Source organism: Tenacibaculum haliotis (assembly GCF_025215075.1).
Taxonomy (GTDB): Bacteria; Bacteroidota; Bacteroidia; order Flavobacteriales; family Flavobacteriaceae; genus Polaribacter; species Polaribacter haliotis_B.
Genome location: NZ_JAOBTH010000018.1, coordinates 1 through 57,671 on the forward strand (window position 1 = coordinate 1; position 57,671 = coordinate 57,671).

Sequence of the window (57,671 nt, forward strand, 5' to 3'; positions counted from 1 at the left end):
TGACTAAATTGAATTTCTTGTTGTTGAACCAGCATCTATAAAAGCATTATTTTACTTTTTTAAGATACGAAAAAAGGAGTAAAAAGTTTTTACTTTCTACTCCTTTTAATTTAGTCTTGAGGACTTTTTCAGTGCCCTCGAAATATCTCGGGGTTTTTCTTTATTTTAAAATAATGCGAACTATTCGTTATGCATAAACTTCTGCTTACCTAACAACGCTTCTTCCGTTTCTACATTATCATCATCAGGAACACAACAATCTACCGGGCAAACTGCCGCACACTGAGGCTCTTCATGAAAACCTTTACATTCGGTACACTTGTCTGCAACAATATAGTATATTTCATCAGAAATAGGCTCTTGAGTTTCATCTGCATTTGCTTTTTTACCATTAGGTAAAACCACATTTCCAGTTAAATCTGTTCCGTCTGCATATTTCCAATCATCAGCTCCTTCATAAATTGCTGTATTCGGACATTCTGGTTCACATGCACCACAATTTATACATTCATCTGTTATAATAATTGCCATAATTAATCTGTTTCAGTTTTGTAACTTTGCAATCGCAAAAATAGTTCCAAATTAACTTAGAAACAAAATAAATGGATACAATCCAAAATAGAATTTCAGCTTTTGTAGAATTAGGGAAATTTTTAAGCCAGTTTACCCAAAAAGAAACTGCTCAAAAAAACGATATCCAATTTAATGATTTGTTTTTTGACGGATTTAAACATCAATTAAAAATAGCTGGAGAAAAAAACACTTGGTTTACCAAAGAAAACTTATTGTTTGCTACCGAAAGTTGGTCTAAAGCCTTAACAAACGAAAATATTCAACAGTGGATTACTAACGAAAGTTTAGGTAAAAACGATACCAAGCAAGTTGCCGTTATTATGGCTGGGAATATTCCATTAGTCGGATTTCATGATTTCTTATCTGTTTTAATTTCTGGGCATTCAGTTTTAGTTAAACAATCTTCTAACGATAAAAACTTATTGCCTTTTTTAGCTAAGTATTTAGAATATGTTCAACCAGAATTAAAAGGAAAAATTACATTTACTGAGCAAAAACTAACTGGCTTTGATGCTGTAATAGCTACAGGAAGTAATAATACGGCGCGTTATTTCGAATATTATTTTAAAAATAAACCTAGTATTATTAGAAAAAGTAGAAATTCGGTTGCTGTTTTAACAGGAAACGAAACCGCACAAGATTTTGAAAATTTAAGTAACGATGTATTTTGTTACTTCGGATTAGGTTGTCGTTCGGTATCTAAACTATATGTTCCTAAAGATTATAATTTCGATCCTTTTTTTACAGGAATGTTTAACAAACAAGAAATTATCAACAATGCAAAATATGCCAATAATTACGATTACAACAAAGCAGTGTATTTAATGAGCGAGTTTGATATTTTAGAAAACGGCTTTTTAATGATTAAGGAAGATGAAAGCTACGCCTCACCTATCGCTTCTGTTTTTTATGAATACTACGACAATGCAGATGATTTAAAAGCAAAACTAAAGCAAGACAAAGAAAAAACACAGTGCGTGGTTGCCAATAATTTTATGGAAGGAGAAATTGCTTTTGGTGAAACCCAAAATCCGCAGTTATGGGATTATGCTGATGGCGTAAATACCTTAGAATTTTTATCAAAAATCTAATAGAAAAAAAACTGTTAATTTTTTCTTAATTAAAACTTTCTGATAGCAATATTATAACAAAATTAAAATTTAATTCTTAATCTTGTAGTATAATATGTTTAGGAGAAAACAATATATAAGTATATTTTTCCTGGTGTTTTTTATTTCTATAAAAGCATCAGGTCTTCACGCATTATCACATTCAGAAAGCGATTTTAATTTTAATGATTGTGATTTATGTGAATTTGTTACTTCTAATGATATTCCTTTAGAAACAAACAACAAAATTGATTTTGAGCCTATTATACTTAAAAATTATAATAGCCAACCACAGTCTTATTATCACTACTTATTTACCGACAAACAAGTAAATAATGCTCTTTTTTGTAGACCTCCTCCTACTTTTTAATTTAACATACTTCACTTTATAATTAATGTTCATTTTGAATTTTTCAAAATCGGATAAACTATATCCTATATTTTTATATGCAATTATCATATTAATTGGTCTATATAAATTATAGCTTATTCTCATTAAAGAATTTATTTAAGAGACTTAAGTGAAGTTTTCATTTTTATAATTATACATTTTCAATAAAAATTACAATTTATATTACTATGATAACTACTAAAAACATCACTAAAAAATACGGAGATTTTATCGCTGTAAACAACCTTTCTTTAGAGGTAAAACCAGGTGAAATATTATGTTTATTAGGCGCAAACGGCGCAGGAAAATCAACAACCATTAATATGCTCTTAAATTTTACAGAACCAAGTAATGGAGTCTGCGAAATTAATGGGTTAAATGTGTTAAAAAACCCTATTAAAACAAAAGAATTTTTAACATATATACCAGAAAACTTAATGTTATACCCAACATTAACGGCTATTGAAAACTTAGATTACTTCACAAAATTATCAGGAAAAAAGTTTGATACTTTAGAACTAAAACTATACTTAATCGAAGCTGGTTTACAAGAAGAAGCTCATCATAACCGTGTAGAAACATTCTCTAAAGGAATGCGTCAAAAAGTAGGAATTGCACTTGCCATTGCTAAAGAATCTAAAATATTATTATTAGATGAACCAACATCGGGTTTAGATCCAAAGTCAAGCAATGAGTTTATGCAATTACTTACTAAAATGAAAAACGACGGAGTTGCAATTTTAATGGCAACACACGATTTGTTTAGAGCTAAAGAAGTAAGTACTCATATAGGAATTATGCGTGCTGGCGTGTTAGAAAATTATTGTAATACATCAGATTTATCTTTAAAAGAGCTAGAAAACATCTATTTAGATATTATGAATTTTAAAAATATAAGTTAAAATGAAAAACATAATTTTTAAAGAACTCAAAGAATTAAGGCGTGATGGGCGGTTTAAAATAGCCTTACTCATTTCGATTTTATTGTTGATAATCGCTACCATAACCGGAATTAATCAATATCAAAAAAACAATAAACAATATGTGCAATCTGTTGAAAAAGAACGTGGAATTTGGGAAACACAAGATGCAAAAAATCCGCATTCAGCAGCGCATTATGGTACGTACGCTTTTAAGCCTAAATTCGCTTTATCATTATTTGATTATGGCGTTACCAAATACACGGGAAACTCTATCTTTTTAGAAGCTCATAATAGAAATGAAGCTTCTTTTAGTGAAGCTGCAGACCAAACTAGTTTAGCACGTTTCGGAACCTTATCAGTTAATTTTGTTTTGATATATTTATTTCCGTTGATTATTATTTTAATTGGCTATAACTCGTACACTAAAGAAGTAGAAAGTAATACGCTTACGCTATTAAAAAGCCAAGGTGTACATCCTATAAAATTAGCTTTAGGTAAATGGTTTTCCACATATATTCTTGTTTTTATACTTACAGCAATTGTGTTTTTAAGTGTCGGAGTTGTTTTATCCAATTTAAACAATTTAGCCTTTTTTAGTTGGAGTAGCTTACTTGTACTTTTTGCTTCTTATGCTTTTTATTATCTAATAATTACAACCATAGCTATCTTAATTTCTATGTGGAGTAAATCTTCAGGAATTTCTTTGGTAAACAGTTTAGTAATTTGGATTTTATTTAGTTTTATTACACCTAAAATAGCCACTAATATTGCCAATTCAAATTATCCATATCCTTCAAAATCAGAATTTACAGCCAACGTAAATGAAGACAAAAAAAATGGTTTAGATGGCCATAATCCTTGGAACAAAGCTGCTAAAAATTTAGAACAAGAAACCCTTAAAAAATATGGCGTTGATAGTATTCATAAACTACCATTTAATTACGCTGGTTATAGAATGCAAAAAGGGGAAGAACATGAAGCAAAAGTTTATGAAAAACATTACAATCTTTTAAATAAAATTGCTCAAAATCAAGATAATACTTATAAAAAATTATCATTTTTATCGCCTTTTATTTCTGTTCGATTTTTATCTATGGATGTAGCAAATACTGGCAGTAATTTACATTGGAAATTTACCAAACAAGCCGAAAATTACCGCATAAAAAAACAAGAATTTTTAAATTATGATATTAAGGATAATACCAAATATGGCGAACGTGGTTATAAAATGAATGCAGAAAGATTTAAACAACTTCCTAAATTTAATTTTACTCCGCCTACTCTTTTTCAAATATTGAAAGAAAACACACAAAACATTATATTTCTAATGCTTTGGTTTTTACTTCCGTTTTTAGGTTTAATCATTTCATCAAAAAGAATATAAGTTATGTTTCAAAACAATTTATCATACGAAATCAAATTATTATTTCGCAGTAACTGGTTACTACTTCTAGTAATATGTACAGTTTCTCTATTTGTCTTTGCTACTATCAATGGAAAAAACAACGTTAATAAAAGATTGAACGATATTGCTAAAATGCAAGAAAGTTTACATAAAAAAGACAGTGCAGTAATAGCAACGCTTCAAAAGATTGAAAAAGGTGAAAAGACCGATATTCCAAATTGGCGATTACCTTCTAACCCAATCAATATAGGGTATAGGAATCCGCGTTTAGCAATTATGCAACCCGAAAAATTATCGTTTTTAGCAACTGGACAAAGTGATATGTACACTCATTTTAAAAGTCCGACAGTTTATGGAAATAACTTCGCGTTAGATTATTCAGAGATGGTAAATCCTGTTCAGCTCTTATTCGGAAGTTTCGATTTATCATTTGTTATTATATGCATATTACCTTTATTAATTATTGCTTTTACCTTTAATGTTTTATCAAAAGAAAAAGAATTTGGTACCATTAAATTGTTAGGAGCACAACCTATGTCAATAGCTAAATGGTTACTGCAAAAAATGACAATTCGTTTTATAATTTTCACATTAATTACACATCTTAGTTTATTAGTTATAATTGCTATTTTTTCTTCGGATGCATTTAACAACGCAAAAAACTTGGTAAGTATATTTTTATTGATTTCTGGCTATTCTTTATTTTGGTTTGTAATTGCTACTGTTGTTAATATTAAAATTAATGATTCTTCTAAAAATGCCTTTACTTTAATTGCTGCTTGGTTATTAATTGTTTTAGTTTTACCCGCAACAATTAATCAAATAGGTAACTCATTATACCCTACTCCTTCTCGTTTAAAAATGGTAAATGAAATACGATTAATCAAAAAGGAAAACGAAGAAAAACAAAATGAAATAATGGATGCTTATTTACGCGACCATCCAGAATTAGCCCAAGAAAACGGTAAACAAAACTTCGGCTTTTGGCACAAGTATTTTGCTTCAGAAAAAATAATGGAAGAAAAAACAAAACCTTTATTAGAACAATACGATTTGCAGTTAAAAAAACAGCAAGAACTAATTACAATATTTAAATTATTGTCTCCAGCAATTATTATGCAACAATCATTAAATAATATAGCTGGAACATCTGAAAAGCATTATAATGATTACAAAAAACAAGTATTTGAATTTTCTGATGAGTGGAGAAACTATATAATTCCGATGCTATTTAAAAATCAGGAATTTAAAATTATAAACTATAATGAAATGCCAAAATTCACTTACCAAAATAGAATTGAAAATAATATTTTGGTAAGTATTGTTCAAGTAATGCTAATAAGTTTATTATTGTTCTTTCTATTTTTAGGAATAAGAATAAAAGATACATCATTTAAAAACTTATTTTAAAATGATATAATGTCAATTCAAGTGATTTTTAAAAATGAAAAATTTCTTGAATTGACATTACCTTTATTAAGCAAGACAGTTTTCGCATTTACCTTGCAATAAAACTTGTGAGCTAATAATTTGTTTATTGCTAATATTCGGAATCATTATATTTATCTCTAAACAATCAACTTTTCCACAATCAACACATTGAAAATGTGGATGAACATCTGCATGCTTTGTTTTTGAACAACCATTACATTTAGCATACCATTTAATACCTGTTACTCCCAAAAAAGAATGTAAAACGCCATCTTCTTCTAACTTATCTAAAACACGATATATGGTTGTTTTATTAATTTTTTCACTCAAACACTTTATTAAATCTACTGTAGAAATTGCGTCTGATTTTTCTTTAAATTCATTTAATAATAAATCTATCGACTTTGTTTTTCTAATAATTCCCATAAATTTTAGTTAAGTTCTAATTGCAAATCTCCAGAAATTAAATGAATGTGGCAACAATCTATTAACTCTAATAACTAACTACATAAAACACCCATAACTTTTAAAAGCCTAAAGCAACAGGAATTTTATTTTGGTTAATAATAGTAACACTACTTATTCTATATTAAAGAGCACAAACCACATTTTCATATTCCGATTTTACACTTTCTTTATCATCTTAAGAAAAAAAGATAAATATCAAAATTAAAAATAGTCTTTTAAAAACTGTATATGAATTGATAATTTTTCTATAGAAAATAAAAATACAAAATTAATACAACTTTGTTGTAATAATGGTAATTTTATCTATTTTCGCAACTAAGTTGCATTAATAACTATTACTAATGAAATTAATATTACAAAGACCAGATACATTTGGAGCAATTGCAAGTATACTATGTATTATACATTGTGTAGCAACACCTTTTTTGTTTGTGGTTCATAGCTGTGCTTTAAGTGGTTGTGAAAGTGCATCAATTTGGTGGAAAAACTTAGATTACTTTTTTTTAACAATTTCGTTCATGGCAATATACCATTCAACTAAAACGACTTCTAAAAACTTTATGAAAATTGCTCTTTGGGTAAATTGGAGTGTTTTACTATTTGCATTAATAAACGAAAAAACACAATGGATTTCTTTACCCGAAATATTTACTGATGTTATTGCTTTTACATTGGCTGCATTGCATATATATAATTTAAATTTTTGTAAATGTAAAACAAACAAGTGCTGTGTTAAAAATGGATAAAAAACAAATTGAAATTATAGGAGACAATCATATAGCAAGTAGTATAAAAACACCTATAATACCTTCAGCTTTTGATAAAGCTGATGAAGAAAAAATCACGAATATTCAGCATCATTTCAAAAAAATAATGGAAGAACTTGGTTTAGATTTATCTGATGACAGTCTGTCGGGTACTCCATATCGTTTTGCTAAAATGTATGTTAAAGAATTGTTTTATGGTCTAAATCCTAAAAACAAACCAAAATTAACAGTTTTTGATAATAAATATGGTTATAAAAAAATGTTGATTGAGCAAAATATAACTATAGATTCAACTTGCGAACATCATTTCTTGCCAATTACTGGGCATGCACATATTGCATATATTCCTAAAAGTAAAGTTATTGGTCTTTCAAAAATAAACAGATTGGTTGATTATTTTGCACACCGCCCGCAAGTTCAAGAAAGATTGTCCTTACAAATATTAAAAGAATTGCAAAATACTTTAGATACTCAAGATGTAATTATAATGTTAGTAGCCAAACATCTATGCGTGTCTTCAAGAGGAATAAAAGATAAAGAAAGCTTTACAACTACTATAGAATATGGAGGTTGTTTTGAAAAGGATGCAAAACGAAATGAATTTTTAAAATTAATTAACAACTAAATTTATATAGAATACATCAAAAAAACAAATTTTAAAACTCTATAAAAATAAAAAATCAGAGTAGTAAAAATTCTTTCTTGTGATAACCAAATTCTTATTGATACTTTAAAAGACTTCTATTTTTAAAATATTTTTTGCTTTGCATTTATCTTTTTATGTTTTAATATTATCAATACAATATAGGTCGTTGCAATAGTTAATCACAACTTGATAATATATAGGATAACGCATTAAAATTATAGTTAAAAATTGCATCTTTGTAATGCAAAAATCTACTATAATTAACAATAAATGAAAAAGCATAATTTTAGCGCAGGACCTTGTATTTTACCTGAAGAAGTGCTTCAAAAAGCATCCGAAGCAGTTATCAATTTTAATGATGATAATTTATCGTTGTTAGAAATTTCGCATCGTAGTAAACCTTTTGTTGCTGTTATTGAAAACGCACGAAGTTTAGCTTTAGAATTATTAGGCTTAGAAAATAAAGGTTATAAAGCGCTCTTTTTGCAAGGCGGAGCAAGCAATCAATTTTTAATGACTGCTTATAATTTACTAAACAAAAAAGCCGCGTATTTAAATACCGGTACTTGGAGTAGCAAAGCGATTAAAGAAGCAAAATTATTTGGCGAATTGGTTGAGGTAGCTTCATCCGAAGATAAAAACTTCAATTATATTCCTAAAGGATATGAAATACCTACGGATGTAGATTATTTTCATTGCACGAGTAACAATACAATTTACGGATCGCAAATGAAAAGTTTTCCAGAAACTGATGTTCCGTTAATTTGTGATATGAGTTCTGATATTTTTTCTCGTCAATTAGATTTTTCTAAGTTTGATTTAATCTATGCTGGTGCCCAAAAAAATATGGGTCCTGCCGGAACAACGTTAGTAATTGTAAAAGAAGATATTTTAGGGAAAGTAACACGTCAAATTCCATCAATGTTAAACTATCAAACATTTATTGATAAAGATAGCATGTTTAATACGCCTCCTGTTTTTGCGGTGTATACATCAATGTTAACTTTAGAATGGTTGAAAGATTTAGGCGGAATTGAGTTTATAGAAAAAGTAAACAACCAAAAATCAGCACTTTTATATAATGAAATAGATAGAAACCCTTTATTTAAAGGAGCTGTTGTTAAAGAAGATAGAAGTCATATGAACGCTACCTTTTCTTTAACAAACAATAATTTAAAAGAAACATTTAACGCCATGTGGAAAGAAGCCAATATTAATGGTTTAGACGGTCACAGAAGCGTTGGAGGTTACAGAGCAAGCATGTACAACGCATTGCCATTATATAGTGTGCAAGCATTGGTAGATGTAATGCAAGAATTAGAACGAAAAGCATAATACAAACGTCATTCCGAACAAAGTGAAGGAATCTATTTATAAAGATTGCCACATCATTTTATTCCTCGCAATGACATTATAAAAGTAAGAATGAAAATATTAGCAAACGACGGAATCTCAGAAAGTGGAAAAGCTACTTTAGAAAATGCAGGATTTGAAGTAATAGTTACCAAAGTTGCCCAAGAGCAATTAGATAATTTTATAAATGATGAAGAAATTAATGTCATCATTATTAAAAACACTACAGAAATACATACTGAACTTATAGATAATTGTCCGACCTTAAAGTTAATTGCAAACGCAAGTACAAATAACGACAACATAGATGTTATTTATGCCGAAGAAGCTGGTTTACAAGTTGTAAATATTTCTGATGCTAGTGCCAATGCTGTTGCCGAATTAGTTTTTGCGCATTTATTAGGAATGACTCGTTATTTACACCAAGCCAACAGAGAAATGCCTTTAGAGGGCGATGTAAGTTTTAATGCTTTAAAATCTCAATTTTCTAACGGAACCGAATTACGTGGTAAAACCCTTGGTATTATTGGTATGAGTGCTGCAGGACAACAAGTAGCTAAATTAGCTTTAGGACTTGGAATGAAAGTAGTTGGTTTTGATGTTAACTTTAATAATACGATAACAATTCCGGTGGAGTTTTTTAACGGTGAAATTATTGATATTAAAGTTGATATGTTAAGTTCTGATGAGTTATTAAAAGAAGCACATTTTATCAGTTTACATTTATCAGCACAAGAAAACCACCTAATTGGAGTCAAAGAATTTGAGAAAATGAAAGACGGAGTTGGTTTTATTAACGTTGCTCAAGGCGGATTGGTAGATGAAGTTGCCTTAATTAACGCTATAGAAAGTGGTAAAGTAAAATATGCTGGTTTAGATACTTTCGAAAATCAACCAAACCCAGAGATTCAGTTATTAATGAATCCAGAACTTTCTTTAAGTCCAAATATTGCTTCTTACACCGTAGAAGCACAGCATAAAATAGGTACAGAATTGGCTGATAAAATTATTAATTCTTTACACTAAAAACTCAAATTATTAATGGCAATTGTAAAACCATTTAAAGCAGTACGAGCAACTCGAGATAAAGTTGCCATGGTATCTTCTAAATCATATGAAGTTTATCCACCAGAAATGTTAAATGCTAAACTAGCTTTTAATCCATTTACATTTTTACATGTAATAAATCCTGGTTATAAATATCATAAACAAGATATTACTGGTGACCAACGCTTTAAATTGGTGCATAATCGTTATTTAGAATTTAAAGAAGATGGTATTTTTACAAAAGATAAGAATCCAGGTTTTTATATTTATCAAAAAACAACACCAACCAATTCTTTTTGCGGTATTATAGCTGCAACTTCTGTAGAAGATTACCACAACAATACCATTAAAAAACACGAAGGCACTTTAAGAGAAAGAGAATTATTATTCGAAAACTACTTAAAAAACACTGGATTTAATGCAGAACCTGTTCTTTTAACGTATCCCGATAATGATACGATTAATAGTATTATTGAAAAATATCGTAAAAACAGAGCTGAATACGAATTTTCTACAACAGATAAAGATTCACATTTATTATGGATTATAGATGATGAAAAAGATGTAGCACAAATTTCTAATGCTTTTTCACAAGTAAATACTTTATATATTGCCGATGGTCATCATCGTTCTACTTCTGCTTGCTTACTTGCAAAAAACTTAGCAAAAGAAAATCCGGAACATACTGGTAACGAAAAATATAATTTCTTCATGAGCTACTTGTTGCCAGAAAGCCAACTAAGTATTTATGAATTTAATCGATTTATAAAAGATTTAAACGGCCTAGCTGTTGATGAGTTTTTAATTGAGTTAGATACTTTTTTCAGAATAGAAAACAGAGGTCAGGAATTATACAGACCAAAAGAAAAGCATCAATTTAGTATGTACTTAAATGGAGAGTTTTATGCTTTGCACTTGCGAAAATCTGTCTATAAATTTACGGATGCTTTAAGTAAATTAGATGCTCAAATTTTATATCAAACCATTTTAAATCCGATATTAGGAATTAAAGATATCAGAAATGCATCAAAAATAATGTATTCCCAAGATAAATCAGATAGTTTAGAGTTGAAAACAAAAGTTGACAATGGCGATTTTAAAGTTTCTTTTGGTATGCTACCAACCTCTATAAGTGAACTAAAACAAATTGTAGATGCGGATATGTTAATGCCTCCGAAAACAACTTATATAGAACCTAAACTAAGAAGTGCTTTAACTATTTATGAATTTTGATATGATGACAGAAATTAAAGAAAATCTTCAGAAAGTAAAAGCGACTATTCCCGAAAATGTAACCTTAGTTGCTGTTTCTAAAACCAAACCTATTGCAGACCTTAAGGAAGCATACGATGCTGGTCAGCGAATTTTTGGTGAAAACAAAATTCAGGAAATGGTTACAAAGTTTGATGCTTTACCAAAAGACATTAAATGGCATATGATAGGGCATTTGCAACGAAACAAAGTAAAATACATGGCGCATTTTGTTGATTTAATTCACGGTGTAGATAGTTTTAAAACCTTGAAAGAAATTAACAAACAAGCTAAAAAACACGATCGTGTAATTAACTGCCTACTTCAAGCTCGTATTGCAAAAGAAGATACCAAGTTTGGCTTATCTTTTTTAGATATTGATGAAATTATTTCATCAGAAGAATTTTCAGAATTACAAAACATAAAAATTGTTGGTTTTATGGGAATGGCTACCTTTACTAACAATCAAAAACAGTTACAAGAAGAGTTTACTTCGTTAGCTGCTTTCTTTAAAAAAAATCAGGAAAAAGACCCTAAACTCACTACATTATCAATGGGAATGAGTGGTGATTATCCGTTAGCAATAGCAAACGGCAGTAATATGGTGCGAATTGGTAGCGCTATTTTTGGAGTTCGAAATTATATTGTTTAAATTTACATTAATCAGCTAAAAAGAAAAAGAATTGTACGCAATTTTAGATATTGAAACAACAGGAGGTAAATTTAATGAAGAAGGAATTACAGAAATTGCAATTCATAAATTTGATGGTCATCAAGTAGTTGACCAATTTATTAGCTTAGTAAATCCTGAAAAGGAAATTCAAGAATTTGTTGTTAAACTAACAGGTATTAACAATAAAATGCTTCGAAATGCACCTAAATTTCATGAAGTTGCAAAACGTATTATTGAAATTACAAAGGATTGTATTATCATTGCGCATAACGCTAGTTTCGATTACCGAATTTTACGAACCGAATACAATCGCTTAGGATACGATTACAAAAGAAATACACTTTGTACGGTAGCACTTAGTAAAAAATTAATTCCCGAATCTCCTTCTCACAGTTTAGGAAAATTATGCCGCTTTATAGGAATTCCTATGTCTGACAGGCATAGAGCAAATGGAGATGCTTTGGCAACGATACAATTATTTAAATTATTGCTAGAAAAAGATGTAGATAAAAACATTATTCAACAATCAATAAAATATATTGATAATAGGCAAGAAAAACAGCGTTTTTTAAAAATATTAGATAAAACACCAGAAAAACAAGGACTGTTTTATGTACATAGTGAACAAGGTAACATCATATTTATTGGTAGAGGTAAAAATTTAAAACAAGAAGTTAATAAGCTTTTATTAAAAGATACACCTAAAGCTAAAAAAATAATAAAAAGGATTCATGACATTACCTATGAAGAAACCGGAAATCCTCTTTTTACACGTCTAAAATATCATTTAGAGCTCACAAAGTTAAAGCCTAAATTTAATGTTATTCGCAAACGAAAAGTTACTAATAAAGATTTTAATCATGATAATTTATTAATTATCGATAAAGGAAGAACACCTGAAGAGCATGCTGTTATTTTAATTGAAAACAACATCGTTTTAGGCTATACATATACAAATTTTGCTTTTCAAGAAAATCAATTAACTATTTTAAAATCGATGTTAACTCCTATTGAAAACACTGACCTAGCTAAAATAATTATTAAGAATTACTTGCTAAAAAATAAAGTAGGAAAAATAGTTCGATTACAAGTTGAAAATAATTTATAACATTTTTTAATCACCAAAAATCTTTCTTTTTGAAGAACGAACAAAAAAACTGGAAAGAAAAATTACATGAAGTAATTTACGAAGCAGATACACCAACCGGAAAAGTATTTGACATTGTATTATTGATTTCTATTTTAGCAAGTATACTATTAGTAATGCTAGAAAGTGTTGAAAGTATTGACGCTAATTATCATACTTTTTTAAATATTGCTGAATGGGTTATTACAATTTTATTTACTATTGAATATTTTGCGAGAATCATATCCATAAAAAAACCTTTTAAATACATTTTTAGTTTTTATGGTATTATAGATTTCTTATCAACAATTCCTAAATATCTATTATTATTTTTCGGAAGCTTTCATTCTTTAATCGCTTTTAGAGCCTTGCGTTTAATGCGTATTTTTAGAATCTTAAAATTAGCTCGTTTTATTGGTGAATCTAATAATTTTACAAGAGCCTTAAAAGCTAGTAGAATTAAAATTGCTGTTTTTATATCTTTCGTTGTTATACTTTGCGTAATATTAGGAACCATCATGTATCTTATAGAAGGAAATGCTAATAGTGGTTTTACAAGTATACCAAGAAGTGTATACTGGGCTATCGTAACGCTTACAACAGTTGGTTATGGTGATATTGCGCCTGTTACTGCTTTTGGACAATTAATAGCTTCTTTTATTATGATTTTGGGTTATGGTATTATCGCCATTCCAACAGGAATTGTTTCGTCGGAAATGACAAAAACAAATAGCAATACCTTACATACCAACACACAAGCTTGTCCGAGTTGTACTGCCGAATTTCACAGAGATGAAGCAGAATTTTGTTATGAATGCGGACATCAATTAAATCCATAAAATTGAGTAATTCAACGACCAAAAACACATTAATTACCATTGTAGGCGCTACCGCAATAGGTAAAACAGCGCTAAGCATTAAGCTCGCAAAATATTTTAATTCTGATATTATATCTTGTGATTCTCGTCAATTTTTTAAAGAAATGACCATCGGAACTGCGGTGCCTGATTCTGATGAATTGGCAGCAGCTACACATCATTTTATTCAAAATAAAAGTATTTTCGAAGAGTATTCTGTTGGTCAGTTTGAGAAAGATACTTTAAATAAATTAGATGATTTATTTGCTAAAAATCCAATTCAAATAATGGTTGGTGGAAGCGGTTTATATGTTGATGCTGTTTTAAAAGGATTGGATTATTTTCCAGAAGTTGATCCATCAATAAGAATAAATCTTACCAAAGAATTAGAAGAAAACGGAATTGAACCACTTCAAAATAAATTGAAAGCACTAGATGTTGAAACTTATAATTCGATAGCTATTGATAATCCGCATCGTGTTATGCGTGCTTTAGAAATTTGTATCGGTACAGGCAAAACATATACTTCTTTTAAAAACAAACCAAAAGCTCCTCGTAATTTTAAATCCATAAAAATTGGATTGACTGCCGATAGAGAAATTATGTATGATCGAATTAATCGTCGTGTTAGTATTATGATGGATAATGGTTTATTAGACGAAGCTAAAAACCTATATCCTAATAAAAATCTTAATGCATTAAAAACTGTTGGGTATCGTGAACTTTTCGAATATTTAGATGGCAATTTTACCAAAGAATTTGCTATTGAAGAAATTAAAAAGAACACACGTCGCTTTGCAAAACGACAAGGAACTTGGTTTAGAAAAGATAAAGAAATCGTTTGGTTTGATTATCAATCTGAACTAGAAACAATTGTAACAGCTATTAAAAATCAATTTTAACAAATTTTAAAGCACTTAGCTCGTTCACTTTTTTATATTTGTCAAAAAAAAATCAAAAAAACATGAAGTCAAAAATTATATTTTTAGCAATAATTCTTTTATCAACGGTATCTTTTTCTCAAACTAAATTAGGCACCGTAAATAGCGAATTAATTATAGGCAAAATGCCTCAAATGAAAGCTGTATTAGAAAGAATTGATAATTATAGTAAAAAATTAGATTCTTCTTTTAGTATACAGGTTACAGATTACAAAAGCAAGGTTGATTCTTTTAAGGCTGAAGAAAAAATAATGACTGCTGATGATAAAAAATCTAGAATTACTGAACTTCAAAAAATGGAACAAGAAATGGGTAAATTTCGTAAAAACGGAACTACAATGATGCAGTTACGTCGTGATGAATTTATGCGTCCATTATATAAAAAACTAAGAGAAGTTATTAGCGAAGTTGCTAAAGCAAACGGCTATACTCAAATTTTAACTACTGATGGAAATGAATTTGGTTATGTTGATGAAAATTTTGATATCACTCAATTAGTTATGGATAAATTAGGTATCAAAGAATAATTAGCTAGCTTTAACGAGTATGAACAAAAAAGAAATCACAGGACTCGCATTAATATTTATTGGAATCATAATACAATTGATGCTAAAAAATGAAATTATTGATTTAATTTCTGGAATCTTAATTGGTGCTGGGATAGGCTTTCTTATTGCTAATAAAATTAAGAATAATCCTATTTCTTTTTAATGGATAAAAAATCGAAAGACTTACAATTACAATACGAAGGCTTTTTACAAACACCTTTTCTATGGCATGGAAAAGGTGTTTTTGGTTTTCAGCAATTTGAGAAAAACACTAGTAAAACTACTATTTTTAACGCAGTAATTATTCAAAATTTACGTTTAGGGAAATTAGTAGAACGCTTTGTTTCTTATGAATTACAACAAGATCCATCAATTAAAATTATTGTAGAAAATATTCAAATTCAACAAGAAAAATTAACTTTAGGCGAGTTAGATTGTATTTTATATAAAAATGAAAAACCAATACATGTAGAAATTGTTTACAAATTTTATTTATACGACAATACTGTTGGAAATACAGAAATTGAACATTGGATAGGGCCAAACAGAAAAGATTCTTTAGTACAAAAACTAACCAAGCTTAAAGAAAAACAGTTACCGCTTCTCTACTCTAAACAATGTGCTACTTATTTAAATGAACTAAATTTAATTACTGAAGAAATTGATCAACAACTCTATTTTAAAGCCCAACTATTTATTCCGTTAAAAGAATATGGCAACAAGTTTCCTCTAATTAATAATGCCTGTATTATTGGGTTTTATACAACGTTAAAAGAACTCGAACAATATAAAGAATGTAAATTTCACATTCCGAATAAACACGATTGGCTAGTAACACCACATACCAACATTAACTGGCTAAATTTTAATCTCTATACTGAAAAAGCTAACTCTTTTCTAGAAGAAAAAAGAGCACCTTTGTGCTGGATAAAACATCCGAATGGTAAAATCATGAAATTTTTTGTTGTTTGGTGGGGTTTTTGATATCAACTAGAAAAATAAAATTATGAGAATAATAAAAAGCGTATCATTTGCCCTTTCACTACTTTTTATTTTCGCATTTTCTTCATGTGTTGAAGATGAAATTAAAAGTGTATCGTGTTTAGAATTCGATAAAATATCACAAGGTTACAATATCTTAGAAACAGCTGTTTTTACAACTAAAATTATCGAATTCGAAATTTATAATACCTGTCCTTATAAAATAAAAGTTACCGATATAAAAATCCGAGGAAAAAATGCTAGTGAATTTACAATTCAGGGAATTGCAGAAGGCACCTATCTAACAGATGATAAACTAAAATTCAATATTCTTTTCTCCCCTAAAAGTTTAGGAAAAAAAGAAGCTGGCTTAACAATTTTTCATGAGTTTGGCTCTATTGTAATACATTTACTGGAATTTAATTTACGATCCCTTTCTTGCAACCGTTTTTACCGATCTTTTTCTTGAAGTTATAAAATAAACACCCGTTAGTAAAATTACAGATGCTATTACCGATTGTTTGGTAAGTTGTTCATCTAACAAACTCCAGCCTAAAAACAAGGCTATTATAGGGTTTACATAAGCTGATGTTGCTACTTTTTCTGGCGACACCGATTTTAAAAGATAATTAAATGCTGTAAAAGCAACAATACCTCCAAAAATAATCAAGAACAACATTGCTCCTTGTGTTTTAGAAGCCCAATTTAACGGCGAAACCCAAGTCTCTTTAAAAATTAAACTTGATGTTGCTAATATAAATCCTGCTATTAACATTTGATATCCCGTAGCAACCAAGTAATTTTTAGGTAAATCTGCTTTCGATACAAAAACACTTCCGTAACTCCAACTTAACACACAGGTTAAGATCATAAAAATACCTAAAACACCACCTTCAGAAGTTGTAATTTCTTTCTGACTTACCAATAAATACATTCCCGCTAAACCAAATAACACTCCGATTATTGATTTTCGTTGCATTTTCTTACCATCTATTAAACGCAATAAAAAAAGTACAAACAATGGTTGTGTTGATGCTAATAATGCCGCAAAACCTGTATCAACATATTTTAAAGCCCATACAAAAACTCCGTTTCCATATACTAAAAATAAAAAACCTGCTATTGCTGAATTTAAAAGTTGAGTTTTGGTAATTTTTATTGATATTCTTAACAATGTAGCAATGATCATAATCAACACACCAGCCACTAAAAATCGAATAGAAGCCAAAAATAAAGGAGACAATTCGGTTACCGCAATTTTATTAAATAAATAAGTAGATCCCCATATAATATATATCGAAAAAAATGCTGCAATAATTAATAATTTGGAGTTTTTCATATCATCAAAGTTTGAAAAGTAAAAATACTATAATCATAATTTATAAAAGTGGATTAAAATATCTTTTTTAGAAGCTATTTCCCGCTTTTCGCACTCGCTCTCTGCGAGGAGCTCAAACAAATGCTACAATCGGGGCTAACCTATTTATTAAGTTATAGCTAATTTCTATATTTCTAGTCATTTTATTAAAACCTGCAAAGTTTTTAAAAACAAAAAAATCACCAATAATGGTGATTTTCTCATAAAATATATCAAATCGTCATACTGAACTTGTTTCAGTATCACATCCTAAAAAGCAACACTAAATTGCCTCGAAAACCTGAAATAAATTTAGGTTGACGTAAAATCTACATAAAAAAAACATAGTCGTCATACTGAACTTGTTTCAGTATCACATCCTAAAAAGCAACACTAAATTGCCTCGAAAACCTGAAATAAATTCAGGTTCTTATAAAAACATTAAGCAGTCAAAATACGCTTATATAAGTGTTTCTAAATAATGCTTTTCAATTGCATATGCCTCTTTTAAACCTGCTATTTTATTATCAATTTTAGAAACATCATTCTTTTTAGATGATTTACTTGCCACTAACATTACATTTTTACGTGTGTGTTCGTTGCTTATAAATTCAAATACTTTCGTATTGTAATTGCTTTTTTCTAAAATAAGCGCACGAATCGTATCGGTAACCATTTCGAATTGGCGCTCTTTAAAGATTCCGTATTTTAAAAGCGGACTCTCCTGCTCTTTTCCTTTTACTTGCTGGCGAATTTGTTTATGACAACATGGTGCACAAATAATTAATTCAGCTTTAGCTGATAAACCTTTGTAAATGGCATCGTCTGTTGCGGTATCACAAGCATGTAAAGCAATTAAAATATCAATTTTATTATTATCATATTCCTGAATTGGCTGTGCTACAAACGATAATTTTTTAAATTCAGATTTTTCGGCAACATCGTTACAATAATCCACCAATTCTTTACGCAATTCAATACCGGTAACTGTAGCGCTGTATTTTTTTTGATTTACTAAATAATCATACAAAGCAAATGTTAAATAACCTTTACCCGATCCCATATCAACAATATTAATATGTTTTGGTAATTTGGTAGATTTTAATAAACCTTCAATAATCTCTAAATATTTATTAATTTGACGGTATTTATCCGCCATTTTATGAATAACCTTACCTTCTTTATCTGTAATTCCTAAATGGTGTAAATAACTTCCTGCTTCCGCTAACCGTTCTTTAGGTTTATCGTGTGTTACAGGTAATTTATTTTTAAAACTTGCAGTATTTTCACGATAAGAAACCTTTTTCTTTTTTGAAATAAAAACCAACAAATCCTTGGCTAACGTAAATAAAGTTGCTGCTCTAAAATTATCCATCAATAAGATTTCTAATTCCGATAGTGCTTCAGTAATCGTATAATTTTTAACCTTATCATTTGTTGTATAATGATAGGTAAACTGTAACATTTCTGCTCCTTTAATAGTTACTAAACGAACATACACGTTTGGTAATCCATCACTTTTTTTGATAGGTTTACTTAAAGTTAGTTTTACAAATTTAGATTCTAAAACACTTTCGTTTAACGTATCTCTTAATTGTTGAAATTCATTCATTTTGCAAAAATACTATAAAACAATTAGTTTCTTTCTTTTAAAACAGCCTCAATTTCACTTAACGTAAATCCTTTTGCTTTTAGGAGTATTACTATATGATAAAACAAATCGGCAGCTTCGTTTTTAAATAAATCGGCATCATTATCTTTTGCTTCTATAACCAATTCCACCGCTTCTTCCCCTACTTTTTGAGCTACTTTATTAATTCCTCGTTTAAATAGTTTATTTGTATATGAAGTTGGATGATCAGTATCTATACGATCGCTAACAATTCGCTCTAATTCATATAAAAATCCTTTTGGAGTTTCTTCCGCAAAACAAGAAGTAGTTCCTTTATGACAAGTTGGACCTGCTGGCATTACTTTTATTAAAATAGTATCGTTATCACAATCGATTTTAATATCGTTCACCTCTAAAAAGTTACCAGACTCTTCACCTTTTGTCCATAACCTATTTTTACTTCTACTAAAAAAAGTTACTTTATTTTCTTTCTTTGTTTTTAAGAAAGCTTCTTCGTTCATATACCCTAACATTAATACTTGTAATGTGGTATTATTCTGAATTATTACAGGAACTAACCCGTCTCCTTTTGTAAAATCTATATTCATCGTACTGGTATATTTTGTTCTTTTAAATATTCTTTAAGCTTTGGCACTGGTATTTCAGCGAAATGAAAAATACTGGCTGCCAAACCTGCACTCGCTTCTGTTTTTGTAAACACCTCTTTAAAATGGACTTCCTTACCGGCTCCGCCTGATGCTATTACAGGTATATTTATGGCTTTACTAACATCATTTGTTATATCTAGCGCAAAACCTGCTTTTGTTCCGTCGTTATTCATTGATGTTAATAAAATTTCACCTGCCCCTAATTTTTCAACTTCCTTAGCCCAAGCAACGGTTTCTAACTCAGTTTCATGAGTTCCTCCTTTTGTAAATACTTTCCAATTATTAGCTACATTTTTGGTATCAATAGCAACTACTACAAACTGACTTCCAAAACGATTTTTTAAATCGGTTATTAACTGCGGATTTTTAACTGCCGATGAATTGATACTTACTTTATCTGCACCTGCTTTTATCAAAGCCAAAGCGTCATCAACCGTACTTATTCCTCCGCCAACAGTAAAGGGAATATTTATTTCTTGTGCAATCTTCTCTACTAACTCAACCAACGTTTTTCTGTTTTCGAGCGTTGCAGTAATATCTAAAAACACCAACTCATCAGCACCATCTTTTACATATTGCTTTGCTAATTCAATCGGATCACCTGCATCTTTAATATCAATAAAATTAACACCTTTTACGGTGCGCCCATTTTTGATATCTAAACAAGGTATTATTCTTTTTTTTAACATATTTAATAGTTATCATCATTTTAAAAATCAAAAGAAACCTTTAAAAGATCACTTCTTTATTCTTTCTAGTAATGATGTATTATTTTATTATAAAATTTTCTAATTGCTTTAACGAAATTCTATTTTCATAAATCGCTTTACCTAAAATTGTACCTTCACAACCTATTTCTTTAAGTCGTATTAAATCATCAATATTAGCAACACCTCCACTTGCTATTAAGTTAACGCCACTTTTACTTAATATTTCTTGATACAACTCAACAGATGCTCCTTGTAGCATTCCGTCTTTAGCAACATCTGTACAAATAGTATTTTTAATTCCTAATTTCTCATATTTTATGATAAAATCAATCACCTCTACTTCTGATGTTTCTAACCATCCGTGTGTAGCAATTTTACGATTGATACAATCGGCACCTAAAATAATTTTATCGCTACCATATTCTGTTAACCATCCTGTAAAAACCTCCGGATTTTTAACAGCAATACTTCCTCCTGTTATCTGACTTGCGCCGTTATCGAAAGCAATACGTAAATCTTCATCTGATTTTAATCCACCACCGAAATCGATTTTTAAATTTGTTTTAGCCGCTATTTCTTGTAACACTTTGTAATTTACAATGTGTTGCGATTTAGCACCATCTAAATCTACTAAATGTAAATATTCGATTCCGCTATCTTCAAATTCCTTCGCTACTTCAACAGGATTTTCGTTATATATTTTTTTGGTTGCATAATCACCTTTTGTTAAGCGTACACATTTTCCGTCAATAATATCTATGGCAGGTATAATTCTCATTTTCTTAATTTTATAATTCTAAAAAGTTTTTTAATAATTTTTCACCGATACTTGCTGATTTTTCTGGATGAAATTGCATGGCATAAAAATTATCTTTTTGCATAATCGAACTAAATGGTTTTATATAATCACAAGTTGCAATAGTATTTTCACAAACTTCTGCATAATAACCGTGTACATAATATACATCTTCATTAATAGCTAAATTCTCTACTATTTTTGATGATTTTATTTCTGAAAAGTTATTCCATCCCATGTGTGGTACTTTCATTAAAGGAGGAAACTGTTTTGTTACCGTATCAAAAATACCTAAACATGTTGTGTTACCTTCTTCTGATGATGTACACATTAATTGTAAACCTAAGCAAATACCCAATACTGGCTGAGTAAGAGATACTAAAAGTTCGTCTAATTTACGTTCTTTTAAATAAGCCATTGCCGAACTTGCTTCACCAACACCCGGAAATATTACTTTATCAGCTTGTAGTATTTCTGTTGGATTATCAGTTATTATACTTTCATAACCTAAACGGTTAAGTGTATTTTGAACCGATCGTATATTACCGGCATTGTATTTTATAATTGCAATCATATATTAATTTTTAATTATGAGGCTTCAATTATGATTTGTAATTATTGTAATGATAACAATTTCTCGATACAAAATTAATTTCCGCTTCGCTACAACCAATTTTACTCGAAATGACAAAAAAATCACAATAGAACTACATAAAACTTATAATTATCTATAGCGTTCCTTTGGTTGATGGTAAAATCATTTTACTAGTATCTCTCTTTACAGCTACTTTTATCGCTTTTGCAAATGCTTTAAAAATTGCCTCTATTTTGTGATGCTCGTTTGTTCCTTCTGCTTTAATATTTAAGTTACATTTTGCTCCATCTGTAAATGATTTAAAAAAGTGGAAAAACATTTCTGTTGGCATTTTACCTACCATTTCTCTTTTAAAATCTGCTTCCCAAACTAACCAATTTCTACCTCCAAAATCAATAGCTACTTGCGCTAAACAATCATCCATTGGCAAACAAAACCCGTAACGCTCTATTCCTAATTTATTCCCTAATGCTTTATTAAAAACTTCTCCTAACGCAATAGCAGTATCTTCAATAGTATGGTGCTCATCAACTTCTAAATCTCCTTTAACCTGAATATCTAAATCCATTTGCCCATGACGTGCAATTTGATCTAACATATGATCGAAAAAATCAATTCCTGTACTAATATTACTTTTTCCTGTTCCGTCTAGGTTTAATTGAATATCAATTTTGGTTTCGTTCGTATTTCTAACAATACCATCGGTTCTTTCTTCTAATTTTAAAAACTCATAAATAGCATTCCAATCACTACTTTCTAAAGCAATAAATTCGTCTAAATCACTTCTTTTTACCGTAATTTCATCGGTTCCTAAAAAAGTTTCATCATTGATGTAAATTCCTTTTGATCCTAAGTTTTTTGCCAATTCAATATCCGTTAAACGATCTCCGATTACAAATGAGTTTGCTAAATCATATTCTTCAGAAAAAAACTTGGTTAATAAACCTGTATTTGGCTTTCTTGTTGGCTGATTATCTTTTGCAAAAGTGATATCAATAATTTCTTCAGCAAAAACAATTCCTTCGTCTTTTAAGGTTTTCATTACAAAATTGTGCACAGGCCAAAAACTATTTTCAGGATACACTTCGGTCCCTAAACCATCTTGATTGGTTACTAAAACCAACTCGAAATCTAACTCATTTGCAATTTTACTTAATCCTTGAAATACCTTTGGATAAAATTCTAATTTTTCGAATGAATCTGTTTGTTCATCTGCAGGTTCTTTAATTAAAGTTCCGTCTCTATCTATAAATAATACTTTTTTCATGTTCTTATTTTTAATTTCGTTCGTCAACCTGAATTCATTTCAGGTTCTCATTTCCATAGTCATTTACTTGATGAAATTCCGAAATGAATTCGGAATGACGTTCTGAATATTATAGCTATTTTATACGATTGATTTTAATGCTGTAATTAGTTGTGTGTTTTCTTCTTTACTACCAACGGTAATTCGTAAACAATTGTTTACTAAACTATTTCTGTTACGTGTAATTATTTTTTTAACTACCAATGTATTATAAACTGTATTTGCATCGGTTACTTCTATTAAAATAAAATTAGCTTCCGTTGGATATATTTTTTTAATCAGTTTTATATTCTCAAACTCATTCATTAACCGATCTTTTTCGTTAATGATTGTATTTTTATTCGTTTCGAACAAAGAAATATTATCTAATGAAGCAATAATTGCTTCTTGATTTAAAGTACTTACATTATAAGGTGGCTTTACTTTATTATACAAATCTATAACGTTAGAATTTGCATAGGCAACTCCTACCCTTGCTCCTGCCAATCCCCATGCTTTACTAAAAGTTTGACTTACAATTAAGTTCGGATAATTAGCCAATTGTGTTGCATACGATGCTCTTGTACTAAAATCGATATAAGCTTCATCAATAATTACCATTCCGTTAAAATTATCAAGAATATACTGAATCGTTTCATCTTCAAAACAATTTCCTGTTGGATTGTTTGGCGAACAAATAAATATAATTTTTACATCCTCCATATCTAAATATGGCTGTAACTGATTTAAACTTATTTGAAAATCATTTACCAAAGGTTGCTTAATTAACTCAACATCATTAATACTTGCCGACACATCGTACATACCGTAAGTAGGTGAAAAAGTTAACGCTTTATCTTTACCTGGTTCACAGAAAATTCTGAATGCTAAATCGATTACTTCATCACTTCCGTTTCCTATAAAAATCTGATTATTCTCAACGTTTTTTATAGTTGATAATCGTTCTTTAATTTTTGTTTGCTTCGGATCTGGATACCTATTTAAAGTTCCAAACGGATTTTCATTAGCATCTAAATAAACTTCCGCAGTTCCTTTAAACTCATCTCTTGCTGATGAATATGCTTTTAACTTTTGAATATTCTTGCGAACTATTTTTTCTAAACTAAACATTTTCAATCTCTTTTAATCTTAATGTAACAGCATTTTTATGAGCCTGTAATCCTTCAGCTTCTGCCATTATTTCAATCGTTTGACCAATATTTTGTATTCCTTCTTTAGATATTTTTTGAAACGTAATACTTTTCGTAAAGCTATCTAAATTAACACCTGAATATGCTTTTGCAAATCCGTTTGTTGGCAAGGTATGATTCGTTCCTGAAGCATAATCACCAGCACTTTCTGGAGTGTATTTTCCTATAAATACCGAACCTGCATTGGCTATTTTATCTATAAAAAAGTCATCATTTTTAGTTACTATAATTAAATGTTCAGGAGCATAATCATTTACAAAATTAATTGCTTCATACTCATCTTTAATTAAAACAACCTTTGTGTTTTTTAATGCTTTTTCAGTAATTTCTTTTCTAGATAAGTTAAGAAGTTGAGCGTCTATTTCTTTTGATACTTCGGCAATTAAATCTAATGAATCTGACACTAAAACAACCTGACTATCAGCTCCGTGTTCTGCTTGGCTTAATAAATCGGATGCTACAAATGCTGGATTAGCAGAGTCATCTGCCATTACTAATAATTCACTAGGACCAGCTGGCATATCAATTGCAATTCCGTATTGCGTTGCCAATTGTTTTGCTACCGTTACATATTGGTTTCCTGGACCAAAAACTTTAGATACTTTTGATATCGTTTCTGTACCAAATGTAAAACTAGCAATAGCTTGTATACCACCAACTTTATATATTTTAGTTACACCACAAAGTGCTGCCGTGTATAAAATTGCAGGGTTAATTTCTCCTTTTTTATCCGGAGGAGAACATAAAATAATTTCTTTACAACCCGCAATATTAGCTGGTGTTGCTAACATTAAAACGGTAGAAAATAACGGAGCAGTTCCGCCAGGAATGTACAAACCTACTTTTTCAATAGGTCTTTTTTCTTGCCAACATTGCACTCCTTTTGTTGTTTCTATCGCAACTTTTTCGGTTTTTTGAGCAGCATGAAAAACTTCAATATTTGCCTTTGCTTGTTGAATAGCATTTTTTAATTCTTTAGAAACTAAGTTTTCGGCATTTTTAATCTCTTCTAAACTAACTTCTAATGTATCTAAATTTACACTGTCAAAAAGGGCTGTATACTTTTTTACTGCAATATCGCCTGACTCTTTAACTTCTTTGAAAATATCATCTACAGTTTGTGCTATATCTTCAACAGATTTTGTGGGTCTTTTTAATAATGACTCCCAATTATCTTTATTTAATTCTACTGCTCTCATCTCCCTTAATTTTTAAACAACCATTTTCTCTATAGGACACACTAAAATTCCTTCTGCTCCATTAAGTTTTAGTTCATCTATAATATCCCAAAACTCATCTTTATCTAATACTGAGTGCACAGAACTCCATCCTTCTTCAGCTAATGGTAAAACTGTTGGACTTCTCATTCCTGGTAAGATATCGATAATTTTTTCTAATTTATCATTAGGCGCATTTAACAAGACATATTTAGAACGCTTTCCTTTTAAAACCGATTGAATTCTGAATTGTAATTTATTTAAAATAGCTTTTCTTTCTTCAGAAATTAATGGTGAATTAGCTAAAACGGCTTCTGAAGTTAATAATACTTCAATTTCTTTTAAACCATTTTTAAATAAAGTAGATCCGCTTGAAACGATATCACAAATTCCGTCTGCCAAGCCTATATTTGGTGCAATTTCAACAGAACCATTAATGATGTGCAATTGTGCGTCTATTTTATTTTTAGCTAAATATTTCTTTACCGTTTCTGGATATGAAGTTGCAATTCTTTTTCCGTTTAAATCCTTTAAAGAGTTTGCACCAGATTCTTTAGGAACCGCGATAGAAACCTTGCATTTAGAAAATCCTAAACGTTCTACAAATTCTAAATCATTTCCTTTTTCTATCAATACATTTTCGCCAATAATAGCAATATCAACGACTCCGTCTCTTAAGTACTGAGGAATATCTCCGTTACGTAAATAAAAAACTTCTAATGGAAAGTTACTTGCAGAAGCTTTTAACTGGTCTTTACCATTATCAATAGAAATACCACAATCTTTTAAAAGTTGTAATGAATCTTGATTTAGTCTTCCTGATTTTTGAATTGCTATTCTTAATTTACTCATTTTGTTTGTTAATTTATTTGAGTAAATCTTAGCTTGGAGATAATTTCCTTTTTGGAAATAAAAAACCCGTTTGATTTACTCAAACGGGTTTAAAATATATTTTTGATTTTATTCAATACATCTTCAGTTCGCTTGAGTGCAAATATGATGATGGTGATGATGTAATTGATTAAAATTCATTATTATTCTTATTGATGATGCAAATATGCTACTTATAATTTAAATAATAAAATTTATTTCAAAAAAAATAAAATTTACAAATTACTTAGTAAGTCGTGTAAATTATCCTCTTTTTCTAATCCCATTTTTTTCTTTATCCTATACCTTGTTGTTTCAACGCTTCTAGGAGATACATTTATTAGCTGAGATACATCCTTACTCTTTAAATTAGAAACAATATAAGTACAATGCTTTAAATCATTAACAGATAAACTAGGAGCTATTTTTTTTAATTTACTAAAAAACTCAGGTCTTATTTTTTCAAACTGGACTTTAAAATCATCCCATAATTCTTCTTCAGAAATTAAACTCAATAACTTTTTATTTACGGTTATTAAATAACTAGACGTCTCTGAATTCTGTTCTGTATAGCTTTCTATATCATCGCTTATTTTCTTAATAGTATCGTTATAGGTTGTTATTTTTAATACGCGTGAAAACAATGTTTGTTCATTTAAGTTTAAAAGAGTTTGTATTTCATTTTTTTTATCCCTTAAATCTTCATTATTTATTTTTAACTCAGAAATTAACTGTTTTAAATCGGTATTTAAATTTTTAATTTGTTTATTTTTATTTTTGTTTTTTCTACCTAGAAAAATAAAAAATATAGTTAATGCTATAAAAAAAACAGCGGTTATTCCACTTACAATAAGTTTCGTTTCTTGGTTGTTAATTATAAGGTTTTGCTTGTCCTTTAATTCACTTTCTAACTCTAACTCCTTTACAAAAGAAGCCTTAATTCTTTTTTCGTCGTTAATAATTGTTTCTTCTAAATTTTTATTAACCTCCTTATATTTTTGTATCGCTAAGGTAAAATCACCTTTACTTTCGTAATACTTTGCATACGAAGCGTTAATTAAACTGTAAAGTTCACTATCTGTTTTAATTGTTAAACTTTTTGCTTTTTTTAAATTTATTAAAGCCTCTTCATTTTTTTTAAGCTCAAAATAATTGTCAGCAATAAAATAATACATCTTACCTACACCATCTATTCTTTTTCCGTCTTTTACTATGAACTTTAAAAAACCTTTTGCATAAGTTATAGACTCTTGCCACTTCAATTGTTTTCTTGCGTTTATAGTTAAGTTATAATACGCATCTATTAATTGCGATAAATTGTCAATTTCATTATAATTAGCTACTGCTTTTTTAAAATATTCTTCTGATTTAACATAATTTCCGTATGCCTTTGAAATAATTATTCCTCTAGAATTATATATGGATCCTTTTAAGAACGTATCGTTTGTTTTTTCTGCTAATTCAAATGACTTAATAAATAAATCTTCCGCTTTTTTAAACCTATTTAATTCCAGATTATTAACACCTTTTAAGTATAAGATCTTACTATTAATAGAATCTTCCTTAATTGTAAATTTATTAAGTTTAATAATTGATAATAAACTATCTAAAAGTTGTGGTTTTTCATCATTTTGAAATGTATAAAAACCTTTAACAATTATTTCTTTATATTCTTTTTTTGAAACACTTTCTTTTTGTTGTCCACTCATACTTATAGTAAACAACAAAAAAATTATGATCCTAAAACTCATTTTACTCTTAAAAAGAACTCTCATTATATACTTCATCAATACTACACAATGCCCCCGCACTGAAATTAAATGTCACTTTTCATTAAATAACATCTTAAATATACGTCAAATATACTACATAAAACAAAAAAACATCTTTTTTAAAAGATTGAAAAAAAGAGAGCTAAAATAAATATATAAAATAATTAATGCCTTAAAACTAAAAAAAGCATTATTCTACTTAACTAAAAAAAATAAAACCACTGGCAAAGCACAAACACAAACAACTAAAAAACAATAAATTAACACTTTTAAAACACATTTACTGTTCTATATCAATCCTAAACAAACATCTTTTTATTCAAACAAAAAGTCGCTGCTTTTTATTAACATATGTAAATAAAAATACACATCAAAATTACTACAAAAACTTTACACACTCTTTATTCGAATATATTTGTAAAGAAGTTATTAATTATCCCCTTAACTAATGACTTTCTTAATTAATCCCCCTATTAATTAAAGCCATGATTATTAATACCCCCTTTTAATTAATAATGTACATCTCAAAAACTATCAAAACACTATTCCCCTATATATGTTTTGATAGTTTTTTTCTTTCCTAAAAAAAATCAACAAACTTTTAAAATAACTAAAATCAGCTTTAAAGAGGATGATAATTTCTTTTTTGATATATTACTTTTATAGAATAAATTTAAATTCAACAATAAAAATAATCACTTCAATTTTCTAAAACAGAAAACAACATTCATTTATAGACTTTTATACTACAATAAACAGTTTTTTTATTTTTTTTTGATCAATGGCTATAAAATATACATCAAAATTACTACAATCAATTTACCCCTCTTTTATCCTCATATATTTGTACCGAAGTTATTAATTCCCCCTAACGAATAACTTCCTTAATTAATCCCCTAATTAATTAAACTCCTTTTTATTGATTAATCCCTTTTAATTAATAATGCATAATTTTAAAACTACCAAAAGCAGTATCCCCCCTACATTTGCTATGGTAGTTTTTTATTTCTTTCCATAAACACACAACAACAAGTTTTTTAAAACAGTAAACCACCTCTAGAGGTGGTTTACTGTTTTAAATATCAGTATAAATTGAATTCTTTTTTTAAAATGACTTATCTTCTTATAAAAGAAAAACAGTAGACTTTCTTTTACCAATTTTTAAAGAATCTATTCTATTCCTTTTGTTAAACTCGGTGTTCTTTCTACAAATTCTTCTAATATTTTAAAGAAATTCAAGATATCAGTTTCCTCATTATTTGCATTAATTGTTACCAATCTAATAAAAGTATCTTCTTCAAAAGATCCGAATCCTACAACAGTAATTTGATCTTCGTACAAAGCTGTACAAAGCGCTATTGGATCAATATTTTTATAATTGAAACATATAGAAATAGAATTATCAAAACTATAAACTGTATAATCGGAATTATTTTTAATATAATTTAAAGCAATTTTTGCTAAATCAAATTGTTGCTCTACAATTTTACGCAATCCAAATGTTCCTACAGATTTCCATAATGTCCAAAATTTTAAGGCATCATTTCTTCTTCCGCATTGAAAAGAAGTTTTTCCTAAGTTAAAATCGTCACCATCTGTTTGATACAAATAATCAGCTTCATTACTAAACGAATCGTGCAGTTGTTTTTTATCATTTACTAAAATAATTGAACACGTCATTGGCGTTCCAATCATTTTATGGGCATTATAACTAAATGAGTTTGATCTCTCAACTCCTTTTATAAGGTGTTTATAGGTAGCACTAAAAATTACACTTCCACAATACGCACCGTCTACATGAAGCCATATATTATACTTATCTGTGATGTCTGCAATTTTATCTATCGGATCAAAAGCTCCTAAAACGGTGGTTCCGGAAGTTGCATTTACATATGTTGGAATAAATCCATTATTAAGATCTTCAATAACTTGTGCTTCTAATAGTTCCGGAATCATTCTTCCCTTAGCATCCGTTTTAATATAACGGATATTTTTTCTTCCTATTCCTGCAAAACTTGCATTTTTAGCATTCGAATAATGTGATTCTTTAGAAGTATAAATAATCATTGGTTTCGACATTCCATCTAACCTGCACATAGGATCTTTGGCGTCTCTAGCCATAACCAAAGCCATGTAATTACTCATGGATCCACCTGTTGGAAATGTTCCGTTACTTTGAGACCCATACCCAACCAAGTCGCAAGATTGTCTAATAATTTCTTGTTCTATTCCTACTTGAGGTCCTGCAACTTTGTATGTGTACATGCTGTTATTTAACATCACAGCTAATAAATCACCTAAAACAGCTTTGCTTTGTCTTCCGCCAAAAAGTTGGTTAAAAAATAAGTTTGTTGCTGTTTTGGGAGTCGAAATAAGTACATCTCGGAGCAATATTTTAAACTTATCATCAATCATTGCTGACTCATTTAGCGAGAGATCAATAGACTCATATAATTTATTCGAATCTATTCTTTCTGCTACAGGATTTTTTTCTTCTTCTTTAATTAACCCCTCCACGAGTTCATTAAATAAAGCTAAATCTTTACTTATATCAGACATTTTATGCTACTTTTTAAAAATTGATTATAATTATACAGTCGTACAATAAGTTAACATTCTATCTACAAACGTTTTTGTTTTCTCGTCAAATGCTCTGCACTTTCGAATAGGTTTTGCGTATAAATGAAGTGACATACTTCTTTTTTTTGATAAATTCTCCAAACTATGAAAACCCATAAAATCTTTCATATAAGTTACAGCATTTTCTTTTGAAACAGATGATTTAACAAAAGTAAGTCCGCCTATTTCATCTTCTTTATAAATAGTTTCTCGAAACTCTCCTTCAATAACTTTCACCCAACATTCCTCACCACCATGATCATGAATTGGAGTTATTTGTCCTTGTTCCCAACAAAGTAAGATCAATTCAAACTTTTCGTTATTAACAATACAATTTCGAGTATAACACTCTTCAGACCATGAAATATAGTCTTCAAAAGTTTTTATCGGTAATTTTACTGAATGTATTATGTGATTGAAGGTCGTCCTCTCTCCTTCTGAAAGTGCGGTAACTAATTCATCTAATGATTGAATTGTTTTTGTGGTATTTTCGTTAGAATTTAAAATAACATGCTGCTTTTTTGTTCATTTAATGTACAAATTCAAGGTCACTCCCTAAATCCAACTAAAAAACTTAATATAATAGTTAAATATATACAAGTTACACAAATATAGCCGTTTTCATATATTTATTAGACTATTAAAATAAAAACATCTTTTTTTTTAGAATATTTTTTAAGCGTTTGAATGATTATAAAATCGTAAAAGCTATAAACTTGTTTGTTTTAATTTAAAAATAACTGAAGAAATTAATGCACAATCCATAGAATAGCAACATTAAATTAAATCATAAAAAAAAGCTCAAGTTTACAACTTGAGCTTTTTATTTTATATAGATTTTAAGAGTTATGCCTTAAAAACAATTTTACGCATACGTAAACTTTCTGGAGTAACTTCTAAATACTCATCAGCTTTAATATATTCCATATTTTCTTCTAAAGAAAAATCAATTTTCGGAGCAATTTTCATAGCGTCATCTGTACCCGATTTACGCATGTTTGTTAATTGCTTTCCTTTAATTAAGTTCACAGCCATATCGTCTGACTTAGAGTTTTCTCCAATTACTTGACCGATATAAATTTCTTGATTAACATCAATAAAAAACTTACCTCTATCTTGTAAACGGTTTAATGCATATGCAGTAGCTTTACCAGTTGCAGCAGAAACGATAGCTCCTTTTACTTCTTCAGTAAAGTCTCCTTTATAAGGACCATATTCACTAAATCTGTGGTTAATAATTGCTTGACCAGCTGTTGCTGTTAAAATTTTATTTCTTAAACCAATTAATCCACGAGAAGGTATTGTAAATTCTAGGTGCTGTAAATCTCCTTTAGGCTCCATAATCATTAAGTCTCCTTTACGTAAAGAGACTAAGTTTACAGCTTTAGAAGCTACATCTTCTGGTACATCGATAGACAATGTTTCCATTGGCTCATGTTTCTTACCATCAATCATTTTAATAATTACTTGTGGTCTTCCCACTTGTAATTCATATCCTTCACGACGCATTGTTTCAATCAATACAGATAAGTGTAATACACCACGACCAAATACGTTAAACTTGTCTTCAGAATCTGTAGTTTCAACTTTTAAAGCTAAATTCTTTTCTAATTCTTTAAACAGACGATCACGAATATGACGAGATGTTACAAATTTACCTTCTTTACCAAAGAAAGGAGAATTGTTAATTGTAAACAACATACTCATGGTAGGTTGGTCAATTTCTGTTCTTGGTAATGCTTCTGGGTTTTCTAAATCAGCAATAGTGTCACCAATTTCAAATCCGTCAATACCTGTAATAGCACAAATATCTCCACAAGGAACTTTATCTACTTGAACTTTACCCATTCCTTCGAATACGTGTAGTTCTTTAATTCTTACTTTTTTAGTTGTACCGTCAGCTTTACATAACATGTAATCTTTACCAGCTTCTAAATCTCCTCTAAATACACGTCCAATAGCAATTCTTCCTGTAAAAGAAGAAAAATCCAAAGAAGTAATTTGCATTTGTGGAGTTCCTTCGTTGTATTTAGTTTCTGGAATAGATTCTAATACAGCATCTAATAAAGGTACAATATTATCAGTTTCGTTTTTCCAGTCAGTACTCATCCAATTGTTCTTTGCAGAACCGTAAATGGTAGTAAAATCTAACTGCTCTTCAGTAGCTTCTAAAGCAAACATTAAATCAAAAACTTTTTCATGAACGATGTCAGGAGTACAGTTTTCTTTATCTACTTTGTTAACAACTACGATAGGTGTTAATCCTAATTCTAAAGCTTTACCTAATACAAAACGAGTTTGTGGCATTGGCCCTTCAAATGCATCAACTAATAATAAAACACCATCAGCCATTTTTAATACACGTTCTACTTCACCTCCAAAATCGGCGTGACCTGGTGTATCAATTACATTGATTTTTGTGTTTTTATAGTTTACTGATACGTTTTTAGAAAGAATTGTAATTCCTCTTTCACGTTCTAAGTCGTTATTATCTAACAATAAATCAGTACGTTCTTTACGATCGTCTAAAACTTTTGCTTGATCTATAATTTTATCTACCAAGGTAGTCTTACCGTGATCAACGTGTGCTATAATAGCGATGTTTCTAATTGGTTGCATTCTTGCTCGTTTTTTAAAGCTGCAAAAGTAGTGTATTAAAAATGAATACTATATAAATCTTGATGAATTATTTTTCTTCGTCTAAAGCTTTATCGTCTTCTCTAAAGGCACTTGGTAGTATATCTGGTATTAATTTTATTAACAACGGCAATAATAATGCGCCTCCTGGCAGCATAAATACTGCAAATGCAGGAATTGCTTTACAAATATCTAAGGTTTGTTTTTTAACCTTAGATATTTCTTCATCAGATAACTTTGTGGTAATCGATTTCTTTATCAAAAAAACTAGCTCTTTGCTTTCTTGAAGCTCTTTTGCTAGGCGTTTTTTGTTTATTTGAATTGCTGCCTTTATTTCGTCAACAGTATTCATTATAGCTTACGACGTTTTCTTTCTGTTTTCAATAAATTAAGCTCTCTTGAGGTTTGTCCTTCTATTGAAGTGTTTTCTTCTGCTCTACGTATTAAATAAGGCATCACATCTCGTACAGGGCCAAACGGAACATATTTTGCTACATTATAACCTTCTGCCGCTAAATTGAAACTAATATGATCACTCATCCCATATAACTGACCAAACCACATACGCTTATCATCCGCTTTAATATTATATTCTTTGGCTAAATCCATTAACAAATAAGAGCTGTCTTCATTATGTGTTCCTGCAAAAATTGCCATATTTTTATGTTCCATCATAAAGCGAACAGCTTCGTTATAATTCGTATCGGTAGCATTTTTATCAACACAAATAGGAGATGCATATCCTTTGTTTTCTGCTCTCTCACGCTCTTTCTCCATATAAGCACCTCGCACCACTTTCATCCCTATATAATAGCCTTTTTGATGTGCTTTTTGATATAAACCACGTAAATAACCCATACGATCATGGCGGTACATTTGTAAAGTATTAAAAACAATTGCCTTGTCTTTATTGTACGTTTCCATTAATTCTTCAATCAAATCGTCTGCAGCTTCTTGCATCCAACTTTCTTCTGCATCAATTAATAACGGAACATCCTTTTTTACTGCCGCTTTACACACAGTATGAAAACGCGCTACCACTCTTTCCCATTCTACTTTTTCTTCTGCAGTATGTCCTTCTTTTTCTGTTAACTTTTGATACAAAGCAAAACGTCCAAAACCTGTTGGTTTAAATACCGCATAGGGAATTGATTTTTTTTCTTCAGCAAAATCAATTGTTTTCAACGTCATTTCTAAAGCATCATCAAACTGTGCTTCATCTTCTTTTCCTTCTACCGAATAATCTAAAATACTATGCACATTTCCTTTCTCATGCATTTTTTCGATATTCGGCAAACAATCATCTTCAGTTACGCCACCACAAAAATGATCAAAAACAGTAGAACGGATTAAACCCTCTACTGGTAAATGTGCTTTTAAGGCAAAATTAGTTACCGCTGTACCAATACGTACCATTGGTTGGTTTTGTATCATTTTAAATAAAAAGTATGCGCGCTCTAACTCTGAATCTGATTTTAATTTAAAAGCCGTTGCTGTGTTGTTAAAAAGTGTCATTATAGAAGTCTTGTTATATTTCATTTCAATCACAAATATAAATGACCCTTATGATATATTTTAATTTTTTCTATTTATTTTCGCTTTAAAATTCATATTAAAATGACCTCTATTAAAGCAGCAACATACTCTATTCATTTTAATGAAAAAGCGTATACCGAATTAGCCAGCTTAATTCGCAATAACAACTACTCGTCTATTTTTATTTTGGTTGATGACAACACACTTACACACTGTTATCCTCGATTTATACCTTTATTAGAAACAGATAAAAAAATTGAAGTAATTCAGATTGATGCTGGTGAAATTCATAAAAATATTGAAACTTGTGTGGGAGTTTGGAACGTGATGACCGAACTAGGTGCTGATAGAAAAAGTTTACTAATTACTTTAGGTGGTGGTGTTATTACTGATTTAGGCGGATTTGTAGCTGCTTCTTTTAAACGCGGAATCGATTTCGTGAATATCCCTACAACATTGTTAAGTATGGTTGATGCTTCTGTTGGTGGTAAAACCGGAGTAGATTTAGGGGTTTTAAAAAACCAGATTGGTTTATTTGCTAACCCTGAAATGGTGGTACTTGATGCTGAATATTTACATACGCTTCCGGCAAGAGAAATTCGCTCTGGTACTGCTGAAATTATTAAATACGGAATGACACATGACATCCGTTTATTTAATGAAATTAAAGATAATAACGAATTAAATATTGTGGATTTAATACATCGTTCTATAGAAATTAAAAATGAAGTTGTTTTAAAAGATCCTACAGAGCAAAACATCCGTAAGGTTTTAAATTGGGGGCATACTATTGGTCATGGAGTTGAATCTTACTTTTTAGAAAATGAACAAAAAGAAAATTTAACACACGGTGAAGCTATTGCCATCGGTATGGTTTGTGAAGCTTATATTTCTTCTAAATTATTGAATTTTCCTTCGAATAAACTTCAAGAAGTAAAAAATACTATTCTTGCTATTTATGGTAAAATAGCTATTTTAGAAGAAGATTTTTCTTCAATTATGGAATTAATGAAACATGACAAGAAAAATATAGGCGGAGAAATCAATTTTATTTTATTAAACAATTTCGGCGATTTTAAAATCGATTGTAAAGTTTCGAATCAATTAGTTATCGAAAGTTTAAAATATTATAATTCTTAAAAAAGAGCAAGTTAATGTTGCTCTTTTTATGAATTATTTTGAGCATTTTTTATAAATGGATTCATAAACAGGTAATATTTTTTCTAAAGAAAATAGCTTGATATGCTCTTTTGCATTGGCTTTAAATTGATTTAAAACAACATCGTCTTTTAAAATTTTAATTGCATTTTTCGCCATATCATCAACATCACCAAGATTACTTAAATATCCCGTTTTACCATGAATATTTACTTCTGGTAATCCTCCACATTTTGTAGATATAACAGCTGTACTGGCTGCCATTGCCTCTAAAGCTGCTAAACCAAAACTTTCTGTTTCTGATGGTAGTAAAAAAAGATCAGAATAACATAATATTTTAGCAACCTCGTTACTATTACCTATAAAAAGCACTTTACTTTCTATATTTAATTCTCTTGCAAGATTCTCTGCTTTTAAACGTTCCGGTCCGTCACCAACCATTAATAATTTTGAAGGGACTTCTTTTTGAATTTTATTAAAAATTCTAATTACATCATCGGTACGTTTTACAGGTCGGAAATTACTAACATGTGTTAAAATTTTTTCTTCGGGTGTAGCCAAAGCAATACGCTTACATTCATCTTGATGTGCTCTATCGTATTTTTCTCCATCAATAAAGTTATAAACTACTTTTATATCTTTTTCAATATTAAATAATCGCAACGTATCTTCTTTTAAACTGTTAGAAACCGCTGTTACTTCGTCTGACTTATTAATACTAAACTCTACTGCTGTTTTATAGGTTGGATGACTACCTACCAAAGTAATATCTGTACCATGTAAAGTAGTTACCACTTTTACGTTGATACCTTTATCTTCTAGCATTTTTTTAGCCATATACGCTGCATAAGCATGCGGAATAGCATAGTGCACATGTAAAACTTCTAGTTGATATTTTTCAACTACTTCTACCATTTTGCTAGACAATGCTAACTCATAAGGCTGATATTGAAATAATGGATATTCTTCCATTACAACTTCATGAAAATGTAATCGATGTGAAAAAAAATCTAATCGAACAGGTTGATTATAAGTTATAAAATGTACTTCGTGACCTTTATCTGCCAAAGCCATACCTAACTCAGTTGCTACTACTCCACTTCCTCCAAATGTAGGATAACATACAATTCCTATTCTCATATTTACGCTTGATTATTACAGTAAGATTACTGACGTAAATTTACGGTATTACTTACGCTTTTTTGTGAATAAAAACATAAAAAAAATCCCGCTTTACAGCGGGATTTAAATTTTATATGTAAAACTATTTTAATAGTCTCCTAATGTTTCTGGGTTTTGCGCTAATGAAGAAGCTAATTGCTCATCATTTGGTGCCTTACCATGCCAAGCATGTGTATGCATCATAAAATCGATACCGTTACCCATTTCAGTGTATAATAACACACAAACTGGTTTTCCTTTACCGGTACGAGATTTTGCATCTGCCATTCCGCTTAAAATAGCTTCCACATTATTTCCTTCTCTTATTTCTAATACATCCCAACCAAAAGCTTCAAACTTTGCTTTTAAGCTTCCCATTGCTAGTACTTGATCTGTAGTTCCGTCAATTTGTTTTTCGTTTACATCAATAGTTGAAATTATATTATCAACTTTTTTTCCTGATGCATACATTGCTGCTTCCCAGTTCTGACCTTCTTGTAATTCACCATCACCGTGTAATGTATATACAATTTTATCGTCTCCGTTTAACTTTTTTGCTTCAGCAGCACCAATAGCAACACTCATACCTTGTCCTAAAGATCCTGAAGCAATACGAATACCTGGTAGGTTTTCGTGTGTTGTTGGATGCCCTTGTAAACGAGAATCTAATTTTCTAAACGTTGCTAATTCTGATACTGGAAAAAAGCCACTATGTGCTAAAACGCTATAGTAAACTGGCGATATGTGTCCATTTGATAAAAAGAATAAATCTTCGTTGTTCCCATCCATTTTAAAATCAGTAGAATAATCCATGATTTCTTGATATAAACAGGTTATAAACTCTGCACATCCTAAAGATCCTCCTGGATGCCCTGAATTTACTGCGTGAACCATTCTTACGATATCTCTACGAACTTGTTGTGTAAAATCTTGAAGCTGTTGTGTTGTTGGCATTGTTGTTTTGTTTTGTTCCGACAAAAGTAACTGTTTAGAAAACAATTGCCAATTACTTTATTTAAGTTTTTTGCTTTTTCTTTTTTGCTGCTGGAAAGAGCACATTATTTAAAATTAAGCGATACCCTGGCGATGTTGGGTGTAAATCTAACTCAGTTTTCGGATCTCCTACTCTATGCTGATAATCTTCAGGATCATGACCTCCATAAAAAGTAAACATACCTTTTCCTTTAGTTCCGTGAATATATTTACCCTCTCCATTTGTTTTGTTTTCTCCTAAAATCATTACGGTAGATTTTACAGTACTACGATCAAAAGAAGTTGTTTGCCCCATAAATGCTTTTACCAATTGTGTGTGATTTTGAGTTAACATGGTTGGTACTTGATCCCATTTTGCTGAAAACTCCCCTAATGTAAAATAATCAACCTCTTTTTTAATTCTACGTTTACGAGTCATATCAATAGATGAAAACTCGTAAGTTGTTGGATTACGAATCAACTCGAAATCTTTAAAAGCAAAGGTTTTATTAAAATCTATTTTAGATTGATAATTAGGTTCTGAAGCATCGCCGTCAAACATTCCTTCTGCAATATCCACTCCATCAGCAGCCAAAGCAATATCAAAACTATCGGTTGCTGAACACATAGCAAACATAAACCCGCCACCAACTACGTAATCTCTAATCTTTTTTGCTACCGCTCTTTTTTCTTCTGATACTTTAGTGTAACCTAATTTTTTAGCCAATGCTTCGGCATCTTTTTTTTGTTGAATATACCAAGGTGCCGTTCTAAAGGCTCCATAAAAACGACCATATTGCCCCGTAAAATCTTCATGGTGTAAATGCAACCATTCATATAATAGTAATTTGTCGTTTAATACTTCCTCATCATAAATTACATCAAACGGAATTTCAGCATAAGCTAGTACCATCGTTACAGCATCATCCCAAGGCATTTTACCTTTTGGTGAATACACCGCTATTTTTGGCGCTTTTTCTAAAGTTACTGCTTCTTGATTTTTTGAAGGTGATGAAATTTCTTCTAAAATTAATGCTGATTTAGCATCTGAAATTACTTGATATGAAACTCCGCGTATTTTGCATTCTTTTTCTACAGACTCATTGTTTTCTATTAAAAAAGCACCGCCATCGTAATTTAACAACCATTTTGCTTTTAACCCGTTTTGCAACGCGTAATAAACAATTCCGTATGCTTTTAAATGATTTTTTTGGTTTTCATTACTCATCGGAACATAAATAAAAGATGCCCAAATTGAGTTTGAAAAAAACAATAATATTAATATGTATAGGTGTTTTTTAATCATATTAAAAATTCTAAAATTAAGTTTAAAGTAATAATCAACGATATACTACTCGCTTTCAAAAAAATCTAAATCTATTTCCTTTACCTCATAAATTGATTTCAATTGTAAACCAACACTAAACTCGTGCATAAGGTTAACTAATTTATCTCCATTTATAAGAATTATTGTATGATGAGCATCATTTGCCTTCTTTTCTGCTCCTTTATCAAAGGTTGAAGTTGTTACAAATACTCCTTTCTTAGTATCTCCACTCATTGCTCCAATAAAATTTCTTATATCTTTTTCTCTAACTTTATTTTCTCCATATCTTTTGGCTTGAATATAAATCTTATCCAAGCCTAGCTTATCTTCATTAATTATACCATCTATGCCTCCATCACCTGTCTTAGCTGTTTCTATGAAATCACCATAACCCATTTTTTTTAGGAGAATTAAAATTACCTTTTCAAAATAAAAAGGATCCATCGATTTCAACTTATCTAAAAGTTCTTCCTTAACTTCTGTTTCAATTTGTAAAAACCCTTCATCAATTAGATCTTGCGGAGAAGCATTTTCTATTTTTTGAGGTGTTGTATCTTTCGTAGGGTGTTCTTCTGTATAAAAATCAAGAAAATTTGATGAATTTTCAACATCTTTAAGAGATAAAGATTTATTAACCGAATTTTTACCTTTATCCGTAATTTTCACCATACCTCGTTTAGGAAACTCAATGAAACCTCCTTTTTTTAAATATGATTTACCCCATGCTATTCTGTTTAAAATTAAAGTATCTCCGCTTTTCGTCTTCTTTTCTAACTGTTCATCTGTTAAATGAGAATAAAACTTTTCGATAATCTCTTTACTCATTTCACGATGATGAATAGTCTCTTCATTTAAAAGAGTTTTTAATATTGGCATAAATGTTTCGTGAAACTTAGGTATTTCTTTATTTTTTAGCATATTTTTTAATTGCAAACTTTTAAAAACTAAAATACACAATTACTAAGTAGCAATTGTGTATTTATTATATTTTATGAATTGTTTAAGTTTTAAAACGGCACATCATCATCACTTGGTCCGAAAGCATCTTCTGGCGATGCAAAATTACTAGAAGCTACATCAGTATTAAATCCAGATTCTGCACCTGAGTTCATACTCGACTGAAACTCACTACTGATACCTTCTTCTAAATCTGAGAATAAAGCTAAATGCCCAGTAAACTTTAAACGGATATTATCCATTCCACCGTTACGGTGTTTTGCTACAATAAACTCTCCTTGCCCTTCACATGGTGAGTGATCGTCATCATCCCATTCTGTCATACCATAATATTCTGGTCTAAAAATAAACGATACAATATCGGCATCTTGTTCAATTGCACCAGATTCACGTAAATCTGATAATAACGGACGTTTAGAGCCTCCACGTGTTTCTACTGCACGCGATAACTGAGATAATGCAATAACAGGTATACTTAATTCTTTTGCTAACGCTTTTAAGTTACGAGAAATGGTTGATATTTCTTGTTCACGGTTTCCTCCTGCTCCACCTGCCGTCATTAACTGTAAATAATCAATCACAATTATTTTCACATCGTGTTGCGATACTAAACGTCGTGCTTTTGCACGTAAATCGAAAATTGAAAGTGCCGGAGTATCATCAATAAAAATAGGAGCATCTGAAAGTCTTTTAACCTTTACATTTAACTGTTCCCATTCATGTGGCTCTAGGTTTCCTTTACGTAATTTTTCTGATGTTAAACCTGTTTCAGAAGAAATCATACGTGTAATTAACTGTACCGATGACATCTCTAAAGAGAATACTGCAACGGCGTGGTTAAAATCAATCGCCATATTTTTAGCCATCGAAATTACGAAGGCCGTTTTTCCCATACCAGGACGTGCTGCTATAATAATTAAATCTGATGGTTGCCAACCTGAAGTTAAAGCATCTAATTTTGTAAATCCTGTAGCCAAACCACTCATTCCTTCTTTACCAGAAATTTCTTGTATTTTGGTAATAGATTGTTGTACTAATGAATCGGCTCTTTCGGCTCCTTTTTTAAGATTTCCTTGTGTTACTTCAAATAATTTACCTTCGGCATCGTCTAATAAATCGAAAACATCAACAGTTTCGTTGTAAGCACTTTCTATTATTTCAGACGAAATTGTAATTAATTTTCGCTGAATATATTTTTCTAATATAATTCTTGCGTGAAACTCAATATGCGCCGAAGAGGCTACTTTTTGAGTTAAACCTATTAAGAAAAAATCACCTCCGGCTAAATCTAAAGTTCCGTTTTTCTTTAATTGATTTGATACTGAAAGTAAATCAATCGGTTCAGAATTTTGAAAAAGTGTATAAATAGCCGCGTAAATTTCTTGATGTCTTTTATCATAAAAAGAATCAGGATTAAGAATATCAATTATTTCATCGATTCCTTTTTTATCAATCATCATGGCACCTAAAACAGCTTCTTCTAATTCTAAAGCTTGTGGTGGTAATTTTCCTTTTTCAAGACTAATAATTTTAGACTTGTCAGTTTTAGTTCCTCTAAGAGATTGAGTTCTTTCCATAACTGCAAATGTAATTTTTTAAGCTGATACTTCTAGGAGCTATCTTTAACTTTCTTTATGCACAAATTTTGTAAACAAAACTGTTATTAACTTGTTGATAACGTACTAACTTTCTTATTTTTGATGTTATGCAGTACAATAAAAAACAGCTTATAATAGCTTTAACTTTACCTTTTCAAATATTATTTGTGCATTTTTTTAGCCAAAAACCACAATGGGTAGAGCAATATTACAGCACAGAAATATATCCTTATATTTCTAATTTCTTTCGCTTTATTTTAGGATGGATTCCTTTTTCGTTTGGTGATTTTTTAGGTTTTATATTGTTATTCTTGTTCATTAAAGCTATTTATCAATTAATTAAAAACCGATTTAAAACCAGTATACCGTTGCTTCTGAAGTTTATAACGACTTTATCTATTGTTTATTTTTGTTTTTATGCTTTTTGGGGATTCAATTATTTTCGCGAGCCTTTGGCTAAAAATTTAGGCTTGCAACAATCAACATACACAACCGAACAGTTGGTTGAAACTACGCAACAAATTATTTTAGAATTAAATAAAATTCATTTACAAATTACCAAAAATGATACTATAAAAGTTACCGTTCCTTATTCTCAAAAAGAAATATATCAGTTAGCTACCAATGGTTATAAAAACTTAGCTTTTATGTATCCGCAGTTAGCGTATAAAAATCCGTCTATAAAAAGTTCTTTAGTGAGTTTGTTTCAATCTTATAACGGAACCGCAGGTTATATAAATCCGATTACAGGCGAGGCGCAAATAAATGATAGGATTCCTAAAACCGGATATCCTTCAACGACTTGTCACGAAATGGCACATCAAATTGGTTGGGCTGCAGAAAATGACGCAAATTTTGTTGGTTTCTTAGCGGCTATTAAAAACGACGATTTATACTTTAAATATTCAGGATACAGAATGGCGTATAATTACTGTATTGGTCAAATTTACAAACGAGATAAAGAATTAGCTTCAAAAATTAAAAAAACGGTAAATATCGGAATTTATAAAGATTATAGAGATAGTTATTTACATTGGAAACAATTTGAAAATCCTATTGAGCCGTATTTAAAAAAAGGTTACAATTCATATTTAAAAGCAAACAATCAATCAAAAGGAATAAAATCTTACAGTTATGTAGTAGATTTGTTAATCGCTTATTTTAAACATCAGAAATAGAAAAAAATGAAAAATATAGTAACTATTTTAGTCTTGATTTTAATGATTTCTTGTAATTCATTTCCCGATTTAAAAGAAGAGTTTCCTTGTAAAGAAACTAGTTTTTATGATAATCTTAAAAAAAGTGAAGATGTTAGAAATATGTTTAGTGTACAACTGCCAAAACATTGGAAGGTAAACTTATATTATGATGACACGAAAACATCTATCTACGCTGCCGACACAACCACCAGTGTTACAAAAACAACACTTATGGATGTTACTTTGGTGCATAAAACTGTTTTTTTAGACAACACTTTTAAGCAAAAAATTACGGATGACAATAAAAAAATGGGTTTATCAGAAATTAAAACAAATGATGTAAACATTCTTAATAAACCTTCTTATTACAGTTACGCTGAAGGTAAAAAAGGTAATTATTCGTATCATATATTAAACACATTTACTAAAATAAACGAAGATAACTTCTTACATGTTAAAACAGAAGTTTATGGAGATTCTTTAGTAGATGAACGAATTTGCAAAGCCATAAATTTAATTAACAAAACACAACTGAATTAGTTACTTTTGAAACGCTAAAAATTACAACAATGAACAAACAACATATCATCAATCGATTTATAAAATACGTAACTATTGATACTGAAAGTGATCCTAACAACCCTGCTTTTCCAAGTACCGAAAAACAATGGGATTTAGCGAAAGTTCTTGAAAAAGAATTGGTAGAAATAGGAATGGAAGATGTTGATTTAGACGAAAACTGTTATCTAATGGCTACGCTGCCTAGTAATTTAGATTACGAAGTGCCAACAATTGGTTTTGTTGCGCATATAGATACAAGTCCTGATTTTACTGGAGCGAATGTAAAACCACAAATCCACGAAAATTACGACGGAAAAGACATTATTTTAAACAAAGAGCAAAACATTGTATTGTCTCCTGATTATTTTGATGACTTATTACAATACAAAGGTCAAACTATCATTACGACTGACGGAACAACGCTGTTAGGTGCCGACGATAAAGCTGGTGTTACCGAAATTGTTTCTGCAATGGAATATTTAATTCAGCATCCAGAAATTAAACACGGTAAAATTAGAGTATGTTTTCCTCCGGATGAAGAAGTTGGTAAAGGTGCGCATATGTTTGATGTTGAAAAATTTGGAGCTAAATGGGCGTACACCATGGATGGAAGTCAGATTGGTGAGCTAGAATATGAAAATTTCAATGCAGCTGGTGCTAAAATTACAATAAATGGTAAAATAGTTCACCCAGGATATGCTAAAGGAAAAATGATTAATTCGATGACTATTGCTAGCGAATTAATCAACGCAATGCCTGCGAATGAAGTACCTGAAAAAACTACTGGTTATGAAGGTTTTTTCCACTTACATCATATGGAAGGAAAGGTTGAGCAAACCACATTACAATATATTATTAGAGATCATGATATGGAGTTGTTTAAAAATCGTAAACAAGCCATGTTAGATTTAGTTTCGGTAATGAATACGAAACTAGGTAAAGACTTAATTGAAATTGAAATTAAAGATCAATACTACAATATGAAGGAAAAAGTAACTCCTGTTATGCATATTGTTGATATTGCTGAAGAAGTTATGAATGATATGGGAATTAAACCATTAATTAAACCAATTCGTGGTGGTACAGATGGCTCTCAATTATCTTACAAAGGCTTACCGTGTCCTAATATTTTTGCTGGAGGGCATAATTTTCACGGACGTTACGAATATGTACCTGTTGAAAGTATTTTAAAGGCTACCGAAGTAATTGTTGGGATTGCAGAAAAAGTATCGGTAAAGTTTAAATAAGTCTATAATTGCCTAACCCTAAAAAAACATTTTTTAGGGTTAGGTTTTCTTACATCTAACTTTATTATTACTTTGATTGTTTTCATTAAGTTTATTTTAAAAAATAGAACAACCTTAACGCTAAATGTATTTTAGAAAAATGAAACTTCAAAATATTTTTTTATTCATATTAATTACATCAATTAATATCAACGGTGTTTTTTGTCAAAATAGCAATATGGAGCACAAAATTGAAAATACAAAAAACTTAGGAAGAGAAGTACTCATTAAAAAAGCAAAAAGCATTCTTAAGGAAAAATATCCTTCCTTAAAAATAAACTTAAATGAGTTTGAAGTAACAGCTTGGTCTAATAAAAAAAAAGTTTTAGTTCACTTTAAAAGGTTTATTAAATTTACCCCTCTAGGCTACAAAAAAGGTCATTTTAATTATAATTTTTCTGTAAATGTAATAACAAAAAGCACGCTCCCTTTCGATGTTTTCGGAACAACACAGTTTTATACACCAACAAAAGAAGACACTAAAAAAATAGCATTTGTAAAAAAATCTTTTAACGTATTTAAACCTGGATTTGAAAACGAAGTGTTTGAAAAAAATAATATGTATATTTTATCTATTAGTAACGATACTTATTTTGTAATACATCATATTGATAAAATAACAGGAGAAGAAATACCAAAAAGTACCATACAAGGAAATTGGGAACCTGACCCTTTCGAAACAGCAGATAAAGATCCTTTAATAGAAATAACAAAGTAATACTTCTTTTTAACAAAAAATCCGCTGAAAGTTTTCAGCGGATTTTTTTATTATGCTTCGATATCAGATTCGAAATCGTTTTTCATTTTTTTACTTCCTTCGTAGAGTTCATACTTTACAAAACGACAATCTAAATCGGCATTTTTAAGCGGTATTCTCTTTGATGTTCTTAACCCAACATGTTTTAACGCTAACATATCCGAAGTAATTAACCAAGCTGTAGAATCGTGATAATTATGTTTTAAAGTATCTCCTATTTTGGTATAAAACTCTTCTACATCAATATTTAAACGTTCACCATACGGCGGATTAAATAAAATGGTTGTTTTACCAAATACTTCTTTCTTAGAGTTAAAAAAGTTTACGTGGTGTATACCTATAAACTCGTCTAAATTGGCGTTTACAATGTTTTGTTTTGCTTTTGTAACTGCAGACGGAGCTTTATCAAATCCCATTATTTTAAAATGAGAGCTTGTAATTTTCTTTAACAATGCATCCTGAATTACAAAAAACAAATCCTCATCGTAATCTTTCCAGTTTTCAAAAGCAAAATGCTTACGATTAATGTTTGCTGGTATATTATTAGCAACCATGGCTGCTTCAATTAAAATCGTACCTGAACCACACATTGGGTCGATAAAATTTTCTTCTCCTTTATAACCAGATAACAATACCAATCCTGCCGCTAACACTTCGTTAATTGGTGCAATATTGGTAGCACTTCTATACCCTCTTTTGTGTAGTGAATCTCCTGATGAATCTAAAGAAATTGTTAACCATTCATTATGAATATGAATATGAATTTTAACATCTGGATGTTTTAAATCTACATTCGGACGCTTTTTGTACTTGCTCATAAAATAATCAGCAATTGCATCCTTCGATTTTAAACTAATATAGTGTGAATTTGTCGTAAAATTCTTCGAATTTACTACTGCTCCAATAGCAAAAGTCCCGTCAACATCAATATATTTATCCCATTTTACACGCTGAATTGCTTCGTATAAATCTTCCTCATCAAAAATTTTACTCTTTTTTATCGGTTTTAAAATACGAATAGCCGTACGCAAAGCAATATTTGCTTTATACATAAAACCTGTATCTCCTTTAAAAGTAACATTACGTATTCCTTCCTTAACATCCTGACCACCAAGCTTTCTTAGTTCATCTGCTAAAACTCCTTCTAAACCTGCCATCGTAACGGCAGTCATTTTAAAATCTTTCTCCATGTAATTGTAAAATTTCATTGCAAAAGTACAGCTTATTTTGGGTTGATATGAATCTTTTCTTGTTTCAATCTAAAAAACGTAAGATTTATGTATTTTTGCAGACCTTATACTTATGAAAACAACAGACTGGTTTACTTCTTGGTTCGATACTTCCTATTATCATACATTATATAAGCATAGAAATGATGCAGATGCTCAATTTTTTATGCGTAACGTAACATCGTTTTTAAAATTACCTAAATCGAGTCATATTGCCGATTTACCTTGTGGCAAAGGACGACATTCGGTATACTTAAATTCTTTAGGTTACAAAATAACTGGTGGCGATTTAAGCAGAAACAGTATTGAATATGCTAAAAAATTTGAAAATGAATCGCTGAATTTTGAAGTTTGGGACATGCGTGATCCAATAGAGCATAAATACGATGCTATTTTTAACTTATTTACAAGTTTTGGTTACTTTGAGGATGACAATGAAGATATCGCTATTTTAAAAAGCATTAAAAACGGCTTAAAAGAAAATGGTGTCTTTGTTTTAGATTTTTTAAATGTCGAGAAAGTTAAAAACTCTTTAGTTTTAAAAGAAGTTAAAACAATTGATGGTATTGAATTTCACATTAAAAGAGAAATTAAAAACGGTTTTATCTTAAAACACATTTCTTTTATTGCTGATGACCAACAACATTCATATACCGAGCAGGTAAAATTTTTAACTTTAGATAAAATGGAAAGCTATTTTAAAAAAGCTGGTTTAAACTTAAAACATGTTTTTGGTGATTATAGTTTAAATACTTTTGATAAAAATACTTCTGATAGATTAATACTAATTGGAGAATGAGTTACATATTATTAATAATTGCTGTTTTACTAGGTTCTTTACTTGTTTTATTTTTAAAACCTAATAATCAATTAGTTCGCCTTTTATTGGCCTTTAGTGGCGCTTATTTACTATCGGTTACAATATTGCACTTGCTTCCTGAAGTTTATATACATACAGGTAATGCCAAGAAAATAGGAATCTTAATTTTAATCGGAATTATTATACAATCGGTTTTAGAATCTTTTTCTAAGGGTGCAGAACACGGTCATATTCATGTACATTCTGATTCGTCAAAGTTTCCTTGGTTACTATTTGTGAGTTTATGTATTCACGCTTTTTCTGAAGGATTGCCAATACATCATGCTGACGATAATTTACTTTGGGCAATTATTGTACATAAAATTCCTATTGCTATTGTTTTAACAACTTTCTTTCTACAGACAAACTATAGTAAAAAAACAATCGTTTTATTTTTAAGTTTATTTGCTTTAATGAGTCCATTAGGGGTTTTAGTTTCTGATAAAGTGCCTTTTTTCAATGAATATCATACAGAAATAACGGCTTTAATTATTGGAGTTTTTCTACACATATCTACCATCATACTTTTTGAAAGTTCAGAAAATCACAAATTCAATTTTAAAAAATTTACCGCAATCCTTTTGGGAATTGTATTAACAATACTTACGCTTTAATATTTTTTTAAATAGCGTATATAAAAAAACATCCAATTGAAACAAATTCAATTTGATGTTTTTTCGATTTATAAAGTACTGTTATTATGAAATAAATTCAACATAACAAATCTCCTTAAAATTATGCTATTCCTCTTCTCTATTCACTAAATCAATAGAAAAAGCAGGCATACAAATAGCTAAATACTCACAAGGTTCATTAAACGGGTTTGAATATTGAACTCGCACTCCTTTTGTTATTTTAATTGATTCTCCTGCTTCTAAAACAACAATATCTCCATCAATATTAAATTGTTTTTTACCTTTTATAATATACGTATATTCTTCAAATGCTGGTGTTTGAAAAGGTTCACTCCAATTAACTGGCGCAACCATGTGTGCAATACTTACTTTTGGGTTTTTATCCGTAGCATTCCCAAAATGTTCTTCTATTAATTTTCCATCTGTAGTTGGTACTACAAATGGTTTTCTTTGAATTGTATATTTTTTACTCATAATATAGAAATAAAAAAGTCGAAACAATTGTTTCGACTTTTCATATGTTTTAGTTAAACCAAATAGTTAGTGATTTTATTTTCGCTAAATCAGGAATCTGTTCTTTCGTTATTTTTTGAGTACTAAATTCTTTTAATCCCAAATCTTCTTTATCTAAAGAAATCGTTGCATTTAAATCGTCTATAAACAAGGTAGCTGATAAAAATGACGACTCAACTTTACTAATCGTATTATTCGCATTAACTTCCTGAAAAGAAGAACTGATATTTAAACCTGTTTTTGTTTTAAAGCGATCATCAAAAATCTCAACACTTTTTATTGTTGATGTTGAATCTAACTGTTCTTTAGGTACAATCGTTAACAAATGCTTACCTCCTTTTTCGTAAACTAAATATTTATCATCCTCCTGAAAAAAGTTATTTCCTTTAGCACCTTCGCTTAGTATTTTTACTATAGAATCATTTTCAAAAATTCCATCAACCTCTTGCATGGTCGTTTTTATTGTTAATTTTCCGATTTTACCTTTAGAAACATCAAATTTACTGTTTCCGCATTGTATAAATACTATTGAAATTAAAGCGATTATTAAGGGTTTAATTATGTTTTTCATTTATTTATTTGGTTTGTTATTATTAAAAACGTGTTTATATACTATTTGTTTTATTTTAATACTTTTTTTAATATTCCGAAAACACTACGAATAAAAGTTGCACTGGTTAATACTTTTATAATCGGATTTTGTCGTGTACTTCTACTTCGTGTTGACGAAGACCTTCTGCTTGTTTTCGCTGCTTCTTCTTTGCGAGCTGCTGCCGTTTTTTCTTTATTGATTTGTTCAATTTTATCATTTAAAAACTCGTATGCGCTTTCTCTATCAACAATATCGTTATATTTAGGTATCAATCTCGAATTGTCTAATACCTGTTTAATTTCTTTCGCTGTAAGCACATCCATTCTACTCATAGGTGCACGTAACATCGTTCTTGCTAACGGAGTTGGAATTCCTTTTTCATTTAAAACCGATACCAAGGCTTCTCCTATTCCTAACTGCGTTAATACTTCTTTAGTATCGTAATACTCAGAATCTGGATAATTTTCGGCAGCTAATTTAATTGCTTTTCTGTCTTTTGCCGTAAATGCTCGTAAGGCATGCTGAATTTTCATTCCTAATTGTGCTAAAACATCTTCTGGCACATCCTTCGGATTTTGCGTTACAAAATACAACCCTATTCCTTTCGAACGAATTAATTTTACAATACTTTCAATTTGATTTAACAATGCTTTCGATGCTTCTTCAAAAACTAAATGTGCTTCATCAATAAAAATAATTAACTCAGGTTGATCGCTATCTCCTTGTTCTGGAAATGTTTCATACACTTCTGCTAATAATTGCATCATAAAAGTTGAAAACAACTTTGGTTTATCTTGAATATCTGTTAACCTTAAAACAGATATTAAACCACGTCCGTTTTCATCAACACGCGTTAAATCATCTACTTCAAATGATTTTTCGCCAAAAAATAAATCACCGCCTTGTTGATCAATTTCTACAATTTTTCTAAGAATTGCTCCTGTACTTGCTGTAGAAATTCTTCCGTATTCTTCTTGAATTTCTTCTTTTCCTTCATTGGTTACAAATTGAAGGATTTTCTTAAAATCTTTTAAATCTAATAAAGGTAATTTATTATCATCACAATATTTAAAAATAATTGCTACAATTCCCGATTGGGTTTCTGTTAAATCTAAAATACGCGCTAATAAAACAGGCCCAAATTCAGATACTGTTGCACGTAAACGTACACCCTCTTGTTCTGATATTGATAAAATTTCTATCGGATATTTAGTAGCATTAAAAGGGATACCTATTTTTTCGTGACGCTCATCTATTTTAGCATGTCCTGGGCTTGGCTGTGCTAATCCGCTTAAATCACCCTTTACATCCATTAACAACACCGGAATTCCTTTGTCAGACATGTTTTCTGCCAATACTTGCAAAGTTTTAGTTTTACCTGTACCTGTTGCTCCGGCAATTAATCCGTGGCGGTTTAAGGTTTTTAATGGAATATTTACCAGCGCATTTGTTACTGTTTCTTCCCCCAACATACCAGCACCTAATGTGATAAAATCTCCTTTGCTTTTATAGCCTTCAGTAATGTATTTGAAAAACGCTTCGGTTTTGCTCATATTGTTGCGATTCTTTTTTATTGATAAAACACGTAAAAGTAACAAAAATCATCCATAAAATTTTAATGTTGACTATCTTTGCACCCTTATGTTGAAAAAAGAAGTACAAGAGTTTATAAATAAAGGAGAAATGCTTCCATTGATGGAAGAATTTTATACGATTCAAGGTGAAGGAGCGCACACAGGTACTGCTGCTTATTTTATTAGAATTGGAGGTTGCGATGTTGGTTGCCATTGGTGTGACGTAAAAGAAAGTTGGGATGCGAATTTACATCCACCAACAAAAACAGACGTAATTATTGCCAATGCAAAAAAATGGGCCAAAACAGTAGTAATTACTGGTGGTGAGCCATTAATGTGGAGTTTAGATTATATTACCAAAGAACTTCAGGATAAAGGGATGAAAACGCATATAGAAACTTCTGGTGCCTATGCTTTTTCTGGTGTTTGGGATTGGTTTTGCTTATCTCCTAAAAAAACAAAATTACCTACAAAAGAATGTTATAAAGAAGCTGATGAATTGAAAATGATTATTCATAATAAGAATGATTTTCAGTTTGCAGAAGAACAAGCTGAAAAAGTAGGCAAAAAATGTCAGCTCTTTTTACAACCTGAATGGAGTAAAAAAGAAGAAATGACACCATTAATTGTAGATTATGTGATGAAAAATCCGAAATGGCGTGTTTCTTTACAAACTCATAAATTTTTAAATATACCTTAATAAAAAAGCAACCAAATTTGGTTGCTTTTTTGTTGGAATAATTATTTTAACAACCTGTTTTTAATCTCTATTCGAATTTACTTAGAAATCTCATCGAATATAAATCTTCTTTTACTATCATTACAAATACATATGAGTGATTAATTCAAACAAAAAACTCGCCCAAAAGGCGAGTTTTAATGCAATATATTCTTTGTATGATTATTCTTTATAAACACCCATATTTGCATATTTATCCATACGCTGGGCAATTAAATCGGTATTATTTAAATCTTTAATTTCGTTAAAAGCAGTTAAAATTTGTTCTTGTACTGCTTTAAAAGCGCCTTCTCTATCAGAATGTGCTCCTCCTATTGGCTCTTCAATAATTCCGTCAATTAATTTTAATCGCTTCATATCATCACCAGTAAGTTTTAAAGCTTCGGCTGCTTGCTCTTTATACTCCCAACTACGCCATAAAATAGACGAACATGATTCAGGAGAAATTACCGTATACCAGGTATTTTCCATCATGTATACCTTGTCTCCTACTCCAATACCAATTGCTCCTCCTGATGCGCCTTCACCAATAACAATCGTTATAATAGGTGTTTTAAGACGAGTCATCTCAAGAATATTACGTGCAATTGCTTCACCTTGCCCACGTTCTTCAGCTTCTAAACCAGGGTACGCTCCTGGAGTATCTACTAATGTTACTACCGGAATACCAAACTTTTCTGCCATTTTCATTAAACGCAAAGCTTTACGATATCCTTCTGGATTTGCCATTCCGAAATTACGGTACTGACGTGTTTTTGTATTATATCCTTTTTGCTGACCGATAAACATAAACGATTGATCACCAATTTTACCTAAACCACCAATCATAGCTTTATCATCTTTTACATTACGATCACCATGTAGTTCCATAAAAGTATCTCCACAAATAGCTTTTATATAATCTAATGTATATGGGCGATTTGGGTGACGTGACAATTGTACACGTTGCCAAGGAGTTAAGTTTTTGTATATATCTTTTTTAGCTTTTTCTAATTTTTTTTCAATCTTACTACAGGTTGCGGTAACATCAACATCACTTTCTTTCCCTATATCAAAACACTTTGCCAATTGATCTTCTAATTCTTTTATTGGCAATTCAAAATCTAAATATTCCATTATATATCGTTTGATTTTATAATTCGTTGTTTGTAAAGGCAAACATACTAAAAAATTGTAAAGTTTAGCTTTTAACCTTTTTTAAAAATACTATTTTTTACTGAATTTCTTTTTTATCAACGTCGTATTTTTTAAAATACCGTTTAATAAAACTACAAATAAAACGATAAACGCTCCATAATAAAACTCAGTACTCATTTGTTCTTTTTCTCCAAATATGATCAACGCTAAAATAATCGCATAAACAGGTTCTAAATTAATAGTTAGCATTACGGTATATGGCGTTAAGTATTTCATTACTTGTACCGATGCAATAAAAGCATAAGCTGTACAAAAACTACTTAATATGATTAAATACAACCAATCATTTGCTGATATTTGAAAGAATTCAATTGAAATTTGTTGTGTAAATAACAGGTATAAAGTAACACCTAAAGCCCCAAACATTAACTGATAAAAAGAGATAATATTTGCATCGTATTTTTTTATAAATAATCCGTTTAAAACAGCAAACAGTGCTGATAAAAAAGCAGATATCAATGCATATACAATACCCATTGTATATTGGCTTTGAAAATTAAAAATAATATAGAGTCCTGCGATTACTAAGATCCCTAATAAAATTTCAATTGCTTTAATCTTTCTTTTAAAAAATACGGGTTCTATAAGTGAAGCAAAAAAAGCTCCTGTACTCATGGTTACTAAAGCCACAGAAACATTTGATACTTTTATTGCTTTAAAAAAAGTAATCCAATGTATAGCAATAATTACACCTGAAAACGCAAATTTTAACAATCCTTTTTTATCAACTTTAAAAGATTTTCTGCGGATAAAAAAATAGATGGCAATAAATACTACTGCTAGCGACATTCGAAACCAAACTAACGGAATAGCATCAATAGAAATTAGTGCGCCAAGTATTGCTGTGAATCCCCAAATAAAAACAATAAAATGTAAGTGGAGGTAGTTTTTTAATTTATTTCCTTCCATTGATGTATAAGTAAATCGCATATAACCCAAAAACAATATTGGGTACCCAAATATTTAATAAAGCATTAGCACCTGCAACGCCACCTAATACTTCTGCTACTTTTAAAAAAAAGACATACACAAACATTATTGAGATACCTAATGCCAAATTTAAACCAGTTCCTCCTCTTCTTTTCTTATATGCTAATGCTACTGCTATTAAAGTTAAAACATAACAGGCTATTGGTAAACTAGTACGTTTATATAATTCTACCAAATAAACGTTTAAATTTTTAACACCTCTTTTTTTAGAGATTTCAATGAATTTAATTAATTCAGGTGATCTCATTTCTTGCGCCGAAACATTTTTAAAATTGAAATCTTTTGGTGTAAAGGCAAAAGTAGTATCTATACTATTTCCTGAAAAAATACTGTCTCTGTCTTTAAAAACTTTTCTTATTTTCCAATTATATAATTTGAAGGTACTGTCTTTTTCTTTCCAATTAATATTATCTGCAGTTAGTTGTTGTTTTAACTGAATTCCATCATAGATTTCTGTCGTAAAATAATTTCCACTATTTCTTTTTAAATCAAAACGTTGCAGGTAAACATATGTACTATCATTTAATTGCAAACTAAATTCTCGAACAGAATTATCTGAATATTTTTTTTTGCTCAAATACTTTTTTTCAAATGCTTTTTTTACTTTACTACTAGAAGGCACAAAGAAGTGATTCATAGATAAAGCAATCATGCATACAATCGTTGCTCCTATAAAGTAAGGAAACAAAAACCGAGTAAATGATACCTGAGAGCCATTTATTGCTACAATTTCTGTGTTGTTTGCTAATTTTGAAGTAAATAAAATTACAGCAATAAATAATGCCAAAGGCATAAAAGTATTTGCGTAATATATAATGAAATTTATGTAATAATCATTAGCAACCTCAATGAAAGTTAAACTCTCGTGGTGTAAAAATTTATCTATTTTTTCAGCAATATCAATAGCTACCGCAATGGGTATTAGTATTAATAAAGTAAACAAAAATGTTACTAAATAACGCTTTAATATGTACCAATCAAGTATTTTCAAAAATGAATTATTTTATAAACGATTATCCATTTGTTTCACCATTTTATCTTTCCACTCTGTAAAGTCTCCTTCTAAAATGTGTTTTCTTGCTTCTCTTGTTAACCATAAATAGAAACCTAAATTATGAATAGATGCAATTTGTTTACCAAGCATTTCTTTTGCTGCAAAAAGGTGACGTAAGTAAGCTTTAGAATACATAGTATCTACCCAAGTAATCCCCATTTCATCGATAGGAGAAAAATCTTGTTCCCACTTTTTGTTCTTAATATTTATAGATCCGTGCGCTGTAAACAACATACCGTTACGTGCATTACGTGTTGGCATTACACAATCGAACATATCTATACCTAAAGCGATGTTTTCTAAAATATTTATAGGTGTTCCTACGCCCATTAAATAACGAGGTTTATCTTCAGGTAAAATAGCCGTAACTATTTCTGTCATTGCGTACAACTCTTCTGCTGGCTCCCCTACTGAAAGCCCTCCAATAGCGTTTCCTTGAGCGCCTACCGAAGCTATATATTCTGCTGATTGCTTTCTTAAATCTTTATAAGTACTACCTTGTACAATAGGAAAAAATGTTTGTTCATATCCATATTTAAAAGGCAATTTTTCTAAATGATTTACACATCTTTTTAACCAACGATGTGTCATATGCATCGAGCGTTTCGCATAATTATAATCACAAGGATATGGCGTACATTCATCAAATGCCATAATAATATCGGCTCCAATGGTACGTTGCGTTTCCATTACATTTTCTGGGGTAAAGAAATGCATAGAGCCATCAATATGGCTTTTAAACTTTACACCTTCTTCGTTTATTTTTCTTCTTCCAGAAAGTGAATATACTTGGTATCCGCCACTATCTGTTAAAATATTACGATCCCAATTCATAAACTTATGCAAACCTCCTGCGGCTTCTAAGGTTTCTAATTTTGGACGCAGGTATAAATGATACGTATTTCCAAGAATAATATCTGGGTTTATCTCATTTTTCAACTCTGATTGATGTACACCTTTTACAGTACCTACGGTACCAACTGGCATAAATATTGGAGTTTCTATTGTTCCGTGATCGGTTGTAATAACACCTGCTCGTGCTTTACTTTTTGGGTCGGTTGTTTTTAAGTCGAATTGCATAAGGGACAAAGATACGCTTATTTAAGAATTGGAAAAGTAAATAAAATCATAATAATTAGTAAGTAAATAGTTGTTGTGTAAATTTTACATTTATACTTACAGCAACTTTCTTTATACAGGCTTTTTATTTACGTTTACGTCCAAATTTTTGATTAGAATTTCTTTTTGTTTTAGGAGAGTTTTTTCTAAAAGTTGCACTTTTTTTATTAAAGTCATCTTGTTTTTTCACTTCCTTTTTCTTTGGTTGTTTTGGCTTTTTTTTCTCAACAACTGTTGATGCTTCCTCTGTTTTAGATGAATTAGCAATCATCTCATTGATTTGCTTCATTTCATCTTCGGTTAGTTCACGCCAATCTCCCGTACTTAATTTACCCAAAGCTACATTCATAATACGCTCACGTTTTAACTTCGTTACTTCGTATTCTAAATATTCGCACATTCTACGTATTTGACGATTTAATCCTTGGGTTAAAATAATTTGAAACGTAAAATCGTTTATTTTTTTAACCTTACATTTTTGCGTTACGGTTCCTAAAATAGGAATTCCATTTCCCATTCTTGTAATAAAATCGTCTGTTATTTTTTTATCCACCGAAACAATGTATTCTTTTTCGTGATTGTTTCCGGCGCGTAAAATTTTATTAACAATATCACCATCATTGGTTAAAAATATTAGTCCTTCAGATGGTTTATCTAAACGACCAATAGGAAATAACCTTTCTGGATGGCCTACAAATTTTACAATATTTTTTTTCTCTTTACTATCTGTTGTACAAACAATACCTACAGGTTTATTTAAAGCTATATATAAGGTTTTAGGTTTAGGTTCTAATAAACGACCATCTACTCGCACCTTAT

58 protein-coding genes (1 of these 58 running past the window's edge) are annotated in these 57,671 nt (G+C 30.0%); 26 read left to right on the top strand and 32 right to left on the bottom strand.

The window, feature by feature from the left end:
• Positions 1-180 precede the first annotated feature (180 nt).
• Positions 181-531: a 4Fe-4S dicluster domain-containing protein gene (locus N2251_RS01175; RefSeq protein ID WP_218772346.1), complete on the bottom strand. Its 351-nt coding sequence runs from the start codon at positions 529-531 to the stop codon at positions 181-183.
• A 71-nt stretch (positions 532-602) separates the two neighbouring features.
• On the opposite strand from N2251_RS01175, the gene N2251_RS01180 reads away from it, so the two are divergent.
• The 5 genes from N2251_RS01180 (at position 603) to N2251_RS01200 (ending at position 5,811) form a co-directional block, all read left to right on the top strand.
• Positions 603-1,664, top strand: coding sequence for an acyl-CoA reductase (locus N2251_RS01180; protein ID WP_260584854.1), 1,062 nt, complete (start codon positions 603-605; stop codon positions 1,662-1,664).
• A gap of 94 nt (positions 1,665-1,758) precedes the next feature.
• Entirely contained in the window at positions 1,759-2,052 is a 294-nt protein-coding gene (locus tag N2251_RS01185) for a hypothetical protein (RefSeq protein ID WP_260584855.1), read from the top strand.
• Positions 2,053-2,261: 209 nt separating this feature from the next.
• On the top strand, positions 2,262-2,975 hold the full coding sequence (locus tag N2251_RS01190; RefSeq protein ID WP_260584856.1) for an ABC transporter ATP-binding protein: 714 nt from the start codon (positions 2,262-2,264) through the stop codon (positions 2,973-2,975).
• 1 nt (position 2,976) lies between these two features.
• Entirely contained in the window at positions 2,977-4,380 is a 1,404-nt protein-coding gene (locus N2251_RS01195; RefSeq protein ID WP_260584857.1) for an ABC transporter permease, read from the top strand.
• Between the two features lie 3 nt (positions 4,381-4,383).
• The gene (locus N2251_RS01200) at positions 4,384-5,811 is read left to right on the top strand and encodes a DUF3526 domain-containing protein (RefSeq protein ID WP_260584858.1); all 1,428 of its coding nucleotides are present in this window, start codon (positions 4,384-4,386) and stop codon (positions 5,809-5,811) included.
• A 66-nt stretch (positions 5,812-5,877) separates the two neighbouring features.
• On the opposite strand, the gene N2251_RS01205 is transcribed toward N2251_RS01200, so the two are convergent.
• The gene (locus tag N2251_RS01205; protein WP_260584859.1) at positions 5,878-6,258 is read right to left on the bottom strand and encodes a Fur family transcriptional regulator; all 381 of its coding nucleotides are present in this window, start codon (positions 6,256-6,258) and stop codon (positions 5,878-5,880) included.
• A gap of 383 nt (positions 6,259-6,641) precedes the next feature.
• On the opposite strand from N2251_RS01205, the gene N2251_RS01210 reads away from it, so the two are divergent.
• The 13 genes from N2251_RS01210 (at position 6,642) to N2251_RS01270 (ending at position 16,959) form a co-directional block, all read left to right on the top strand.
• A complete protein-coding gene (locus tag N2251_RS01210) occupies positions 6,642-7,046 on the top strand; it encodes a MerC domain-containing protein (protein ID WP_260584860.1) in 405 nt (134 codons plus the stop codon).
• Positions 7,039-7,692 (top strand): GTP cyclohydrolase I FolE, encoded by a 654-nt coding sequence (folE, locus tag N2251_RS01215; protein ID WP_260584861.1) that lies wholly within the window; start codon positions 7,039-7,041, stop codon positions 7,690-7,692. The genes N2251_RS01210 and folE overlap by 8 nt, the downstream gene beginning before the upstream one ends.
• Before the next feature lie 291 nt (positions 7,693-7,983).
• Complete coding sequence (gene serC, locus N2251_RS01220; RefSeq protein ID WP_260584862.1) at positions 7,984-9,048, top strand: 3-phosphoserine/phosphohydroxythreonine transaminase; 1,065 nt, start codon at positions 7,984-7,986, stop codon at positions 9,046-9,048.
• A 90-nt stretch (positions 9,049-9,138) separates the two neighbouring features.
• The gene (locus N2251_RS01225; protein ID WP_260584863.1) at positions 9,139-10,092 is read left to right on the top strand and encodes an NAD(P)-dependent oxidoreductase; all 954 of its coding nucleotides are present in this window, start codon (positions 9,139-9,141) and stop codon (positions 10,090-10,092) included.
• Positions 10,093-10,107: 15 nt separating this feature from the next.
• Complete coding sequence (locus tag N2251_RS01230; protein ID WP_260584864.1) at positions 10,108-11,346, top strand: DUF1015 domain-containing protein; 1,239 nt, start codon at positions 10,108-10,110, stop codon at positions 11,344-11,346.
• Positions 11,347-11,350: 4 nt separating this feature from the next.
• Positions 11,351-12,016, top strand: coding sequence for a YggS family pyridoxal phosphate-dependent enzyme (locus N2251_RS01235; protein ID WP_260584909.1), 666 nt, complete (start codon positions 11,351-11,353; stop codon positions 12,014-12,016).
• Positions 12,017-12,047: 31 nt separating this feature from the next.
• A complete protein-coding gene (locus N2251_RS01240; RefSeq protein WP_260584865.1) occupies positions 12,048-13,145 on the top strand; it encodes an exonuclease domain-containing protein in 1,098 nt (365 codons plus the stop codon).
• A 29-nt stretch (positions 13,146-13,174) separates the two neighbouring features.
• A complete protein-coding gene (locus N2251_RS01245) occupies positions 13,175-14,002 on the top strand; it encodes an ion transporter (protein ID WP_260584866.1) in 828 nt (275 codons plus the stop codon).
• Entirely contained in the window at positions 13,978-14,922 is a 945-nt protein-coding gene (gene miaA, locus N2251_RS01250) for a tRNA (adenosine(37)-N6)-dimethylallyltransferase MiaA (RefSeq protein ID WP_260584867.1), read from the top strand. The genes N2251_RS01245 and miaA overlap by 25 nt, the downstream gene beginning before the upstream one ends.
• A gap of 62 nt (positions 14,923-14,984) precedes the next feature.
• A complete protein-coding gene (locus N2251_RS01255) occupies positions 14,985-15,488 on the top strand; it encodes an OmpH/Skp family outer membrane protein (protein ID WP_260584868.1) in 504 nt (167 codons plus the stop codon).
• A 19-nt stretch (positions 15,489-15,507) separates the two neighbouring features.
• Positions 15,508-15,672 carry a hypothetical protein gene (locus N2251_RS01260; protein WP_260584869.1) on the top strand — a complete coding sequence of 55 codons (165 nt, stop codon included), beginning with the start codon at positions 15,508-15,510 and terminating at the stop codon, positions 15,670-15,672.
• A complete protein-coding gene (locus tag N2251_RS01265; RefSeq protein ID WP_260584870.1) occupies positions 15,672-16,493 on the top strand; it encodes a DUF1853 family protein in 822 nt (273 codons plus the stop codon). The genes N2251_RS01260 and N2251_RS01265 overlap by 1 nt, the downstream gene beginning before the upstream one ends.
• A gap of 22 nt (positions 16,494-16,515) precedes the next feature.
• Positions 16,516-16,959: a hypothetical protein gene (locus N2251_RS01270; protein ID WP_260584871.1), complete on the top strand. Its 444-nt coding sequence runs from the start codon at positions 16,516-16,518 to the stop codon at positions 16,957-16,959.
• On the opposite strand, the gene N2251_RS01275 is transcribed toward N2251_RS01270, so the two are convergent.
• The 16 genes from N2251_RS01275 to N2251_RS01350 form a co-directional block, all read right to left on the bottom strand.
• Entirely contained in the window at positions 16,915-17,829 is a 915-nt protein-coding gene (locus tag N2251_RS01275; RefSeq protein WP_260584872.1) for an EamA family transporter, read from the bottom strand. The two genes, N2251_RS01270 and N2251_RS01275, sit on opposite strands and share 45 nt — an antisense overlap.
• A 478-nt stretch (positions 17,830-18,307) precedes the next feature.
• Positions 18,308-19,459: a class I SAM-dependent methyltransferase gene (locus N2251_RS01280; RefSeq protein WP_260584873.1), complete on the bottom strand. Its 1,152-nt coding sequence runs from the start codon at positions 19,457-19,459 to the stop codon at positions 18,308-18,310.
• 23 nt (positions 19,460-19,482) lie between these two features.
• Positions 19,483-20,067: a bifunctional phosphoribosyl-AMP cyclohydrolase/phosphoribosyl-ATP diphosphatase HisIE gene (gene hisIE, locus N2251_RS01285; protein WP_260584874.1), complete on the bottom strand. Its 585-nt coding sequence runs from the start codon at positions 20,065-20,067 to the stop codon at positions 19,483-19,485.
• Positions 20,064-20,816 (bottom strand): imidazole glycerol phosphate synthase subunit HisF, encoded by a 753-nt coding sequence (hisF, locus tag N2251_RS01290; RefSeq protein WP_260584875.1) that lies wholly within the window; start codon positions 20,814-20,816, stop codon positions 20,064-20,066. Before hisF ends, hisIE begins: the two co-directional genes overlap by 4 nt.
• Positions 20,817-20,895: 79 nt before the next feature.
• Positions 20,896-21,615, bottom strand: a complete 720-nt coding sequence (gene hisA, locus N2251_RS01295) for a 1-(5-phosphoribosyl)-5-[(5-phosphoribosylamino)methylideneamino]imidazole-4-carboxamide isomerase (RefSeq protein WP_260584876.1) — start codon at positions 21,613-21,615, stop codon at positions 20,896-20,898.
• A gap of 10 nt (positions 21,616-21,625) precedes the next feature.
• Positions 21,626-22,207 (bottom strand): imidazole glycerol phosphate synthase subunit HisH, encoded by a 582-nt coding sequence (gene hisH, locus N2251_RS01300; protein ID WP_260584877.1) that lies wholly within the window; start codon positions 22,205-22,207, stop codon positions 21,626-21,628.
• 154 nt (positions 22,208-22,361) lie between these two features.
• Entirely contained in the window at positions 22,362-23,495 is a 1,134-nt protein-coding gene (gene hisB, locus N2251_RS01305; RefSeq protein WP_218772327.1) for a bifunctional histidinol-phosphatase/imidazoleglycerol-phosphate dehydratase HisB, read from the bottom strand.
• Positions 23,496-23,615: 120 nt separating this feature from the next.
• Entirely contained in the window at positions 23,616-24,644 is a 1,029-nt protein-coding gene (gene hisC / locus N2251_RS01310; RefSeq protein ID WP_260584878.1) for a histidinol-phosphate transaminase, read from the bottom strand.
• The gene (hisD, locus tag N2251_RS01315) at positions 24,637-25,923 is read right to left on the bottom strand and encodes a histidinol dehydrogenase (protein ID WP_260584879.1); all 1,287 of its coding nucleotides are present in this window, start codon (positions 25,921-25,923) and stop codon (positions 24,637-24,639) included. Before hisD ends, hisC begins: the two co-directional genes overlap by 8 nt.
• Positions 25,924-25,935: 12 nt before the next feature.
• A complete protein-coding gene (gene hisG, locus N2251_RS01320; protein ID WP_260584880.1) occupies positions 25,936-26,793 on the bottom strand; it encodes an ATP phosphoribosyltransferase in 858 nt (285 codons plus the stop codon).
• Positions 26,794-27,047: 254 nt separating this feature from the next.
• Positions 27,048-28,520 carry a tetratricopeptide repeat protein gene (locus N2251_RS01325; RefSeq protein ID WP_260584881.1) on the bottom strand — a complete coding sequence of 491 codons (1,473 nt, stop codon included), beginning with the start codon at positions 28,518-28,520 and terminating at the stop codon, positions 27,048-27,050.
• A 1,233-nt stretch (positions 28,521-29,753) separates the two neighbouring features.
• The gene (locus tag N2251_RS01330; RefSeq protein WP_260584882.1) at positions 29,754-31,142 is read right to left on the bottom strand and encodes a pyridoxal phosphate-dependent decarboxylase family protein; all 1,389 of its coding nucleotides are present in this window, start codon (positions 31,140-31,142) and stop codon (positions 29,754-29,756) included.
• A gap of 30 nt (positions 31,143-31,172) precedes the next feature.
• Complete coding sequence (locus tag N2251_RS01335) at positions 31,173-31,709, bottom strand: cysteine dioxygenase (RefSeq protein ID WP_312025076.1); 537 nt, start codon at positions 31,707-31,709, stop codon at positions 31,173-31,175.
• A gap of 339 nt (positions 31,710-32,048) precedes the next feature.
• Positions 32,049-33,821: a translational GTPase TypA gene (gene typA, locus N2251_RS01340; protein ID WP_260584883.1), complete on the bottom strand. Its 1,773-nt coding sequence runs from the start codon at positions 33,819-33,821 to the stop codon at positions 32,049-32,051.
• Between the two features lie 67 nt (positions 33,822-33,888).
• Complete coding sequence (locus N2251_RS01345) at positions 33,889-34,191, bottom strand: LETM1 domain-containing protein (protein ID WP_260584884.1); 303 nt, start codon at positions 34,189-34,191, stop codon at positions 33,889-33,891.
• Entirely contained in the window at positions 34,191-35,354 is a 1,164-nt protein-coding gene (locus N2251_RS01350) for a proline dehydrogenase family protein (RefSeq protein ID WP_260584911.1), read from the bottom strand. Before N2251_RS01350 ends, N2251_RS01345 begins: the two co-directional genes overlap by 1 nt.
• Positions 35,355-35,456: 102 nt before the next feature.
• Here N2251_RS01350 and aroB point away from each other — a divergent pair, with 102 nt between their 5' ends.
• Positions 35,457-36,515, top strand: coding sequence for a 3-dehydroquinate synthase (aroB, locus tag N2251_RS01355; protein ID WP_260584885.1), 1,059 nt, complete (start codon positions 35,457-35,459; stop codon positions 36,513-36,515).
• A 33-nt stretch (positions 36,516-36,548) separates the two neighbouring features.
• Here the strand turns inward: aroB and bshA are convergent, their stop codons facing one another.
• The 5 genes from bshA to dnaB all read right to left on the bottom strand — a co-directional run bounded on the left by bshA (position 36,549) and on the right by dnaB (position 42,527).
• Positions 36,549-37,673 carry an N-acetyl-alpha-D-glucosaminyl L-malate synthase BshA gene (gene bshA, locus N2251_RS01360; RefSeq protein WP_260584886.1) on the bottom strand — a complete coding sequence of 375 codons (1,125 nt, stop codon included), beginning with the start codon at positions 37,671-37,673 and terminating at the stop codon, positions 36,549-36,551.
• Between the two features lie 129 nt (positions 37,674-37,802).
• The gene (locus N2251_RS01365) at positions 37,803-38,648 is read right to left on the bottom strand and encodes a transketolase (protein ID WP_260584887.1); all 846 of its coding nucleotides are present in this window, start codon (positions 38,646-38,648) and stop codon (positions 37,803-37,805) included.
• 61 nt (positions 38,649-38,709) lie between these two features.
• The gene (locus N2251_RS01370) at positions 38,710-39,894 is read right to left on the bottom strand and encodes an asparagine synthetase B (protein ID WP_376740995.1); all 1,185 of its coding nucleotides are present in this window, start codon (positions 39,892-39,894) and stop codon (positions 38,710-38,712) included.
• 123 nt (positions 39,895-40,017) lie between these two features.
• Positions 40,018-40,911 carry a restriction endonuclease gene (locus tag N2251_RS01375; RefSeq protein WP_260584889.1) on the bottom strand — a complete coding sequence of 298 codons (894 nt, stop codon included), beginning with the start codon at positions 40,909-40,911 and terminating at the stop codon, positions 40,018-40,020.
• Between the two features lie 89 nt (positions 40,912-41,000).
• Positions 41,001-42,527, bottom strand: coding sequence for a replicative DNA helicase (gene dnaB / locus N2251_RS01380; RefSeq protein WP_260584890.1), 1,527 nt, complete (start codon positions 42,525-42,527; stop codon positions 41,001-41,003).
• 128 nt (positions 42,528-42,655) lie between these two features.
• Between dnaB and N2251_RS01385 the strand changes: the two genes are divergently transcribed.
• The 4 genes from N2251_RS01385 (at position 42,656) to N2251_RS01400 (ending at position 46,312) form a co-directional block, all read left to right on the top strand.
• Positions 42,656-43,726: a DUF3810 domain-containing protein gene (locus N2251_RS01385; protein WP_260584891.1), complete on the top strand. Its 1,071-nt coding sequence runs from the start codon at positions 42,656-42,658 to the stop codon at positions 43,724-43,726.
• Positions 43,727-43,732: 6 nt separating this feature from the next.
• Positions 43,733-44,287 (top strand): hypothetical protein, encoded by a 555-nt coding sequence (locus N2251_RS01390; RefSeq protein ID WP_260584892.1) that lies wholly within the window; start codon positions 43,733-43,735, stop codon positions 44,285-44,287.
• Positions 44,288-44,316: 29 nt separating this feature from the next.
• Positions 44,317-45,555, top strand: a complete 1,239-nt coding sequence (gene pepT / locus N2251_RS01395; RefSeq protein ID WP_260584893.1) for a peptidase T — start codon at positions 44,317-44,319, stop codon at positions 45,553-45,555.
• A gap of 217 nt (positions 45,556-45,772) precedes the next feature.
• Positions 45,773-46,312, top strand: coding sequence for a hypothetical protein (locus tag N2251_RS01400; protein ID WP_260584894.1), 540 nt, complete (start codon positions 45,773-45,775; stop codon positions 46,310-46,312).
• Between the two features lie 50 nt (positions 46,313-46,362).
• Here N2251_RS01400 and N2251_RS01405 read toward each other — a convergent pair whose 3' ends face one another.
• Entirely contained in the window at positions 46,363-47,541 is a 1,179-nt protein-coding gene (locus N2251_RS01405; RefSeq protein ID WP_260584895.1) for a THUMP domain-containing class I SAM-dependent RNA methyltransferase, read from the bottom strand.
• 112 nt (positions 47,542-47,653) lie between these two features.
• On the opposite strand from N2251_RS01405, the gene N2251_RS01410 reads away from it, so the two are divergent.
• Positions 47,654-48,379, top strand: a complete 726-nt coding sequence (locus tag N2251_RS01410; RefSeq protein WP_260584896.1) for a class I SAM-dependent methyltransferase — start codon at positions 47,654-47,656, stop codon at positions 48,377-48,379.
• On the top strand, positions 48,376-49,053 hold the full coding sequence (locus tag N2251_RS01415) for a ZIP family metal transporter (RefSeq protein ID WP_260584897.1): 678 nt from the start codon (positions 48,376-48,378) through the stop codon (positions 49,051-49,053). Before N2251_RS01410 ends, N2251_RS01415 begins: the two co-directional genes overlap by 4 nt.
• A 126-nt stretch (positions 49,054-49,179) precedes the next feature.
• On the opposite strand, the gene N2251_RS01420 is transcribed toward N2251_RS01415, so the two are convergent.
• Genes N2251_RS01420 through N2251_RS01430 form a run of 3 tightly spaced genes read right to left on the bottom strand, consistent with a single transcriptional unit; the run spans position 49,180 to position 51,732 of the window.
• Positions 49,180-49,548 (bottom strand): cupin domain-containing protein, encoded by a 369-nt coding sequence (locus tag N2251_RS01420; protein ID WP_260584898.1) that lies wholly within the window; start codon positions 49,546-49,548, stop codon positions 49,180-49,182.
• Between the two features lie 49 nt (positions 49,549-49,597).
• Positions 49,598-50,158, bottom strand: a complete 561-nt coding sequence (locus N2251_RS01425; RefSeq protein ID WP_260584899.1) for a hypothetical protein — start codon at positions 50,156-50,158, stop codon at positions 49,598-49,600.
• Positions 50,159-50,208: 50 nt separating this feature from the next.
• Positions 50,209-51,732 carry a helicase HerA-like domain-containing protein gene (locus tag N2251_RS01430; RefSeq protein ID WP_260584900.1) on the bottom strand — a complete coding sequence of 508 codons (1,524 nt, stop codon included), beginning with the start codon at positions 51,730-51,732 and terminating at the stop codon, positions 50,209-50,211.
• An 88-nt stretch (positions 51,733-51,820) separates the two neighbouring features.
• Here N2251_RS01430 and N2251_RS01435 point away from each other — a divergent pair, with 88 nt between their 5' ends.
• Positions 51,821-52,453, top strand: a complete 633-nt coding sequence (locus N2251_RS01435) for a 7-carboxy-7-deazaguanine synthase QueE (protein WP_260584901.1) — start codon at positions 51,821-51,823, stop codon at positions 52,451-52,453.
• A 201-nt stretch (positions 52,454-52,654) separates the two neighbouring features.
• On the opposite strand, the gene N2251_RS01440 is transcribed toward N2251_RS01435, so the two are convergent.
• The 5 genes from N2251_RS01440 to rluF form a co-directional block, all read right to left on the bottom strand.
• Positions 52,655-53,608, bottom strand: coding sequence for an acetyl-CoA carboxylase carboxyltransferase subunit alpha (locus N2251_RS01440; protein ID WP_260584902.1), 954 nt, complete (start codon positions 53,606-53,608; stop codon positions 52,655-52,657).
• 90 nt (positions 53,609-53,698) lie between these two features.
• Positions 53,699-54,598 (bottom strand): DMT family transporter, encoded by a 900-nt coding sequence (locus N2251_RS01445; RefSeq protein WP_260584903.1) that lies wholly within the window; start codon positions 54,596-54,598, stop codon positions 53,699-53,701.
• A complete protein-coding gene (locus N2251_RS01450; RefSeq protein WP_260584904.1) occupies positions 54,585-55,670 on the bottom strand; it encodes an LptF/LptG family permease in 1,086 nt (361 codons plus the stop codon). Before N2251_RS01450 ends, N2251_RS01445 begins: the two co-directional genes overlap by 14 nt.
• Before the next feature lie 12 nt (positions 55,671-55,682).
• Positions 55,683-56,813, bottom strand: coding sequence for a tRNA guanosine(34) transglycosylase Tgt (gene tgt / locus N2251_RS01455; RefSeq protein WP_260584905.1), 1,131 nt, complete (start codon positions 56,811-56,813; stop codon positions 55,683-55,685).
• A 124-nt stretch (positions 56,814-56,937) separates the two neighbouring features.
• Positions 56,938-57,671: the 3' portion of a 23S rRNA pseudouridine(2604) synthase RluF gene (rluF, locus tag N2251_RS01460; RefSeq protein ID WP_260584906.1), read on the bottom strand. It continues 154 nt past the right edge of the window; the window shows 734 of its 888 coding nt (coding positions 155-888); its start codon lies beyond the right edge, outside the window — the gene reads right to left on this strand; it ends in the stop codon at positions 56,938-56,940.

Excerpts from the sequence above, each read along its gene's own strand:
- N2251_RS01175 (WP_218772346.1), bottom strand. The coding sequence starts at position 531 with ATGGCAATTATTATAACAGATGAATGTATAAATTGTGGTGCATGTGAA.
- N2251_RS01180 (WP_260584854.1), top strand. The coding sequence starts at position 603 with ATGGATACAATCCAAAATAGAATTTCAGCTTTTGTAGAATTAGGGAAA.
- N2251_RS01185 (WP_260584855.1), top strand. The coding sequence starts at position 1,759 with ATGTTTAGGAGAAAACAATATATAAGTATATTTTTCCTGGTGTTTTTT.
- N2251_RS01190 (WP_260584856.1), top strand. The coding sequence starts at position 2,262 with ATGATAACTACTAAAAACATCACTAAAAAATACGGAGATTTTATCGCT.
- N2251_RS01195 (WP_260584857.1), top strand. The coding sequence starts at position 2,977 with ATGAAAAACATAATTTTTAAAGAACTCAAAGAATTAAGGCGTGATGGG.
- N2251_RS01200 (WP_260584858.1), top strand. The coding sequence starts at position 4,384 with ATGTTTCAAAACAATTTATCATACGAAATCAAATTATTATTTCGCAGT.
- N2251_RS01205 (WP_260584859.1), bottom strand. The coding sequence starts at position 6,258 with ATGGGAATTATTAGAAAAACAAAGTCGATAGATTTATTATTAAATGAA.
- N2251_RS01210 (WP_260584860.1), top strand. The coding sequence starts at position 6,642 with ATGAAATTAATATTACAAAGACCAGATACATTTGGAGCAATTGCAAGT.
- folE (WP_260584861.1), top strand. The coding sequence starts at position 7,039 with ATGGATAAAAAACAAATTGAAATTATAGGAGACAATCATATAGCAAGT.
- serC (WP_260584862.1), top strand. The coding sequence starts at position 7,984 with ATGAAAAAGCATAATTTTAGCGCAGGACCTTGTATTTTACCTGAAGAA.
- N2251_RS01225 (WP_260584863.1), top strand. The coding sequence starts at position 9,139 with ATGAAAATATTAGCAAACGACGGAATCTCAGAAAGTGGAAAAGCTACT.
- N2251_RS01230 (WP_260584864.1), top strand. The coding sequence starts at position 10,108 with ATGGCAATTGTAAAACCATTTAAAGCAGTACGAGCAACTCGAGATAAA.
- N2251_RS01235 (WP_260584909.1), top strand. The coding sequence starts at position 11,351 with ATGACAGAAATTAAAGAAAATCTTCAGAAAGTAAAAGCGACTATTCCC.
- miaA (WP_260584867.1), top strand. The coding sequence starts at position 13,978 with ATGCGGACATCAATTAAATCCATAAAATTGAGTAATTCAACGACCAAA.
- N2251_RS01255 (WP_260584868.1), top strand. The coding sequence starts at position 14,985 with ATGAAGTCAAAAATTATATTTTTAGCAATAATTCTTTTATCAACGGTA.
- N2251_RS01260 (WP_260584869.1), top strand. The coding sequence starts at position 15,508 with ATGAACAAAAAAGAAATCACAGGACTCGCATTAATATTTATTGGAATC.
- N2251_RS01265 (WP_260584870.1), top strand. The coding sequence starts at position 15,672 with ATGGATAAAAAATCGAAAGACTTACAATTACAATACGAAGGCTTTTTA.
- N2251_RS01270 (WP_260584871.1), top strand. The coding sequence starts at position 16,516 with ATGAGAATAATAAAAAGCGTATCATTTGCCCTTTCACTACTTTTTATT.
- N2251_RS01275 (WP_260584872.1), bottom strand. The coding sequence starts at position 17,829 with ATGAAAAACTCCAAATTATTAATTATTGCAGCATTTTTTTCGATATAT.
- N2251_RS01280 (WP_260584873.1), bottom strand. The coding sequence starts at position 19,459 with ATGAATGAATTTCAACAATTAAGAGATACGTTAAACGAAAGTGTTTTA.
- hisIE (WP_260584874.1), bottom strand. The coding sequence starts at position 20,067 with ATGAATATAGATTTTACAAAAGGAGACGGGTTAGTTCCTGTAATAATT.
- hisF (WP_260584875.1), bottom strand. The coding sequence starts at position 20,816 with ATGTTAAAAAAAAGAATAATACCTTGTTTAGATATCAAAAATGGGCGC.
- hisA (WP_260584876.1), bottom strand. The coding sequence starts at position 21,615 with ATGAGAATTATACCTGCCATAGATATTATTGACGGAAAATGTGTACGC.
- hisH (WP_260584877.1), bottom strand. The coding sequence starts at position 22,207 with ATGATTGCAATTATAAAATACAATGCCGGTAATATACGATCGGTTCAA.
- hisB (WP_218772327.1), bottom strand. The coding sequence starts at position 23,495 with ATGAAAAAAGTATTATTTATAGATAGAGACGGAACTTTAATTAAAGAA.
- hisC (WP_260584878.1), bottom strand. The coding sequence starts at position 24,644 with ATGTTTAGTTTAGAAAAAATAGTTCGCAAGAATATTCAAAAGTTAAAA.
- hisD (WP_260584879.1), bottom strand. The coding sequence starts at position 25,923 with ATGAGAGCAGTAGAATTAAATAAAGATAATTGGGAGTCATTATTAAAA.
- hisG (WP_260584880.1), bottom strand. The coding sequence starts at position 26,793 with ATGAGTAAATTAAGAATAGCAATTCAAAAATCAGGAAGACTAAATCAA.
- N2251_RS01325 (WP_260584881.1), bottom strand. The coding sequence starts at position 28,520 with ATGAGTGGACAACAAAAAGAAAGTGTTTCAAAAAAAGAATATAAAGAA.
- N2251_RS01330 (WP_260584882.1), bottom strand. The coding sequence starts at position 31,142 with ATGTCTGATATAAGTAAAGATTTAGCTTTATTTAATGAACTCGTGGAG.
- typA (WP_260584883.1), bottom strand. The coding sequence starts at position 33,821 with ATGCAACCAATTAGAAACATCGCTATTATAGCACACGTTGATCACGGT.
- N2251_RS01345 (WP_260584884.1), bottom strand. The coding sequence starts at position 34,191 with ATGAATACTGTTGACGAAATAAAGGCAGCAATTCAAATAAACAAAAAA.
- N2251_RS01350 (WP_260584911.1), bottom strand. The coding sequence starts at position 35,354 with ATGACACTTTTTAACAACACAGCAACGGCTTTTAAATTAAAATCAGAT.
- aroB (WP_260584885.1), top strand. The coding sequence starts at position 35,457 with ATGACCTCTATTAAAGCAGCAACATACTCTATTCATTTTAATGAAAAA.
- bshA (WP_260584886.1), bottom strand. The coding sequence starts at position 37,673 with ATGAGAATAGGAATTGTATGTTATCCTACATTTGGAGGAAGTGGAGTA.
- N2251_RS01365 (WP_260584887.1), bottom strand. The coding sequence starts at position 38,648 with ATGCCAACAACACAACAGCTTCAAGATTTTACACAACAAGTTCGTAGA.
- N2251_RS01370 (WP_376740995.1), bottom strand. The coding sequence starts at position 39,894 with ATGAGTAATGAAAACCAAAAAAATCATTTAAAAGCATACGGAATTGTT.
- N2251_RS01375 (WP_260584889.1), bottom strand. The coding sequence starts at position 40,911 with ATGCTAAAAAATAAAGAAATACCTAAGTTTCACGAAACATTTATGCCA.
- dnaB (WP_260584890.1), bottom strand. The coding sequence starts at position 42,527 with ATGGAAAGAACTCAATCTCTTAGAGGAACTAAAACTGACAAGTCTAAA.
- N2251_RS01385 (WP_260584891.1), top strand. The coding sequence starts at position 42,656 with ATGCAGTACAATAAAAAACAGCTTATAATAGCTTTAACTTTACCTTTT.
- N2251_RS01390 (WP_260584892.1), top strand. The coding sequence starts at position 43,733 with ATGAAAAATATAGTAACTATTTTAGTCTTGATTTTAATGATTTCTTGT.
- pepT (WP_260584893.1), top strand. The coding sequence starts at position 44,317 with ATGAACAAACAACATATCATCAATCGATTTATAAAATACGTAACTATT.
- N2251_RS01400 (WP_260584894.1), top strand. The coding sequence starts at position 45,773 with ATGGAGCACAAAATTGAAAATACAAAAAACTTAGGAAGAGAAGTACTC.
- N2251_RS01405 (WP_260584895.1), bottom strand. The coding sequence starts at position 47,541 with ATGGAGAAAGATTTTAAAATGACTGCCGTTACGATGGCAGGTTTAGAA.
- N2251_RS01410 (WP_260584896.1), top strand. The coding sequence starts at position 47,654 with ATGAAAACAACAGACTGGTTTACTTCTTGGTTCGATACTTCCTATTAT.
- N2251_RS01415 (WP_260584897.1), top strand. The coding sequence starts at position 48,376 with ATGAGTTACATATTATTAATAATTGCTGTTTTACTAGGTTCTTTACTT.
- N2251_RS01420 (WP_260584898.1), bottom strand. The coding sequence starts at position 49,548 with ATGAGTAAAAAATATACAATTCAAAGAAAACCATTTGTAGTACCAACT.
- N2251_RS01425 (WP_260584899.1), bottom strand. The coding sequence starts at position 50,158 with ATGAAAAACATAATTAAACCCTTAATAATCGCTTTAATTTCAATAGTA.
- N2251_RS01430 (WP_260584900.1), bottom strand. The coding sequence starts at position 51,732 with ATGAGCAAAACCGAAGCGTTTTTCAAATACATTACTGAAGGCTATAAA.
- N2251_RS01435 (WP_260584901.1), top strand. The coding sequence starts at position 51,821 with ATGTTGAAAAAAGAAGTACAAGAGTTTATAAATAAAGGAGAAATGCTT.
- N2251_RS01440 (WP_260584902.1), bottom strand. The coding sequence starts at position 53,608 with ATGGAATATTTAGATTTTGAATTGCCAATAAAAGAATTAGAAGATCAA.
- N2251_RS01445 (WP_260584903.1), bottom strand. The coding sequence starts at position 54,598 with ATGGAAGGAAATAAATTAAAAAACTACCTCCACTTACATTTTATTGTT.
- tgt (WP_260584905.1), bottom strand. The coding sequence starts at position 56,813 with ATGCAATTCGACTTAAAAACAACCGACCCAAAAAGTAAAGCACGAGCA.